Consider the following 57158-nt stretch of genomic DNA (forward strand, 5'->3'; position numbering starts at 1 on the left):
AAATCCCCGGACAGCTTAAGTCAAAATAGCATGAGTCTTCCATGGTAGACGAAGGCATTCGCTCTTCCGCACAATCTACGTCCGGCTTTTCTGCAAGCGCTCCACTTCCGTCTTCACGCGGTTGATGGTCAGACCCGCGACGCCAAAACGTTCGTAGAGTGAGGCAACCAGCGGAAAGACGTATGCTGCGAGGTTCTCTTCGATGTCTGCCGCGGGAGCGGTGATTTCGAGCATCGCTTCGTCGCTTCGCGCGGCCGTTCCCTCGAGCAGCATGTCGGTGAGGGGATTCGCCCATGGACGCAGGATACGTCCGGTGAGGCCGGTGTAGAGCACGCGAAACTTGACGGTTATCTCACTGCTCTCATCGCGCTTCATGAGTTTCGCAAGCGAAGCGGCATGCAATAGCCCTTCACCGAGACGCCAGATAGGCAGCCCTGTATCGAAGAGCGTAGCAGGTGCGAAGGTTTCCTGGGCATCTTCCTGATAGCCGCGCATGAGGAACATGCGGCCTGTGGGCGCTGCGCGCCAGAAATCGCAATGGGCCGCATCGTCAAACTGACGGTCAGCTCCGCCGTCCTTGGGGGCGAGCCAGCATTCGATGACGCCATCAACCTCGCGCGGTGCGGTTTCTTCGCGCGTCGGTATCCAGAACATGGGCCAGCCCGTGTGTCGGGTGACGGCCTTACCGAGTACGTCCTGAAACCGGTGCAGCTCGATTTCTTTCAAGTGGCCTTCAAGTGCGTAGTCGATCCTGTACCATCCGTTTGGAAAACGCCCGGGAGAATTGGGAGGAAGTTTTGCCGTAAATTCGCGCCAGCGCGTGAAGGCTTCCTGAACGAAGATTTCCTGCGCGCCGTCTTCCGGCGGTTCTTCGACAAGTCCGACAACGCGAAGAATGTCGAAAGCCTTGGCGAGCGAGAGCGTTCGCTCGCCGCGGTCGAAAGCGACAATCGTTGGAATGCTGACGCTTGCGAGCGCTGCATGCTGGCGCTGGCTAAGCTTCTCCGCCTTGCGGCGGCGCAGCGCTTCCGCGACCAGAGCGCGCCAATTGAGTGGGGTTATTCCCCGAGAATCCGTAGACATGCGCGGCTCACAATCTCGGCGTAGCGGTGAACGAATCCATCGGGCGGCTCCGCCGGGGGAGGGGTTATGATCGAACTGGCCCGCTGAACTTTGGCCTTCAGGTCCTTGAAGGCCTGATCGATGGCTCGCTGCGGCAGCCCGATGCGCGGGCCGAAGGATTCCAGCAAGGGGCGCGTGACGGAATCAAGCGCGACTTCTTTTCCGTCGATACGAAGTGCAAGGTTCTGATTGTAGCGTTCGTAGTGGGCTGTATTGACGACATCATAGAGTGGGGCGAGGCGTAGGCCGGTCGGCGTTTCCAGCAGCGAAAAGTTCTTCAGATGCCCGTCGCAATTACCGATCAGAGCAAACACCACAAGGCGACGAAAAAGCTTGTCGAGATCAATTTCGGGGCGGACGGAGTGAGCCTTGATGACGACAGCGACGTCTTCATAAGAGGCGTCGTACTTGCCAGCTTGGTCCTGGCCGCGAGGTTTGCGAAGGATCTGTGCGAAATCCTCAAGGCGCAACTTCTTGCCGTCAGGCGTTCGATCAAAGCGGGTCACGATCAGGGCGGTTTCGTTCGAAACCTGTCCGATCGTATGTGTGTTCGCTTCGTCTGCACCGAGGACGGCAGCAGTCCAGCGGAGGCTCAGGGCCTCATTCCGGACGAGCGTCGGCAGGTCCTGCGAATTGAATTTTGCGATGTAGGGGGCGAGGCCAGTTGGATCAGCCGGACGAAAGTCGTTTCCGTCTTTGACCACAAGCAACTTCTTCTGGACGCCTGATATCGTGCGCCCAGGATTGGTCGCCTCGGCGACCGACGGCAAATTGGTTGTGTCACCGCTGCTTTTGATCCCGACCGCGCCGATGCAATCTGCGCCGTAGCGCAGCAGGAGTCCGAAGTCATCCTCCTCGGCAAGGTGTGCTCCCCTTGCCTGTCGTTCGCGGAGCCATCCTTCAGGTCCTAGCTGCTGGAAGAACGGATGCATTCCGTTTGCCCATTCGTGCTCGCGCTGCGTGGAGGGGAGGCAGCAGGCAATGGGCGTGTTCCAGTCCGTTCCATAGACGAACCGCGTTCCGCCGTTGGCCGTCTCGGTCAACGTGCCGGCGACTTCATCCTTGAAGAGGATTTCTGCGGTTCGAAGTTCCATGCTAAGCTCTGGTTTCTGTGGAACGAGTTCCGCCCACGATGTGTATCGAATAGGAAGTCATACTTTATCTTCAATAGGTATTATTATATCGTAGTCATATATCGCTTACAATCCTGATGCGTGCCTCAAAATAGGAGCTCAAGACTTCCCAATTTCTCATGAAAATCATCGTACAAGACGAATGATAAGTCATATGTGATCCAAAGGACGGAAACCAATCTATTGACTTTTGAATAGAAATTTGATTTTAAGAATTCAGCGGATGCGAGAAAACCGTGAAGGCGAAACAGCTCGAAGTAATCTTGGGAAGCGAGTTAGGGGTCGGCGAGGCCGAGATGGTCCAGCGCTTTCAAAAACTGCGGGATTGCCGATTGCTTCCAGTGAGCCGCGGTCGAAACGCTGAGCATCTGACGTCGCACGAGATTGTTACGGGGCTGTTGTCGATTGTATCGGAGCGGCCCGGCTTTGCAGGAATGACGGCAAAGATCCTCGGCGGGTTGCGTCCGGTCGGAGGGGCTGCGCGGGCATTTGCGCACGCCGAGACCTTTGGCGCGGCGCTGGAAGCTGCCATGCAGAGCGACGTACTCCTGAACAGCGTTGTCGAAATCCGGATCACGGATAGCGAAGTCTACACGAACTCGAATGGCCGGGGTACAATCGTGTACCAGAGCGAGCAGGGTGCGCGGACGACTTACTACGTGCGCGGTGAAGCTCACTCGCTCCTGCAACCCGGAGCCGAAGCAAGCTACAATCCGCGCGATCTCATCAAATCGATGATCCGCGAGATTGTCGTATTCCCGCACATCCTGAAACGGATTGCGTGTCAGATGCGCGAGGAGAACGAGCGCGCCCGACTTGCAGAACGCTTTGAGACCCGTGCGGCAGGTTGAAGTACGCTCGTCTGCTATGCTGCCGCTGATGATGATCATACTGGTTCGGATCGTGATGATCATCATCTCGCTGCCGGGGGGGGGCCGTCTAGGAGCGACCCAACCAAAAAGCCGCAATCAGCCAAGTGGGGCAGGGCGAGGAGAACATGAATCGGGCTTTTGATGAGGTCTCGCAGCCGGAACAGACGCGATGTTGAGCGCCTTCGATACGACGGCACCTCTGCCTCGGTCACCAGGTCCGAATTGTCCGGATCGCTAAAAGATCTATGGGCGAGATAGATGAGGTAGTGTCAGGTCGCCTTTGCCCGCGATAACTGAGACATTCAGCTTGTGCGCGGCGGCAGCCAGGACCGGCACCGAAACTGCGCTCTCGCCCGCCAGGCGCACAGCGCACTCAATATCCTTTGCTGAATTCGCAATTGAGATCGCCAGAGCGTTGGGCTTCTCGCCCAACAAAAAGGCCACGAAGTGTTGGAATATTCCGCTGTTGGTGGAGCCGCGACTGACCAAAGAGCGAAGCGTTACGAGATCGATGTCAAGACGGTGCGCGAATTGGCAGACCTCCGCGGCTACCGCCGCTATGCCCATGGTCATGCTGTTGTAAACAAGCTTGATCTTGTGACCTTGTCCGACATCTCCGACATGAACAACAGTCTCACAAAATGTAGCAAGAATGCTTTCGGCTATAGGAAAGAGCGTTTCATTCGATCCAACGATCGCGTTGAGAAGGCCGAACTCTGCTTGTTCCGGGCTCCGTGTTACTGGAGCACTCTATAAAGCTTAGGCCACGTTTTTGAGCCTGCTCGGCCAGTGCGACGGTGGAAGCGGGATAAGATGTCGTGCAGTCGATGATCAAGCCTCCTCGGGGCATATGGACGAACAGCCCATCTTGCCCAAGGCACACTGCCTCAACCTCGCGGCTTGATGGCAAGGATAACACGACCGCACTTACACGCTGCGCCAAATCAGCGACCGAAAGGTGCTCATGGGCACCTGCGCTGGTCAACCGATTCGCACCGAACCGGTCTTTGTTGGCCTTGATATGCAGCTCAACCTGGTGGCGCAACAGGCTGATACCCATGCCGGTTCCCATGCGCCCGATGCCGATGAGACCTATTCCCTGCTTCGCAGCTTTAGGGGCGACGGGGAGTGATGGGTCTTCGGCGACCATGATTTTATGCATTCCGAAAGAAGCCGTGCCCTTGCAAGATCGGCAACAGCTCATGATGATTGTTGATCGTGTAGTCTGGCTCGGCTGCCCGCAAGCGCGAATCCGAAACGAATCCTCCAGTAATGGATATACTGATGAGTCCGAGATTGCGTGCGATGTCGATTTCGACCGGCATATCGCCGATGATGAAGGTTGACGCCGGCTTCAGGTCGTTTTCCTGCATGTAGAGACGAAGCCTCTCTCCTTTGTTCATCGACTTGTATTGAGTGGTGCGGCTTTCAAAGGCGAGCACATCGTCGATGTAGTCATCGATTCCAAGTCGTCTCAATTGGGCGCGCAGCGGGTCGACTATATGGTTGCTGAGGATGATGGATGAAGCCTCTTCTCGGCGCGCTAGCTCCAGCACTCTGCGTGCGCCCTCGCGCAGATCGGCTCTGTCCGCAAGTGGTTCGTAGGTAGCGTGAAACATTGCGCTCCCATCGCGATCCACCATCGCAACTTCGTCTTGCGACATTCCGAGGCTGCCATAAAGAAGAGATAGCGGAACGTCGCAATGCTCCCGGAAAGTCTTTATGTCGATCGATGCATGACCAAGGCGATTTAGTATGGCATTGGTCGTTTGGAGTAGTGCGTATGAATCATCGAGTAGCGTTCCATTCCAATCGAAGACGAGAACGGGTTTCATGTTCTGACCTCATGCTGGTGTTGCCCCCGAATGGAGAGGATCTGCGCACTAATTTGTGCAAATTTCTATTGGCGCGTTTCTGCCCCGCAGGGGTCGGCATCTCGAATGTAAACGGTGACAGATCGATGCCGTCTTTTCTGTAGGGCAGCAACGATACGAAAAGTGGAAACGGCAGATAGGTTATCGAGGCTGCGTTGATGGAAGCCGCAATATTACGTTCGATGAGTTTGAGAACTTGCGGCTCGATCTTGTGAAAGCGAAGGCTTTGAGTGCGCTGTTCGGATGACAACCGTTTCCATGCTTGCCAGAACGCCAACTCATCTAGTGTGTCGATACCCATCCCGTAGTAGTTGGGAGCCACTATAGGCGGCGAACCGATCGCCCAATGTACGGCTTTGGCACCAGCGGCAAGCAGTATATTCGTGACAGCCCGACTGGTGTCGCCGCGAATGAGGGCCTCGTCGACAATTATTATCGTGGCTTTAGTGAGGTTGATTCCCGATACGCGGTACTTTTGAGAAATGAGTGACTTTCGCTCGCCCGGTGCACCGATGAGAGTTCGCTGCGAAAACTGCGTCGCGATGACGTCCTGACGCTGGGCGAATAGGCCGCAATCTTGGAGGGATGCAAATAGACCGTCGGCGTACGGTCCTCCGGTGTGTGGCATGGAGGAAACGATCGAGGGCGCGGAGCCGGAGTCTGCTTGCAGTCGCTGCGCAACGAGGCGCCCAAGCGCGACTCCTAGGTTGTAACGGGTTTCGGAATGTGATTGGCCTTCCAGCGATGTGTTCGGATTTCCCAGGTAGAGAGTTTCGTAGGCGCAGAGTTTGGCTTTGTACTTCCCGTCGCTCACGGAACGATCAATGCAACATCCCGTTTTCCCGTCTACATACTTGATGTGGCCTGGCCGAATTTGCTTTGTCTTACCCTGTAGGCCGGCGAACGCGCAATTTTCCGAAGCAAAGAGTAGGAACCCGTCGTCAGTTTGCATAGTTTCCAAGGGTCGCAAGCCACATCGACTACGGTAGGCAACTAGGGTGCCGTCTCCGTCCAGGAAGAGCGCGCTGATAGCGCCATCAATACGACCATCAATTTCGCGAAAGACGTTTTCGAAATTGACGGGGAGCCCGTGCCGCCAATAGTCTCTTTCACAAGTGTGTTCAATCCACTTGAGCAGGAGCTCAGCATCCGTGTTGCCGCCTAACCTATGACCCTTGGCAAGCAGTTCTCCCCTGAGTACACGAGCGTTGACCAAAGCCCCGTCCAAAGAAATTGCCAAATGGCGGCTGTTGGCGGCAGTACGGCGGGCCGGCTGAAAGTCACCGTCATGTCTGATCTCGCCGTATCGGCTTCGGATATGGGCGATCGCAACGTGCGGCCTAAAGTTGGGATCCTGTTCATCGTGCTCGATGCGCATTGAATCGCATGACACCTGAAGCGTTCTCGCATATCGGAAACCTTCGTTGGGCATGAAAGCAGCAACGCAGACTCCCGCCTGCCCGCGAAGTGCAAGTTTTGGAACCATATGCTTGAGCCGATCATAAACTGTCGCGGACGAATTGTTTGAAAAGGATAGAAAGGCAGCAGCAACACCGGGCATGCTATTGGCCCCCTCTTGTTGAACAGCCGATGTCGCGGGTTCATCTCAGCCGAAAGTTAATTTGAGCGCCAGGCGCGAGGACGTGGCTCGGCTTCTTTTTAAGCAAGCGTCGTACCAGTCTTTAGATGACTTGAGGCGCGCCGTCAGGGCATCGGAGTTGGAAAAACGTAAGCATTCAAGTTTGTCCGACTTCTTGCCATTGTCGGATTCCCGACACGTTGTCGAAAGCGCGACGCGTTAATGAAAGGGCCAAGCGCCGACCGGCGGCGCCTGATAATCCCACGGGCGCCTTCGCCCACCCTTGCGGTGTCAGGCTGCTGATCCCGCGAGCGTGGTCCTGATCAATCAGCTGCTTCAAGCGCGAGGACGCTGCATACGCACAGCAAATCCAAGAGTTCGGAGATAGAAGCTCACGAAGCGTTGGGTCGACTGCTTCGAACTGCTCGGTGTGCAAACGACAACTGCAGGGGGGGCCACTGACTGAGTGTTTCAGGCAGCAGGCAAGCGGTCGACATCATCGACCGGCGAAAACCTAGTTGGTAGCGTGTTTGGTCCAGAGCCTGCCATCGCTCCATACGTTCTCCACCCGACCCCACTGGCAGGCTGCTGAAACATCTGGGAAGAAGCCACTCCCATGATAATTGGCGCTCGTGTTGCAAAGAAGCGGAATACCTGTAAGTTTTTCGTATTCAATGAGGAGTGCGGCCATTGGGTGCTGAGATGTTCTGGAAATAGTCTGCAATCGAGCAGATCCGTCGAGGTGTACAACGGCGGGGATTTTGTCCCGCCATTCTGGTTGTGTCTGATGGTCGAACAGCATGTAAGGATCCGGCGTTCCGGGACTGAAAATCTCCGGTGCACGATCCTCCAGGCATATTGGCGCCACTGGGCGGAAGCGTTCGCGAAGCTTGATGTCGTTGAGATGGTCCTTCATTCCCGCCGATGTCGCGGCTGCCAGAATGCTCCTGCCGCCCAATGCTCGTGGTCCGAGCTCGGCGCGCCCGGCAAGAAAAATTGCGGACTTGTTGCCAGCAAGAATCGTTGCAAGTTCGCGCATACCGCACGGTGCGCTCTCCCATATGGGTGGTATTTCACTGGGGCGTAGGGCCGGACCACTATAGACCGACCATTCCAGAGCTATGAAGCCTTTCTGTGCCGCCAACGCGCAGCACGCAGCACCAATCGCAGAGCCGCTGTCGTTCGGAAACGGCGGCACCCAGACAGCATCGAAGAGACCGGTCGCACGTAGGGTGCTATTCCATTTGACGTTGAGGCCGCAGCCGCCGGCTATACACAAGTTCCGCGGTAATGCCGCTGCAAGACATCCGCCATTTGGCAGACAAGCAGACGCTCAAGGAAGCAATGAAACGATGCAAGTACGTCTTCCGGTTGCTTGCCCTTCAGGCGGAGCACCAGGCTATCGAAGAAGTCATGCACAACGGCGCGCAAATCGAGGTGGTCTTGCAGAGCCCCGCGCGAGGCTGCGGCCCTGTAACGTTTGGCGAACTCGGTGTCGGCCGCAAAGCGGTCTGCGTAAAATTCCTGAAACATTGCCACGATGTCCTCGTCGACAGAGCCGAGAGCAATGTAGGCCATCAGCTTACCGGCAATACCCAGGTCCCACTTGGTGCGGTCCGCCCGCTTATACGGTCCGAAATGATGGCCCGCCGATGCGTAGGCATGGCCAGTGATTGGGAATAGGCTTTCGAGAAAACGAGCGCCCCGGCGGCCTACGTGATAAAGACGTGGAAAGGTGCTGCCATCCCACACCAAACAAAATGCGGGCTGTCCTGCTTTAGCAAAAGGGCTGGTGCAGTATGCAGAGGCCACGTGACTTGTGACGTGGGGATAGCTTTTATAGCAGAAGGCCGTGCCGTCGAGGATTAGGCCGCAGCCGTCGCGTGAAGTAAGGAGGCCCTCGACATGGCGTTCGAGATACGGCCCCCCTTTGAGAGTGACAGGCGTCGCACCACTGAGGACTTCGAACTGCGACTCGACGTCCCCGATCCAACCGTCGATGACGAACTGATCAATATCCCGCGGATCGATACCGTTCTCCGCCAAAGCGGAGACAATTGCATCGAGATTGTCAATAGCTTGATACCGCGGGTTATTGGCTCGCTTCTCTTGCTCCATACAAAAAACAAGTCGTCGATCCTCGACAAGCGCGATTGCTCCATCATGCGTCAGTTTGATACCGCAGATGCGCATGAATGCGCCTCCTGTCCTGCCAACCTCGCTCGCAGTGCCAAGCAGGATTCGAGCCAGCGCAGACCCGAGGATTGGATTGCGGTCTTGTGGTGGGATGTCGCGCACATGACCAGTTTGGTGTGTTCGAGACATTCGGTGCGTGTTGGTTTCGGGCTGCAGCGCGCGTTGGGTCGACCGAGTGATTTTTCAAACTGTGGCGAGCACGCTCGCTCGTAGTTAAGACGACCAGCCGGTCAACAATATTCCTGAGCGATTCTGCGGCTTCGACAGTCTCTCGTGTGGCACCACGCGGTGGTAGCAGGGATGAAAGGCCACGACCCGGCCTCGCGCTTCCCTCAACTGCTATATCGCCATGCTGGGTTGGCGCATTGAGTGCGACTACCACGAACGCAAACAGGAAGTGGGCCTTGGCCGCTTCGAGGCAAAGGGTCGGCGTGGATCTCACCATCATGCGAGACCGTGGATCGCCGCTTACGGATACCAGAAGCGAGGGGCATCCCGATGCAGCTACTCTCCGAGAGGAGAGTCGTTCCAGTCAATGACAGCCAACGCTGACATCACGAGTATGGAGACCTTCTGAAGTGAAAAGACAGGCGTAGATTCCCGGAGACGCGTCTGAGGGAACAGGCCCCTCGCAGCACCTTTGCAACCTCTACCCAATCTTACCCAAATGCACCCTTTCCCAATCTTATACCCGGTTTCGGCCCGGTCTAAGACCGCCTGGCTCAGAATAGTCGGGGAGGGAAGATCGTGTCTCACCATTGCGCGGACGGCCAAAAGTCGGTCCGGGATGGTAAACTGTCCGAACTTGCGGGCGCGGTCGCGATCGTGGCCACACTGGATACCAAGGGCCACGAAGCCTCTTACCTCGCCGATATCATCGAGGGGTGCGGCCGCAAGGTCGTCCTGATCGACGTCGGCACCGCCTCCTGGGAGGCTGGTGGGACGAAACAACCCGATCGTAACGGCGCTCGTGTCGCCTCGCCCGCCGAGTTCTTGAAGGAGATAGCGGCAACAACACGAACAAGGGTACGTGACCTCCTGGCAACAGGCACGATCGGCGCAATTGTCGGAGTTGCCGGCGGCAAGGGGAGCGCAGTCTTCGGCGAGATCGTGTCTGACTTGCCTTATGGCTTCCCTAAGCTCCTCGTGAGCAGCGCAAGGCCAGCGCTACTCGCTGAATTGGCTGTCCATAACGACATCATCCTCTATCCGACACTCGTCGATCTCTTCGGGATCAACGCCTTTACCGAGCGAGTACTGGTCAATGCAGGCAGGGCCGTTGCGGCCATGCGCTATGCACCCACGAAGCATGGGCGGAAAAGGAAGATCGTTGCGATCACGGCATTCGGCGTGACGACGCCTGCGGCAAGTCAATGCGTGGCGCGCCTTGCCGAGGCTGGCGTAGATGCGATTGTCTTTCCTGCCAATGGGGCGGGCGGCCGCAAAATGGAGGAGTTGATCGCAGCTGGCGAATTCGACGCTGTAATCGATCTGACCACAACCGAGCTGGCTGACGAAATTGTTGGAGGCACCGCGAGTGCCGGTCCGGATCGGCTCAAGGCAGCCTCGCGCCAATTAATCCCGCAAGTGATCGCGCCTGGAGCGGTCGATATGGTCAATTTCGGTCCGCCATCAAGCGTTCCTGATCAATTTCGCGGCCGCCAGCTTTACTCCCACACACCCTATACGACGCTCATGCGCACGACTTCGTCCGAGAATGCGAGCATCGGCCGGCTCACGGCTGAGCGGCTGACGCAGGCAAAGGGGCCTGCAATCGTCCTTTGGCCAGGGAAGGGCGTTTCAGATTATGACCGCGAGGGTAGCATTTTTCGCAATCCCGACGCTGATAGTGCTTGGCTCGAAGCGGTCAAGAGCAGCCTCGCGCCTAGCATTACGGTTCGCGAACTGAACTGCCACATCAACGATCCCGAATTCGCCGAGACTGCCACGACGTGGATCCTCAAACAGTTGGGGCAAGGAGGCTGATTGCGATGCGCATGTTTGAGCGAAGCGAAATCCTATCCAGGATCCGCCAACAGGTCGATGAAGGAAAAGCGGTTCTTGCTGCCGGGAGCAGCTGCGGCCTAGTTGCGAAATGTGCTGTCCTGGGAGGGGCCGACATGTTGGTGGTCTACAGCACCGGGCTGTCGCGTCTCATGGGGCTTCCCACGAGCCGGATCGGAGATTCGAACGCGCGCACCCTCGATCTTGCAGCAGAGATCCGCAACGTCGTTTCTTCTGTACCTGTCATGGGCGGCGTCGAAGCGTGGGACCCTCTTCGGCTGGATCTTGATGCCTTGCTGGACAAGTTCTGGGCGGCCGGCTTTTCCGGCGTGATCAACTATCCGACTATCTCAACAATGGGCGAAAAATGGCGTGACCGCCGCGGCCGCGTCGGACTCGGATTCGAGCGCGAGTTCGAGATGATCGCAACTGCCCGCAAGAAGAACATCTTCTCGCTCGCCTATGTCGCAAGCCCGGAAGACGCCAAAGCGATGGCCAGCGCGGGAGCCGACTGCATCGTCCCGCACGTCGGCGCAACCCGTGGCGGGCTCGTGGGTCATGAAGAAGGCCAGTCAATCCAAGAGGCGATCAGGCGCATCAACGACATCAATGCGGCAGCGAGAAGCATCCGATCGGACGTCGTGCTCCTTTGCCACGGCGGGGCAATCGCAGAGCCGCAGGATACGGTTGAGGTCTATCAATCGACGCAGTGCGTCGGCTTCGTTGGCGCATCCTCCATCGAAAGAATCCCAATTGAGCGGGCAGTGAAGGCGGCGGCAGAGGAATTCAAGGCCATCGTGCTTCCGCGAAATCACTGACGTTGATCGGCAAATCTTGGAGCGAGGCAGGAATGAGCAAGCCGACCCATCAAGCGGGCGAGCATAAGGCAGTGGCATTCCCACGAGGGAGTAAGCCTGATCATTGGCAAACCGATGTCCTCGTGATCGGTAGCGGTGCAGCCGGACTGTCGGCCGCGCTCTATGCGGCAAGGGCCGGACTGCGCGTTGTGGTGTGCGAAAAATCTCCGCGACTTGGCGGGACGACAGCCCTGTCGAACGGGATGGTCTGGGTTCCTTGTTCACCCCAGGCGCGGTCCGCGAACATTGATGACTCGCTTGCGAAAGCCAGGACGTACCTGGAGCATGAACTTGGCAGCTACTATCGGGCAGACTTCGTTGAGGCCTATCTTGAGGACGGCCCGACAGCGCTTGCAGCACTTGAGAACGGGACAGAAGTCAAATTTATGCTGGCGTCTGCGCCCGACTATCATTCGAGCCAGGTCGGCGGAGTTGACAAGGGTCGTGCACTGAGCCCGGCCCCCTATGATGGACGGCTTCTCGGCGCCGACTTCGATCTCATTGGCGACCCTATTCGTGTTGTACTCGGGGGAATGATGATTTCCTCCGGAGAAGTGAGAAGCTTCTTAAACCCGCTTCAATCTTTTGCTTCCCTTAAGCATGTCCTGCGTCGGGTCAGCCGCTACGCGCGGGATCGGCTGAGTTACAGGCGTGGCACTGAGCTCAGCGGAGGCAACGCCTTGATTGCGCGGTTACTCGTGAGCCTGCGCAAGTATGCCGTAGAAATCTGGCCAGCGTCGCCTCTCATCGAACTCATCAAGGAGGAAGGGCGCGTCGCGGGGGCAGTCGTCAAGCTGAACGATTCTGACGTTCGCGTGCGCGCTTCGCACGGGGTCATCCTCGCAACGGGCGGCTTTGCTCGTAACGCGCGCTTAAGAGCGGAGCTTAGCGGCCCCCATCAGCATAATGATACGCTGGCCCATCCCGACGTCGCCGGCGACGGCATCGCCGTTGCGGCCAGGCTCGGAGCCGCGATTGACAATGACGTCGCCTCTGCCGGCTTCTGGACCCCAGTGTCGATCCTGAAGAGCGGCGGCCGCTCGCAAGTCGTCCCGTACGGCTGGCTAGACCGAGGCCGCCCCGGTGTCCTCGCGGTGGGGCCAAATGCCAAACGTTTTGTCAACGAATCCAATTCGTACCATGATATTTGCCTCGCAATGTTCAAGAACGGATATCCGGCAGACAAGCGGTTCTACTTCATCTGCGACCTGGACTTCGTTCGCCTGAGAGGCATGGGACATTTGCTGCCCTGGCCTTGGACGTTAAGCATCGGGAAATATGCGCGGCTCGACTACATCAAGGTCGGCCGGACGATTCGGGAGCTCGCGAAGCAGTTGGGATTAGACGCCGCAGAGCTTCAAAAGACGATCGAGGAACACAACACCCACGCTGCCACAGGGCTCGATCCTCTCTTTAAACGCGGTGAATCAGCTTTCAATCGCACGCTGGGCGATCCGGCCGTGGGAACGAAGAATCCAAATCTTGGATCGATCAGAAATGGTCCGTTTGTTGCGCTGCCGATCGTTCCAGCTACCCTCGGCACAGCAACCGGATTGGCAACCGATACTTACGGTGGGGTTTTGGACGGAAACGGCCGGCCGATCCCGGGTCTGTATGCTTGCGGCAACGACATGACCTCGCCAATGCGCGGAATCTATCCCGGGGCAGGCATCACGATCGGCCCGGCCATCGTGTTCGCATACCGCGCCGTCAACAGCATCCTGCTATCGGCTCATCGGGGGAAAAAGACCGCCGCTTCCGGAGCTTGATAGTCAGGTTCGCCGTGTGGCGAGGGGCAGGAAAGGATGCGGGCCAGACAGCATCGGCCAGCACCTGGAGGATTCAAGATGCGTGGTTCGCGTCATGCCAAGATCGTCGCAACACTTGGTCCAGCAACCGCCGCCCCCCTGAAAGGATCCGTGCTCTCCATCTTGCGGGCGCAGATACCTTCCGGCTGAACTTCAGTCGTTTGCCGACCGCGCACCCAATTGGGACCAGATCCGCTGGCAGACCGGCTCGTCTGCTTTCTCCCTAGACTTGAGCCGCTGTTGGAGAAATCCAGCAGCGGCTTTTTTCGTCATTGGATCAGCGTAGTCGCGGCGAGCGGTACCAGGAACGACGTCACAAGGGCATTCAGGCTCATGCCGAGGCTTGAAAAGACACCGGCGATCTCGTCCACTTGGAAAGCGCGCGCCGTACCGATACCGTGCGCCGTAACGCCTGCGGCGAGACCTCGCGCGCGAAAATCGGTTATCCCGACGAAGTTCATCAACGGCGTCACGATAATGGCGCCTATGATACCCGTGAGAATGACCGCCACGGCTGTTAGGGACGGATCCGCATGCAACATTTCGCTGATTCCCATCGCAACGCCGGCTGTGACCGATTTCGGCGCCAGGGACAGGATCACGTCGCGTGGTAAGCCCGCGGCCTCAGCAAGTAGCACGACAGATGTGACCGCCGTGAGCGAGCCCGCAATCAGAGCGACCAACATCGGAACGACCGCCGCAATAACCAGCGCGCGATTCTCATAGAGTGGCACCGCAAGCGCAACCGTTGCAGGCCCGAGCAAGAAGTGCACGAACTGAGCTCCGGCGAAGTACGTCGTATAGGAAGTGCCCGTTGCAAGCAAGAATGAGCCGATAATCCACATCGCGTGTAGGACGGGGTTAGCGAGTGGATGACGGTGCTTTGCCAGCGATACGCAATCCGTGATCGCATAGACCAGCAGCGTGACCGTCAGCCAGAGTAACGGAGATTGTGAGAGATAGACCCAGAGTGAGAAGGGATTCTCCTTCATTCCGCCTCCTATTGCCTCATAAACTGACTGACAAGCCTGAACGTCAGCACGGTCGCGAGCAAGGTGGCGGTTACCGAGAGCATAAGAATTGTGATGAGCGCGATACCATGGGTAGCGATCACATCGAGCTTCTGCACGAGGCCAACACCGGCAGGAACAAAGAGGAGCGACAGATGGGTCAGAAGTACCTTGCTGACTTTCTCGACGCCCTCGTTTCGGAGAGGGCCGCGAGCGATCGCCACGAAGCGGTCCCGGGCAAGCAGCATGATCAGCAAGAGCACAAGCCCGAGCACAGGGCCGGGCAGCGGTAGAGCCAAGCCCCGCACAATGACCTCACCGACGAGTTGGCAGACAAGGAGGACGGCGAGACCTGCGATCATGGAAGAGTTTCGTTGCGACTGACTGCATCAAGGCGATCCGATAGAGACTTGTCAATCGCCACGATCCAAAGCACGTGCATTTCGTCGCGAGCACGCGTCAACGCCTGGCAGAGATACGCGACCGGAGCGCACTCGCAAGAATCTCGGCTTGGACATCGTTCCGATCGCGCTCGATGAGGACATGCCGCATGGCGGCTCAGCGACCGACTATCAGAGCGATTTTGCGATGATGGTCGGAGATCCGTTGCTCGCCTCGCGCCAGTCGCTCCAGCCGGGATCGATGCGTGGCGCCGATAGCTCTCAAATGTGCTCCAACCATCGATTGATCATTCCGTCGTAGGATACGAGGAGGGCCCCCTTTATGCCGAGGAAGCTGAAGAGCATTACGCGCGCGTCGGTTCCAAACAAGCGATCGAGCAAGTGAGCCGGAAAAACTGCAGTGATCGAATCTGCACTTGCGAGACCACGCCAGAGGGGGAACCCGCAGGACAATCTTTCAAGTCCCACGCTGCCGTTTCGCGCTGGCCGGCTTGTACCCGTTTTGGTCACGTGTATCAAAAATGAATACACACGCGAGTTTCACGGCCTGTTCTGCGCCTTGGGCTAGGTTTAGAGAGATTGATGGCAGGACGTGTGCGCTTCGGCCCGGTGGGCCCCTTCAGCGTGCCTCTCGCCGATGGTGATGAGTGAGTTCTTGGCCTTGCCTCGAACTCAACAACCCGAGCTTGGGGTGGATTGCTTGCATGTCGCGGTCTTCGGCTCGCGCTGCCAAGATGCGGACCGATAGACGTTGTTCATACGGCGAGTACGTCGGCGATCGGTGAAGCCGGTGAGGGCCACCTCCACAAATCTGTTAAGCAAATGAAGCAAACATCACGACGGTGAGAGGTCAGTCGGGTTGCGAGCCCGACGGCGGTGGACCGACGCCGAGGAGCTTCGGATCATCGAAGAGAGCTTGGCGCCGGCGGCTGTCGAAAGTTGCGCGCCAACATGAAGCGTTGACCCTAATCTGCTTCCCGTTTGGCGGCGGCAGGCGCGCGGGGAGTGTTTGGCCTCGCCGACCACCTCCGGCAGGACGACAAGGTCCCGTTGCCTCAGTCTTCGCGGTTCGACCAGCGAGCACTGACAGCGCCTACCAGGACGGGGCGCGATCGAGATAGGGTTCGCGGCCGGGGCCCGGATGCGGATCATGGTCGGTTGAGGCGCCGACGCCGATGGCCGCGCTGGCGGGGCTAGCTGATGGCCGCCGCACGATTTCCGTTGCCCCCATGTGTTAGCCGCCCCGAAAACTGGATTTTAGAAATCTGCTTGGCTTCGTCAGATAACGCCCTACAGCCGCGCCGAAATAGGCGTTCATGACCATTATCGAATTCATCTTGCAACGCCCCTGGACCGCTGCACGATCGGTGCCGCTCTCACGAGGTATCTTGCCCCCTGTTGTCGGATCGTCGCTTCCAAGACACTGTGATGTTCGGACAACGAGCGGTACACGTCCTCGCGGCTAAGTCATTGACTAAAATGGAGAACGAGCTTCTCTGGGCTCTTCCTGCGCGGTTGGCACGACTCTTGAGTTCCTCTCATTGCGCGCCGGCAGGAGCGGCCGCGCGATCCTAGTGGTGAGGCCAGGCGTCCATGACGCTCAGGTCATGCACGGCGACTGAGGGACAGGTCATGGACCGTCTGGAATTTCTTCGGACGAAGATAGAGAAAAAGGAGCTTCCAACCTATGTCTATGGCTATCCTTCGAAGCGATCGTATCGGGTTTTCCCGCAACCACTCCGCATAACTGATGTTGTTGAGCAGGCTAGTCGCTCAAAGCAAATCAACATCTATATCCATATTCCGTTTTGTCGCTACCGCTGCACCTATTGCACGCTCTTTCTTACAACGCGCAATAGACAGGCGACCCAAGGGGCTTACGTTGCCCGATTGGTGGAGCACATCGCGCGATATGGAGAATACTTCGGAGATCGAGAAGTTGTCAGTATCTATTTCGGCGGCGGCACTCCGACGCTGCTAACACAGCATCAATTCGGCGAGCTCTTCGCCGCGCTCGACTTTGCATTTCCAAAACGAAGCCGCCGATGCGAGATTACGGTGGAGGCCGCGCCGGACTCTTTCAATAACAACCTTCTGGATTGCTTGAAGGCACTTGGCGTCAATAGAATGAGCATGGGCATCCAAAGCATGGAGCCTGGCGAACTTGCGAACTGCGGAAGACCATATTCGGTCGAGATTGCAAAAGCTGCAATCGAAGCTGTCATCAAGCGCTTTTCTCACGTCAACCTTGATCTGATTTACGGCCTGCGTGGTCAAAGCCGCGACTCCTGGAACTTTTCGCTTGGCCGCGTGCTCGACTATGAGCCGCAGACAGTTTCCCTTTATCCCGTTGTCGTCCGTCCGATGACGAACATCCTTGCGTCGAAAACGAACAATCCTGAATTATTTTTCTCTGAAGCGGAAAAGTATGAAGTCTACGATCAGAACGCTGCTTTGATGGAATCTAAAAGCTACCGCCAGGAATCCTTCACCCGTTTCACCAGGATCACCGGCGACCAAGCCTATCGGCAGGAGGTGTCGGACTTCGAGGGAACGCCCCTGCTAGGATTGGGAGCTGGCGCCAGAAGCTATTTCGGCCAATATCACTATAGTACGGGCTATGCCGTAGACCGGAGCACGACTTCGCGGATTATCAAGGCCTTCTCGGATCGTCCGTTCGATCCCGAGGCAATAGCATCACACGGAATTAGGCTGGCTCCGGACGAGCTTGTGCGTCGTTACGTCCTGCTCGGCCTCACATTGTCAGCCTTAAGCAGAAAAAATTATGCTGCATTATTCGGACGGGTGCTGGCAGTGGACTTTGGCGAAGAACTGAAGGCGCTCGAGTCTTTGCGCCTCGTCAATTTGGCAGATGGTGATGTTTATCAACTTACTCATAAAGGGTTCAAGTATTCGAGCATTATGGCCCGAATGTTCTATTCCAACACGATGATTACCCTTGAGGAGCAATATCAGGCAGTGTGAGGGCAGTATGGAAGAGGAGGCGAGACATTCACCGTTTTGGTGGGATGCGGGCTACGCCGATCACAACGTTTCATGTATGGGTGGTCCTAGCCCGGAAATCTTCGAGATCGCGCCAGCACTCCGTGCGGAAAGCGTGGTTGTCGAGCTTGGCTGCGGCGAGGGGCGCAACGCTCTCTATTTGGCTCAATTCGGTCATCAGGTCATCGCGACCGATATATCTGAAGCCGCTATCTCCAAGCTGAATCGGCTCGCAAACCATCTTGCCGTGAAGCTAACAAGCGGCGTGGCTGCCGTTGAAGATTTCCTGCCCCCTCCTTGCCTCGACGTCTTTATAGCGCATTCGGTCTTGCATTTCACGGAACGGACCGTCTGGAAACCACTCGTCACAGCCCTGGTCGATCGAACGCGGCCTGGAGGATTTCATTGCTTCACCAACACGCTCGATCAACCAGACCATCCTATCCCCAAGGAGGGGTTGGCAGCTGGCCACAAAAAGTCGTTCGCACGTGGAGAGCTGGAGGCCATCTATACAGAAGCCGGCTGGGAGATCTTACGGTCCGATCATTACATTAAATGGGACTCGCATCCTGGCATCCCAATTCATTCGCACTGCATCGAGAAAGTTGTGGTTCGTAGGCCCATCGGATCTGAAGGTCTCCCGCGAATGAGAGCTGAGCCCATCAAGGCAGCCGGGATGATTCCTACCGAACAGTTTGATAGGTTGAAACTGGGCACGCCGCGCGATGCCATCATTGAAATGTTCGGCTCGCCGTCAGCCAGCCATGGCGTGGCGACTAACCGCAAGACGGTCGGAGGCAACAATCAAGGGGCCATAGCCGACGGTTACTTGCGAGAGGATATGATCTTTGGCGATCACGGTCTTCAGTTCGTTAACGGAACGCTCACAGGCAAATATCGATATTTCACGCCCCCGATGCGGTTGAGCATTCGAGAGGTGTAAACTTCGACAAAAGTTCTCAATAGGATCTTGGCTGCAGAGCCACGTCGTGGGTCTGCTCTTATTCGTTCCTGGCGGGAGTTTCCGACGTGCCATCATGGGCGAAGCCCACAAGAATATCTAGGCCGCGACTGAAATAACCTCCAGGGCCTTCGCGGCGAAGTGCTGGGGCAGGGCAGACCTCGCATCTTGCAGCAGCGCCAGCCTTGCTTAGGCACGCTGCTTGCTTCGTTCAAGGAAGCATTGCCGAAACTCCCCGGCGATGTAGGGGCGGGCCGGCGCATCACATCGAGGCGTCGGGGCGTCGGGCCGCTCCGCTTCTGAAGCCCATCAATAGGAGGATATATGAAAGCCCACGTTCGGGCAGCGGCGGCTGCGGTTGCGTTGGCCCACACGTTGGGGCGCGCAATCGTGCGCGTGCACGAATACGAAGCTTCCGTATCTTCCAGGATCAGCGTGTCTGTACGAGAGGGAATAGTCAGTGGTTATGACTACGGCAGGCATTGCTACGTAACCGGTGCCTTACCGAACCTGTACCACCATGGTGAACGGTCGCATTTGATGCTCAAACCGAAGAACTCCGGTGTCTACGGCGGCTTCGATCACGATACGTCATCCTACTTCTCCGTGAAAGTCACAGGCGGTGAAGCCTGCGTCTACGACTACAATGAAGACCTGTACTTCGCATACAGCGTCTGACCATACATCCAGAGCGGGCGCTCGCCCTCGCTCGACGCTGCGATTGCGGTGTCGTTCCACCGATTTGACAGAAACCCAACTCACCTTGTCGCATCCGCAACATTGCCGGGGACATTTATTCGAACGCGGCTTCGCCGTCACCAGCAGGACGAACCAGTTTGCTTGAATATTTGAACCCTCATCCGCGATTGGCGCGAGGTTTGCTAGGGATCCTAGCAACGCGAACGTCGCCCATGAAAGTCACTGCTAAGGCCCATCATCCGGGCGCGCCAAGGCTCTTCGCATTGGTGCTCGGCACGAACGAAATCGCTTCTGCCATCGCCACGAAACTCACCGAGGCGACGTTTGCCGTGGTGATGAGACACGATGCCTTTCCACCGGTGATCCGCCGCCGCATGGCATTTCATGACTCGCTGTTCGGCGAGCTATGCGAAGTTGAGGGCGTCGTGGGCAAACGGGCCGATACGCTAGCGGAAATCACGTGGATTCACGCCGACCCGAACAGCGTGGCAGTGACCGAAATGCACTTCTTCGACATTATTGCCTTGCGTTCGCTATCCGTGATCGTCGATGCACGCATGCAGAAGCGTCGAACACCTCGCGACCTCCGCGGCTTCGCACCGGTAACAGTCGGCATCGGGCCCGGATTCGAGGTGGGCGTCAACTGCGACACCGCCATCGAGACCCATCCAATCCAGACCGCTACAATTGTCTCCCGAGGTGTCACCAAGCTGGCAGACGGTCGAGCCGGCGAGCTCGGCGGCGCGGGACGCGAGCGCTTCGTGTATTCGCACCGCGATGGCATCTGGCGCTCAGGTGTCGATATCGGCACGCCATTATCCAAGGGCCTGCTGGTGGGCTGTCTTGGCGGCAAGCCGGTCCTGGCGCCCATTGGAGGAGTGCTCCGCGGCGTTGCTCGGGACGGCGCGCGCGTGCCGGAAGGCGTAAAATTGCTGGAGGTCGATCCACGCGGACGCCAGTCCTGTTGGACCGGCATGGATGAGCGAGGGCGAGCCATTGGATGCAACGCCGTCGCAGCCATAGAGAAACTCATCTCGCCTCGACCGGGTGATTGTCCACATCTTCGTCGATAGTTAAGGAGAAAGATTGTTGCCGGCGCGCTCTTTGGTCTGAACTGCTCCGGTGTAGACCCCGGACACCTCCATGCAGCGGTGCGTTAGCAACCAATCGTTCCACGCATTCGCAAATCCATCTGGATTACGGAAGCTTCTCATCGCCGCTGCTCAGAACACTGAATTGCCGATTGCAATGCTGACAATCTTCTTCGCTATCATCTCCCTTCTTTACGCGACTGTTGGGCAGGCGGGTGGTACCGCGTTCCTTGCCCTCATGGCCTTTGCATCGTTTCCATCAACTCAGATGCGACCGACAGCGTTGTTGCTCAACATCGTTGCCGCCACGTATTCGACATGGCTGTTCAATCGCGGTGGGTTTATTGATTGGAAGAGGTTGAAGCTTTTTCTAACCGCCTCGGTGCCAACTGCGCTGATTGGCGGGTTCACAATCCTATCTCCCCATCTCTATGATGCTATCACCGGTGTGGTCCTGCTCTTCGCGGCTGCGATCTTGTTGATCGGGCGAACCAGGAGAGCGGTCCCTGATGGTGAGACGCCGTCGTGGGGCGCAATTACGACAGGAGCCGGCATCGGCCTCGTCTCGGGGCTTACTGGCGTCGGGGGCGGCGTTTTCCTCGCGCCTGTCCTTATCGCCATGCGTTGGGCTTCACCCAAAGAGACAGCAGCTTTGTCTGCCCCTTTCATATGGGTGAACTCCGCAGTTGGCTTGGTCGGCGCGATTTACGCTGGACAGTTGCCTTCACCGCAGACATGGCTATACGCACTGGGGGCCGTCACAGGGGCGATGATAGGGACCACGATCGGTCTTCGTTGGCTGTCGGAAACGACAACGCGCTATCTAATTGCTGTTGTACTTATAGCCGCGGGGATCCTGCTTATGGTCCTTGCAACGACATAACACCATGAGGTCGGGTCTTGGATCTATCCCAGTCGCTGCTCGCCAAGGAATGTCTGCTCCTGATGCGGCAGAAGAGTTTAGGATCTTGGCGGCCTGCGTTCCGCCGGTCGCTCTCCACTCGCAGGCACACCGGCGCGACCGTAATCTCGAGCCAAAGCAGGCGATGACGCTTATCGCTGATACCCGAGTGAACGAATGTGGCTTCATCTGTGAAGCCCTGACCACGAACAACATCGTCCATGAGGCGCGTACCTGCTCGGGATCGCCGCTCGGCCATCGAGCTGGTGGCGGACGTCCGGTTCCGTCCAATCTTGATGACCACGGCGGCGATGGTCACGGCCTCCTACCGTTAGCGAACTGGCAGATCGGGCGACGAAGTATCCAACTTTTTTTCTACTCCTAACTCTTGCTCCCAAGGAAAACCGTCCTATTTCAACCTCGCCTGTGCTGGCACTCGCGGGCCTCGATTGCTAGCAATTTGGAAATCGTCAACTTGTACAAAGGCTTAGGAGAGCTGCATGAGTTTCCGTCCGCTTCACGATCGCGTCGTGGTCAAGCGTATTGATGCAGAAGAGAAGACTGCTGGTGGCATCATCATTCCAGACACAGCCAAGGAAAAACCCTCGCAGGGTCAAATCATCGCCGTTGGCCCGGGCGGCCGCGATGAGAGCGGCAAGCTGATCCCCATCGACGTCCAGGTCGGCGACCGCGTGCTGTTCGGCAAATGGTCGGGCACCGAGGTCAAGATCGACGGCCAGGAGCTGTTGATCATGAAGGAAAGCGACATCTTGGGCGTTCTCTCCCACGTGTTTTCCAACACTAAGGCCGCCTAGTTCAACCGCTCGCACCGCTCACCCCTGAGGAGCGCCTGCCGGGCGCCTCGCCAAGGGTGAGATGAGACCAAGACAACTCAGGGAAACCAATATGTCAGCCAAAGAAGTCAAATTCGGCGTCGATGCTCGCGACCGCATGCTCCGCGGTGTCGACATACTCCACAATGCGGTGAAAGTGACGCTCGGCCCGAAGGGCCGCAACGTCGTCCTCGACAAGTCGTTCGGCGCTCCCCGCATCACCAAGGACGGCGTCACCGTTGCCAAGGAGATCGAGCTCGACGATAAGTTCGAGAACATGGGCGCCCAGATGGTGCGCGAAGTCGCCTCCAAGTCCGCTGACGCGGCTGGCGACGGCACCACCACCGCGACCGTGCTGGCGGCTGCGATCGTCCGTGAAGGCGGCAAGGCGGTTGCCGCCGGCATGAACCCGATGGACCTCAAGCGCGGTATCGACATGGCTGTGGAAGCCGTGGTCGCCGACCTCGTCAAGAACTCCAAGAAGGTCACCTCGAACGAGGAGATCGCCCAGGTCGGCACCATTTCGGCCAATGGCGATGTGGAGATCGGCAAGTTCATCTCCGACGCCATGAAGAAGGTTGGCAACGAGGGTGTCATCACCGTCGAGGAAGCCAAGTCGCTCGAGACCGAGCTCGACGTCGTCGAGGGCATGCAGTTCGACCGCGGCTACATCTCGCCCTACTTCGTCACCAACGCCGACAAGATGCGCGTTGAGATGGACGACGCCTACATCCTCATCAACGAGAAGAAGCTCTCCTCGCTGAACGAGCTGCTGCCGCTGCTCGAGGCCGTGGTGCAGAGCGGCAAGCCGCTGATCATCGTCGCCGAAGACGTCGAGGGCGAGGCGCTCGCCACGCTCGTCGTCAACCGTCTGCGCGGCGGCCTGAAGGTCGCGGCCGTGAAGGCTCCGGGTTTCGGCGACCGCCGCAAGGCCATGCTGCAGGACATCGCGATCCTGACCGGCGGCCAGGCGATCTCGGAAGATCTCGGCATCAAGCTCGAGAACGTCACGCTCAACATGCTCGGTCGCGCGAAGAAGGTGATGATCGACAAGGAGAACACCACGATCGTCAACGGCGCCGGCAAGAAGGCCGACATTGAAGCTCGCGTGGCCCAGATCAAGGCGCAGATCGAGGAGACCACCTCGGACTACGACCGCGAGAAGCTCCAGGAGCGTCTCGCCAAGCTCGCGGGCGGCGTCGCGGTGATCCGCGTCGGCGGCGCGACCGAGGTCGAGGTCAAGGAGCGCAAGGATCGCGTTGATGACGCGATGCATGCGACCCGCGCCGCGGTCGAGGAAGGCATTGTCCCGGGCGGCGGCGTCGCCCTGCTCCGTGCCACCGAGGCGCTCAAGGGACTGCGCACCAAGAACGACGACCAGAAGACCGGCGTCGAGATCGTGCGCAAGGCGCTGTCCTGGCCGGCTCGGCAGATCGCGATCAACGCCGGTGAAGACGGCTCGGTGATCGTCGGCAAGATCCTCGAGAAGGATCAGTACTCCTACGGCTTCGACTCGCAGACCGGCGAGTACGGCAATCTGGTCACCAAGGGCATCATCGACCCGACCAAGGTCGTGCGAACTGCAGTCCAGAACGCCTCCTCCGTGGCGGCGCTGCTGATCACCACCGAGGCCATGGTCGCCGAGTTGCCGAAGAAGGCCGCTGCAGGCCCCGCCATGCCCCCGGGCGGCGGGATGGGCGGCATGGGGGGCATGGACTTCTGATCCAGCCGCCTCACGCCGAATCACGAAATGCGAAAACCCCGGCAGCAATTGCCGGGGTTTTCTAATTGGGGCGCAGTCACATGCGTCGCCTTTGGCGTGGTAGGCGCTTTGTTGATCGGCAGCCCCTGGTTTGAGCTGGAAACCCCAATATCTAGATCCAGGCTGGCCGCGCGGTCACAGCGATAGCCTCCCCGCGGGGCACACCTGGCACAAACGCTGGGACGGAATCGTGACAGAGCCGGCCAACCCTGCTGACACTCACTGATGCGGTGATCCGCAACGCCACGCTGACGCTCAGCAAGGCGCTACATCATCTCCACGGCGTCAAGCTGCCCGACCTCGCTCTGCGCATGCGCGCCACCGGACTTGGGTTTACCTCTTCACCGAGGCGGGGGTGAGGGGGACCCAGTGCAATGAACGCGCTGAAGGTCTCTGCCGGAAAATCCTTCGGGGTGTTCGGATCGGGCTCGGTCGGGCTCTCCGCGCTGATGGCAGCGCACGTCGTCGGCGCCACCACGATCATCGCGGTCGATACCAATCCGGCAAGGCTCGAAATCGCGAAATCTCTGGGCGCGACGCATGTGATCGATCCGCGCCAGACTAATGCGGCCGAAGAGATCATGCGGATCACCGGCACCGGCCTGAACTTCGCGCTCGATACCACGGGCCTGCCTGTGGTGATCCGCAACGCCGTGGAGCGCCTTGGCCCACGTGGCGCCTGCGGCATTCTCGGCGCGTCTGGGCCCGATGCGGAAATCGTGCTCAACGAGACGCATTTCATGAGCGCCGGCCGTCGCCTGATCGGCATCGTCGAGGGCGACTCCAATCCTGACGTCTTCATTCCGGTGCTGATTGATCTGTACCGGAGCGGACGCTTCCCGTTCGAGAAGCTCATCAAGTTCTACACGCTCGATGAAATCAACGCTGCAATCCACGATTCCGAGACCGGAGAGCTGGCTCCGCAAATTCGGACAGTAGCTTGAGTGGATTTTCTGCCTGAGAGCGGCGAGGCTTCTTGCCGCGAATCAGGAGCGAAGATGACGAAGAGGAGTCGCCGGACGCATTCTCCGGCATTCAAGGCAAAGGTGGCTTTGGCGGCCGTGAAGGGGGAGAAGACGTTGGCCGAGCTGGCGCAATTGTTTGATGTCCATCCGAACCAGATCACGACCTGGAAGACCCAACTCCTGGAAGGCGCCGCCGGAGTGTTTGGGCAGGACAACGGACCGGCCGAGGCGCCGGTCGATTTGAAGGCGTTACATGCCAAGATCGGCGAGCTTGCGTTGGAGAACGATTTTTTGTCCGGCGCGCTCACCAAGGCGGGCCTGCTGAGCGCAAAGCGATGATCGACCGCGACCATGATCTGTCTGTCGTGCGCCAGGCGAAGGTCCTGAACCTTGCCCGCAGTACGGTTTACTATGAACCTCGGCCGGTTTCGGCCGAGGACCTTGTCTTGATGCGCCGGCTCGATGAGCTGCACCTCGATTATCCCTTCGCAGGGGCGCGCATGCTGCGATCGCTGTTGCAGCGTGAGGGCATGCAGATTGGCCGCCGCCACGTCGCGACGCTGATGAAGCGCATGGGGATCGAGGCGATCTATCGCCGTCCGAACACGAGCAAGCCCGCACCGGGCCACAAGATCTACCCGTACCTATTGCGCGGATTGAAGATCGAGCGGCCGAACCAGGTCTGGGCAATGGACATCAGCTACATTCCGATGCGACGTGGATTCGTCTACCTCGCGGCGGTCGTCGATGTGTTCAGCCGACGGGTGTTGGTCCATCGCGTATCGATCACGATGGAGACGATATTCTGCGTCGAAGCGCTCCAGGAGGCGTTGGCGAAGCACGGCAGGCCCGAGATCTTCAACACGGATCAGGGTAGCCAGTTCACCAGCCTCGACTTCACCGGCGTGCTGCTGGACGCGAACATCGCCATCAGCATGGACGGCAAGGGTGCCTGGCGCGACAACGTGTTCGTCGAGCGGCTGTGGCGCACTGTCAAATACGAGGAAGTCTATCTGCGTGCTTACGACAGCGTGCTCGAGGCGCGAGCATCGATTTCCAAATATCTGGCGTTCTACAACCGAGGACGTCCTCACTCGAGCCTTGACGAACGCACGCCCGACGAGGCTTACTTCGGCGCGCAAACGATGGTGACGGCCGCATGATCGTCGCCAACGATTTTGCTGCGGCTCTGGTCGGGCTTACGCCCTCCCGACGCCACAGCAAAATCGTAAAGCCCCGCCTTCAGCATAACCCGGCAGGAATCCACTTAATTTTCGCGGGGCGCTGTCCAAACAACCGGGGCCAGCTCTCGGCACCGTGATCAAACCGATCGAGCGGATGAACTGAACGCAGGTCATTCGTAGCGGGCGAGGGGCGGATTTGGCCGGCATTTCGTCCATCCTAGATGGCAACCGACCGGTCAACCGGCACGCCGTTCACTGTCCAATGGAGGAAGCATGTCCAAGCAGCAACTCGCAGCGATTTTGCAGATGAGCGCGCAATTCCCGCCGCCGGCCGACGGTAGTCCGGCGGACATGCGCGCGTGGTTCGAGGCGATCAACGCACAGACGCCGATCTCTGACGGCGCCGTGATCGAGCGGGTATCGTCAGGTCCCCTCGGCGGCGACTTGATCCGCTATCCCAATTCGGACGGCGGGCGCCTGATCATCTATTTCCACGGCGGCGGTTTCTTCTTCGGCTCGTCGCGCTCGCACCGAGTCGTCGCCGCCAATCTCGCGCGCGCAGCCGGCTGCAGCGTTCTCGCCGCGGACTACCGGCTCGCGCCGGAACACCCGGGGCCCACCGCGCATGATGATGCACTCTCCGTCTACAAATGGGCGTTGGAGCAGGGCTTCGCGCCATCGGCGATCTGCCTTTCGGGCGACTCTGCGGGCGGCAACCTCACCATATCGACGGCGATGCGTTCTCGCGACGAGGGGCTGCCCAATCCGGGTGCGCTCGTGGTGATGTCACCGGCGCTCGACTTCACCGGCGAGAGCGAGTCGTTCCGCACCATCGCCGACACCCCGCTGCTTACCCCGCAATTGATGGAGCTTTTTAAGCACGCCTATTTCGGCGCCCAGGTGCCGACATCGCCCTATCTCGCGCCGTTGAATGGCGACCTGTCGAAGCTGCCCCCGACCTTGATCCATGTCGGATCATGGGAGCTGCTGCGCGACGATAGTGTGCAACTCGTTGATCGGCTGCATAAGGCGGGTGTTTCCGCCGAGCTGAAGATCTGGGACGGCATGTGCCACTCCTGGCAGCTATTTGCGCCGATGCTTGATGAAGGGATGGCTTCGATCGAAGAAGCAGCAGCCTTCGCGCGCGAGCGCCTGTCGCATTGATCCCTCAAGGTGTCCACTGCAGTTCGCACCTGGCGGAGCATCTGCCTCAAATCGCAACTTGAACCGGATGGCCGTATCGGTGGATCCGCCTGCAAAAGTCAGCGGAATCGATCAAGTCTACAATCATGACGAACAGTGGATCATCCGCAAGATGGCGTACAAAGCGGCTCATGACTACATCGCGAAGTTGGTCGGCGCGATAACGGTCGGCAAGGTCGTGCGCCTGCAGCGGACGAATCCGCTCGACCTCATTGAGGCCGAGCTGCTCGACCGTCTCCGCGAGTATCATGCGGCTCGGACGGCTTAGTGGCCTTATCGCATCTGGCCAAATAGTCGCGCACCGCATCGACACGATAGAGCGGACGGCCGTCGACGTAGCGCCATTTCAGCGGGTGGTTCGGATCCCGCCGCCACTGCTCCAGCGCGCCGGGTGTGCGCCGGATGATCGCGGCTTGCTTCTAGTGCCGTCAAATTGGAGCCGCCTGGCAGCGTATCGATATCGAACGTCGCGGGCGGCGGCCTGCCACGGTTAGCCCTGGTTTTCAATCCCTCCCGTTCTCGGTACAGATCATTCAACTTGGCACGCATGCGCGGCTGCAGGAGTTCGGACGAGGCGGTCGACAGGATCGCGTGCGAGAGCTGGCGAGACAGAGATTATTCTGTGGCCGTGAACGCAGCGCGTCGGTCCCTTACACGGCGGCTTCCGACCGGCCATCTACCATTGAAAGTCAGCTACGTGTTCGAGCGTCCGTTTCGTGGGTTTAGTCCAGGAACGTCGATTTGCTTCAATCGACGATAGAGTACTTCCTAATGTTTACCGAAATCTCGCGCCTTTCGCATGTAATAGCCCTGCTTCTGAACAGCTAATCTGATCTCATGACTGACGCCGATCACCCTTGTCTTCTTTTTTCGCCACTTCGCCAGTGCATCCGTGACAGGCAGCGGAGCTCCCTGGGGAACAACCAGCAGATCATGTTTATCGTTTAGGTATACATCGAACATGTCCGGCCTTTGGCTGAAATCTTGGCTGCGCGAACAAGCGCGTTCATTGGACTTTTCGCTCAACTTGCCAACGACCACGTGTCCCGAGCGATCGAATGCGACAGGATTCGGTTGCGATACGCTCGTAAACGCGAAAGTCCGGCTTTCGCCGGACTTCGCTTGTGACACTATTTTGGCTTATGGTCAGCGTAGACAATCAGACGCCATCGGATCGATCCTTGCGAGGGGGTGTGCGCATGATGTCCTTGCGGCGGCAATACGTGATCTGCTGCAATGCCGATCTCGCGATGACAGCCCATGCACCGGTAAATTCCGGCATGGCGAGCTGCGGCTCCTGGCCCGTAATCCCGATCAAAAGCTTCGCTGGAAGATTGTTGTAGATAGTTCGCGTCTTTGTAAGTAGCCATTTCACTTCTCTTGACCGACTAATCTATGGACCAAATGAAATTCGTTTTCGGCGAGCAAACTCCGTACGAAGCGAACGAACCTGCCGCACCCACCGCGAAGACTGCTTAGATTGCCTCTCCACGGTGCGTGTCGTGTAGTTGCTGCCAACAACACGCGCGCCCCCCGTCCACCGGAACGGCGACTTTAGTCCTATGATTGGGATCGCATCGTGCGTTTTTTGGCCATCCTCTGCAGCATTTATGCGCCACCTCACGTTCGATTGCTCAGACGTTGATGCTCTTGGATCTTCGAGTGCGCGGAAGACAACGGCGGGCAAGCGATTGCCGCCACCCTGCCACAGGTCGTGAGAGCGGGACCGGCGTCCCGACTTCACCGGTCTGGCCAATTTGGCAGCATAGCCGGTCGAGATTGATAGCGGCCGAAATCAGTAACTGAGCGAAAGGAGCTCTTGAGCGGAAAGTAGTTACGGCGATAGAGCGTGATCTGAGGCCGGCAAACTGGACCATTTTTGGCTAGAGTTTTTCGCATCGATTCCCCGGCTGGGAGAAGTGAACAACGAAGAAAGCTTCGAAGTTTTCGGACGCCCAGAACGCGTTCATCCTGAAGCAAGGCCATGACGGGGGTGCAGTGGCGGAGATCTGCCGCAAGGCCGGGATTAGCCAGGCGACCTATTTCAACTGGAAGAAGAAGTATGATGGTCTGCTGCCGACCAAGATGGGGCGGTTGAAACAGCTCGAGGATGAGAGCGCCAAGCTGAAGAAGCTGGTGGCGGATCTCAGCCTCGACAAGGAGATGCTGCCGCCCGAGATCGTCGAAATCTTCCATCCCTATTCCGAGGCTAGATGGGACCGAGGTGCTCGCCTATGACTATGTCGAAGCCTTCGTCGAAAAATTCAGGGCGCGGGCCGAGCACACGCTGCCATGTGATCTCGATGATGTCGTCAATCTGTACCGCAGTGCTCGCTATGGCACTTTCAATGTACCCAGGCGCTGCATGGCGGCGGCTTTCACGGAAGCGTGAATTGCCTCTGGAAATCCCTTTGGCAGCTCGCCTTCGATTTTGGCGAAAGCAACTTCAGCGCTGGCAGCTACCACTTCGATTGAGTCGTGTACCAGCTTTTTCGGTACGCCCGCTGCTTCGCCCGTCTGCACGAAATGCCGGCCCTGCACTTCACCAATTCTGTAGTGGTTGTTTGTCCCCACAGACATTGCGAGCTTCATCTGTTTGCGTTGGATTCGGCCGGTGTCGAGACTAGGTTGTGCCGTGAGCACGTCGTAGAGCGGTGTCAGGTGGTAGCCGCCGCCGGGCGAAAGGAAGATGCTGAAATTCTTCGCATGGCCGTCGGTTGCGCCAATTAGCCAGAAGAAAATTTGCGCCCTGAGCAGCGTCGCCTGATCATCGGCTGGCGTGTCGCTACCTTTGAGCAGATTAAGAAGCTTTACCATACCGGGGCCGCCGTCGCTCTGATATTTGCGCGTGGGTGGGACTGATAGGGCCTGACAGCAATCTTCCTGCGGCAGGCGGAGCGGACGGCCATCTCTCGTCCATCTCCGATCAAAGCGCTCGATTACCAGTGCCGTCGTCTTGCCGAAGGTCGTGATCTCCGCCCTGTTCACTGGAAGACCGAAAGACTCTGCTAACTTGAGACAGTAATATTCATTCTCGACGCTGTTCGAGAGATCGATGCCGTTCGGCAACTCCCCTATCTGCGTCTTGAAAATATGGGTCGTCGGAGTGGTGCCGTGCGGCTTGAGCCAGTTGCTGCCATGCTGCAGGAGCGCCGTCTTCTCCTGCGCGCCTGCCACGGAAACCCGGAAATCATCATCGCGCGTCAGCCCGAGCGGAGCCTGGGCAAGCCCCTTGAGAAGCTTTTCGATCGCCTCGTCGTCGACGATCTCACCGGCGACAGTGTGACCATCGCCATGGCGACCATCATCTTCGTTGTCGCCGACGAATTGCAGAGCGCCGACGCAATCCCTGCCTATGGCCGCGAGCAGGCTGTAGGCGTCAGTCCCGGCGGCACCGACCTTTTGCGCCACACGGCGGCGCAGCGCATCAGAGTCGGGGAGCAGATTATCGAAGACAGCCGTGACGGTTTCACCGCGGAAGGCATCCTCGCGCAGCGGTAGCGAGAGCGAGACGGGCAGGGCATGCTCCCACCCGAGCCAGTCATCCTCGTACCGGAATTCAATAGCGCCAGTTGCCGCCTTACTAAGGCGGCCGACAAGGCGGTCGTTGAGGAGCACACGCAGCGGCGCATGGCGGGGGCGGCGGGCCATCAGAAGACGTCCTCAATGTCCGCGGGGCTGGTTTTGCCGCGGGTCACAATCCTGAATTCAAGGTCGAGAGCGGCGAGCACGGCGAGGATGGTCTCCAGCCTTGCCGCCGGGTTGCCAGTCTCGATCAGGGAGATGGTCTCCTGCCGCACTCCCGCGCGGTCGCCGAGTTGCGTCTGACTGAGGTCGCGCTTTTTGCGGGCGCGGCGTACCAGATTGCCTATCTGCTGTGGTGTCCTTGCTAGGTCGGTCATGTGTTTTCTCCGCCCTCTGTATGCGTTAAATCCGATAAAATCACAATATCGGATTTGACGCATAGAGGCAGATTATGCGCTAGATTACATAAAAATGAATTATCGGAGTTGGCGCATAGGCGACCGACTTCCGCGCGGTCTCGCCGTCGCTTGATAGCTGGCCGCTGGTCTATCACCTTCTCTAAGCGGCGCAGCGTTCCACTACGAAGCGGTTCAGCACTAAAAAGTGCGCATCCGATTGCAACGGGCGCAAAACCTGCCCAAGCCGGGGGATTTCGGATCGAAATATCAACCAGTTTCGGAAGCGGACTATAGCAAGGCCTACTGTCTGCTCAGATCGCAACCTGAAGCGAATGTCGGTATCGGAGGTTGCGCCTCCCCGCAACCAAGATTTGATAGCAGTATCAATGAATTAGCCCGCCTCTGGCGGGCTTTTTCATGCCTTACAAATCATTCCAGTCTGCTCGAAGGAAAACCATTATTTCGCAATGGGTTAGAGAAAACCCGGCTCGGATTCCCAACCGCTCGCAAGAATTCCACGGCACAAAACTGGCACAAAACGGAGCGCCTTGTTCGTGCAAGCTTCCGGTCTGCGGGCAGACGGTCACGAGCGTGGTCCGACGCTCTCAACTGGGGGAATTTCCTGTCGGGCCAAGTGATACCATCACGCAATTCGGGACTGCATCGACCGCATCATGACAAAGCTGTCGCCTCACCAAGAGCTTGAGCGAAAAGTGGAGCGCATCCATCGGCTGCTGGAGGTCGAGGGCTCTACGGTTACGTGGAATGATCGCATACCCGATCCCGACAGTCCCGATCAGCCACGCCAGATCGACGTCACGATCCGCCGCGATGATTGCTTGACCATCGTTGAGTGCCGGCTTCATGCGAAGCGACAGGACGTCAAATGGATCGAGGAACTGATCGGACGCCGGATCAGCCTGAAGGCTGATGCCGTGATCGCCGTCTCGGCATCAGGCTTTACGAAACCCGCGCGAGAGAAGGCTGCCAGTTATGGTATTCATCTGAGGGATTTTGCGACGCTCTCGCCCCAGGAAATCCAAAATTGGGGTCGCAAGCGCACACTGGCCATTGCGTTTTGTGAATTTACGCAGGTGGCCGTGATCTTTCGCATGAAGGAGTCCCTGGATGGTCAAACGCCAAAGCTGACTGACAGCGCGGGTGCTCCCCTAAGTCCACCTCTCTGGTACAAGCTGTTCGAGCAAATCATGCGTCGGCTCGAAGAATCGAAATGGACGGGCGTTCCGGCAACGATCACGATCGAGGTGCGCGCCGAACTCCTGGTAAATAGCAAGCGGCCCGCCTCGATCGCTCTTTCGACCAAAGTGCGACGCATCACCAAATCGATCTCCCTCGCGTCAGTTGTTGAATATGCCGATCCTGTGAAGGTGGAGAGTCACGCTGAGATCGGCAGCTTTGATCTTGGCGCGTCGGAATTCATCGAAAGCGGTGACGATGTCGCCATGACGGTCGATCTGAGTACCATCACGATTCCCGAAAATTGCTGCTTCGAGACTCTGACCATTGATGCCGGTCGCGTGGTCAATATGCGTCCAAACATCATCGGTGCCGAGCACTGCTTCAAAGCTAAGATTCCGATTCAGTTCCGCTACGAGATTGAGCGCCCCAATCATCCATAATTGGCGCGCGTGGCAGTCACATGCGGCCTTCCCAAGGCTTTTCAACATAGTACCAACGGCTAATTGTGGGCGGCTTTCAGATTGCCCTTTATGGTTGTGACTGGCCGGGCTAGATTGCTCCCGGGTGGGGGCAAATGGCAAAAAAGAGTATCAAGGTACGGCGTCCGTCGCGCGCGCCGAAAAAGAAAATTAAGAGCAACGTGGCTCGGCCATTCACGCCGGAAGCCAAGCTTAAGCGAAGCATCAGAGCTCATTTCAAAGCGTTGGGATTCACGAAGGCCCAAGACGGGACTCTTGTGCTGCCGGGTTCTGGCAAGGAAATCGTGCGCAAGCTTCATGCGAGCCAGCGAACCGAGCGTCTCGATCAAAGCGCGGCGTTTTTGAAGCGAACGTCGTCAAAGGCGCTGCTTCATTTCGCCAATGGGGCAGAGATTGATCCAGCGAAAATTCAGCTCAGGCTGATACGTGTCGAGAGCAAAACCGCAGAAGCAGATCTATTCCGATTTGCAAGTCTCACCTGGTCGGTACCCGTATCCGCTGGATTTGGTCGGCGGCTTCGTTATCTCGTGTGGGATGAAGGGCACGACAAGTTGGTTGGTCTGATCGCCTTAGGCGATCCCGTCTTCAATCTCTCTGTGCGCGACAATCTCATCAAATGGACCGCCGCTGATCGTGCGAAACGGCTCGTAGGAGTCCTTGACGCTTATGTCCTTGGCGCTGTGCCCCCGTACAACATGCTGCTTGGCGGAAAAGCCGTCGCCTGTCTATTGCGGTCGCAAGAGGTTTTCAAAGACTTCATTCGGCAACGCGAACATCGGTATCCAGACAGACATCGACGATGCCCCTGCTACGGCGTCTTCGGCTTGGCCGCATCCAGCAGCTTTAACGCGTCGTCGAGAAACGTCAGGGCAGCTTTTGAGGCGTCTACACATCCCTGGACATCGGACGTATTCGTTGTCGCTCCCGCAACATTGTCCCGCGCGTGTTTGACGGCGCGGAAGATATCATCGACGCCTGCAATCGCCGTCGCAGCTGTGACCTTGCCACGATTCCTGAACTGAAGTTGAGGAAAGGAGAAAGCAATAAAGATCAAACCCATAATGACGGCCAGTCCCGAAGTAGCCGGAGTCCAATCAACCTCGATACCGACGAACTTCTTTGGAGCAAATAGCCCGAGCAATAACAGGACGATACCCAGTACAAACGCCGCATTGCTTCCAGCGCTTACGAAATCAATCAAGTCCTTCATGACGCCCTCCCGCCAGCGTCAGACCGTAGCAATCTGGCGGAGGAGTTGCAAAGACCTTGGGCACTCGTACTGGGCGCTACCAATCTCGGGAGAGACGCTTGACTCTTGGCGCTGCCGTCAGCCTTCTTTCTGCGAAGCAATGAATGTCTTAATGTCGTCGGTCAGCCGGAACCATTCGCGATTGAAACGCGCTGCTTCGAAGCGTGAGTGAAGCTCTTGTTCGAGTGATTGCGTGCCGGGGATCGTCAGGTGAATGGTCGGCTCGACATGCGACGCCGTCCGCAGCGACCTCAATCTGTCCTCAAGGCGGGTAGTAAAGCCGATCTTCACGAATGCCGGATTGTCTGTACTGATCAGATAGACCACCGAACCGGATGGCTTCACGGGACGGCTATAGATCTCGTTGATGACACGCAGGCACTGGCGACGCACATCGTCATCAAAGCAGTCCATCCGCTCAGGCCGTTCCTTTGGATAACCATATGCTAGGCGCGCCACAGTCGCTTCGTGCGCTAGCGGCTGATCGGTGCCGTTCCTTAGCTTTGCATACGCCTCACGTGATGACGTGATAGTGGACACCGCATCATCGATTGAGTTGATTGCACGCTGCTTCAACTGCCTGTCGTCAAAGACTTCGCTTTCGTCGCCGGAGTCTTCGAACAGTTCCTGCTCCATGTCGCTGGGATCGAAGCGCGCAGCCAGCCATCGGCGCGCGGTTTCCTTTTTCGCCTTCGCCAGCAACTGCTTTGCCTTCGCCCGCGGCATGTGCTTCAGATCATTGTTGTCGCAGAGGATGATCCAGTCTTCCGGCAACGTGAAAGGCGCGCCGAGATGCTCCAGCAAGTTGGCCAGGGCCTGAACCGCTTCCGTCATATCCGGCACAGTGCAGCTCCATGTGTGGTGAGGCCGAATTTATCTCGGCGATAATGGAATCTAATGTGCGCTTGGGTGGATGCCAGGCTGCGATCCACGATCGAGGTCGTTTGGCTGGGGATAACGCGGGAAGGACGGGGGAGTGGGGACTGACGTTTTTGATTCGCGTCGGCCGGTGGAGCCGCCCGAATTATTGCGCTCCGACGGGCACAAACTCAGCAGCATTGACCCGGCTTGCGGCGGTGGCAGTGTCGAGGTGAAGGCAGAGAAGGCCTGCCTTCGGGGTGTAAGAGCCTCACCGATAGCGTAGTGGTATCACGACACGATGCCGTCTTTCGACCCGATGGGCCGCGAGGCGGCGGCGGAGTCCTGCTAACGACGCGCGGCGCGGTTGAGGAGACGTTTCTGGTTCAGTAAGTGAACTCGTGAGGCCGCCGCGTGCAGTCGCTATTTAGCTCGCAGCCTGAATCGATCTCTTGCTGACGGCACCAAAGCGAGGGTCATGAATGGCCTCGGACGACGCACATCCCGAAAGCTAGACCCCGATAGAGCAGAACGCAAGCGTTCTCATCCCGTTGCACAGCCTGTGCACGACGGCCCCCAAGTCACTATTCCCCTGCTCGAATTAAAGTTGATGCGACGTGATGACGCAACCCCCGGCCGGACCGTTGCAAACAATATTCATGGCGCGACCGGCTGCGCCGGTCAGGCTCTATGCCGCTGTCTGGCGAGCGTCACCGAGCCCCCGAGGGAAGTCGGGGTCTCGGCCTTTCAGGTGACGATCCTTTGCGCAAGAAATATTGCACTCCTTGCCGGGGACACTCGGGAAAGAGGCTCGCCTGCGGTGATCGCTATCACTGCCTCTGTCCCGGGTGCCCTTTTAACCGGTCGCGTCGCTACACTCGTCCCGCGTGCCCTGTCACCTGCAAGCATGTGCCAGGTCGCTGTGCTCACGCGGCCCGGGTGCCATTTCAGTTGAGGCGATGCGCATTCGCGCACGCCGGATCGGGGCCTGCGGCCCATTTTGAAGGGTGGGGTCTGCGACCCTTTTTTGAAGCAGGGGGCCTGCGGCCCCCGGGCCGTCAAGGCCAAGCCCCTCATGGAGAATGAGGGGCGGAAAGCGGCGGCCGTGTTGTCCCCCGGATCAAGTCCGGGGTCCGGCCCGCACCAAGCCCGCTCGTTTTCCGGCCTGTGACGGCCCACCCCTGCTCATCGGCGCTGGCCTAGTTCCGGTTGCATGCGCAACCGGCAATCAGGTGGCAACGATGAGAACTGACGTTTATCGGAAGATCACCGATCACATCGTTCGCGAACTTGAAAAACGTGCGCGGCCCTGGCACCAGCCGAGGAAGGTCGAGCACAGCGCAGGGCGCATCACGCGGCCCTTGCGCGGCAACGGCATTTGGTAGCGACGATCTCTAGAGCCGCTTTGCGTGCCTCTGTGTCTGCCGACAAGCTCATGCCCTGTTCACTCATCTGCGTGCTCCGGAAACAATCCCGGCATCCACCGCGAGGCGAGGGCGGCGGGAAACGCAGGCAACAATGGATCACGTGGCCCTTTTGAGCTGAGGACGCCGCGGCCGAGAAGTTCAGAGACGATACGTCGGGCATGACGTGGCGTCAGGCCGAGAAGGCCGGCTACATCGCCGCGCGGAAGCTCGCCGCGATAGAGGATTGCTTCAAGCACCGCACCTGCCTTGGGGGGCAGCTTGTTGACGCGAATTTCCTCCTCCGCCCACAGCAATATGCGCGTGCGCAGCCGATCAGGCTGCATGAGCGATTCCATGAAGTTTACTTGGTCAATGCAGGTCTCAAGGAAGAACCGGGTGAATGACGCGAGTGCTTCCTCGCTGAGGCTGCCGCGACCATCCAGGTCGTTGCGTCGCGCAAGATCGCATTGCGCGAGATGCTCCTTATAGGCGCCGTCATTTCGAGCAAGCCCGCGATCCGCGGACCAAACAGCGCCCGTATCGAGCGCCTCTGACAGCATCGCATGCGACATCAGGCGTGTGACGCGGCCATTTCCATCCACGAACGGATGAATCCATAGGAGGCGATGATGCGCTGCCGCCGCAGCCAGGATGGCGTCCGTCTTGCCGACCCTGCTAAAAGTCTTCTCGAAATGCGCGAGAAAACGGGGAACGGCGCCCGGACTGACGGCGACATGGCGCCCCACCTTGACGTCACGAAGCCGCAATTCGCCAGGCACGACACGAATCCGTTCTTTCGTGTCAGGCTCCTCGATCCAGAGCATGTCATCAGGAAGATGTTCGCAGAAGCGGCGGTGAATGTCGCGGATACCATCCGTGGTCACAGCGCGACCACGAAAATTGCCCTCATCAATCCAGCGCTGCACGGCAATGTGCGCGGTCGCCTCAAGCTGAAGATCGCGCTTCTCAGGATCCGCACTGTAATCGTTCCTGAGTGCGCGCTCGATGTCGACCGGATGAGTATCGTGTCCCTCGATGAGATTGCTGTAGTAGCAGTTCATCGCACGGACCAGATCTGCCAACGCACCCAACAGGTTCTGCGGCAGGCTTCTCTTGAAACCGGCAGACTTGCCCGCCAGATCGACAGCCAAATCCGTAAGCTCGCTCCGGTGCCGGGAATCCTCTCCGATCAAGAGCGGTTCCATAGAGAAGACTACCTCGCCGCGGTCGACGGTCCCGTCGATGTCCTCTTTCTTGTCCTCTGCAGAAATTGTCATAACCTGAATAATATCATGCAGATATATTAAATTCACGTGCAAAAATAGCCGTCCTTAAGTCCGCTTTTATGCCCGCTATATCAGCGGGTTGAACCGCCTCTCTCGTCGCGAAAGATTGAAATTGTTCCCAGAATGTTCTTCCGGAACCCTGGCGAACATCCGAACAAGGCAGTGCGCGCCTGACGCGCAACTATAGATGGAGGCATCATGCTAGTTATAGCTAACCACGAAGCGATCAAATTTTATTCCCGGAACGGCTGCTCGAAACGCCGTGCCGATCGCTTTCAGGTCGCGGTTCAAACCGTTGTTGGGGCGGTTTAGCGTGATATGCGGCTGAAAGTGTCTTGCCCCCAAATGCGTTGCGATTGTGGTCGCTGGGCTGTCGGACGCCAATCACTTCCATGGTCTCGAGCGGGTAAAAGCGGGCACGAAACGAACGGATCGCCTGTCTGCTCGAGCTTGTTCGCTTTACACGCACACCAACGTGGCACCGAGCTGGATCGATCTCAGGTCTGGGGTTCTCGCCTCCCGGCGTCATGGCCATAAAGCGAAATCTTCGGCCGCCACTTCAATTTCAACGGGCTCTTCGTAGTTTGTCAGTCCCTTCAGGGCGCGCCTCGCGTGGTAAACGCTTAGATGCAGCCGCTCGTGCAGGAGCGAGGAGTGGAGCCCCATTTGCTGCGTTAAGAACCGTCGTATGGATGCCTCGCTCTCCTTTGCGACGAACAGCATTGCCCAAACCGTATGCCGGTGTCTCGCCATCATCACTCACCCCCAAGGCGATTGTCTGCCAAAGTTCCTCGCGCTTCAATCCGGTTGCGGTTGGCGCTGGCCCTCGCCATTGCCTGAGCCATCGAAGAGTGTTGGGTGTCGATATGAATTTCCCGAATATACGCCGATTGCGAATCGGCCCTGCACGATTTCCTGCGCGCGTGCTTTGCGAGACGCCGTCTCGTTGAAGTCATTTTTTCTTGATTCGGAAAATAAGAAGATAGTAGAGGGGCGCGAAGAACGAACTCAGCAAAGGCAGCTCGATGACCGGCACACGCCGATTACCGTGCCCGCGACGGTTGGTTTCGATGGCAAGGAAGTCGATCGCCTCGTCCTGATTCTGCCGGCCACGGCATAGGGTTCGTTCGCGCAAGCGACACGGGCTTGCCCTCTGCCGTTGATCTCGGAATTGGCGGCGTAGGGCTATACTGGCACCGCCTGGTGCTCCGACGTATCGGACGCAAGTCCAGCGTTTTATTCAACCTCCTCGAAGCCTGAGGAAAATTGCAGGAGACATCAAAGAATGTTCGGACTTTTCAAACAGGGTGAATTGGAGAAGGCCGCCGCCATCGACCGCTCGCAGGCTGTGGTCTCTTTCAAGCTCGACGGGACGATCGAACGCGCGAACGAACACTTCCTCGGCGCCATGGGATACACGCTCACCGAAATTGAAGGCGGACACCACAGCATGTTCGTCGATCCGGCCGAGCGCGATTGCAGCAGTTACCAGGAATTCTGGACACGGCTCAACCGCGGCGAATGCCAGGCCGGGCAATTCCGACGAATTGCCAAGGGCGGCCGGGAAGTATGGATGCTGGCATCCTACAATCCCGTTCTCGACGAAAAGGGGACGCCTTTTGCGGTGGTGACATTCGCCACCGATGTGACCAACCAGAAGCTAGAGGCAATTGATACGTCCGGACAGATCGAGGCGATCGGCAGGTCGCAGGCCGTCATCGAATTCGGCATGGATGGCGCAATCGTCACCGCCAACGAGAACTTCCTCAAGGCGGTGGGATATTCGCTGAGCGAGATCCAGGGCAAGCACCACAACCTGTTCGTGGCGGCCGATGAGCGCAACAGTCCGGCCTATCGCGACTTCTGGGCTCATCTTAACCGTGGCGGATACCAGGCCGGCGAGTATCGGCGCATCGGTCGTAACGGGAAGGAAATCTATATCCAGGCGTCCTACAACCCAATTCTCGACCTCAATGGCAAGCCCTACAAGGTGGTCAAATACGCCGCCGACGTGACGGAAGCGGCTCTCGCCCGTGCGCGCACCGAGCGCGCCCGCACGCTGATCGAGTCTGTTGCAGTCGGCAGCGAGGAAATGAGCGCCTCGATCCGCGAGATTTCGCAAACCATGGCCAAATCAAAGGAGGCTGCAAACCATGCCGTCAGCCGGGTGCAATCGGCCAATATTCAGGCGGGCCGTCTGAACGCTGCGGCACACGACATGGAGGGTATCGTCAAGCTGATCGGAGACATCACTGGTCAGATCAATCTGCTCGCCCTCAATGCAAGGATCGAATGTGCGAGGGCTGGCGAGGCCGGCGCTGCTTTCGCGGTGGTCACGGGCGAGATCAGAGACCTGGCCGACCAGACCAAACAGGCCACCACCAAGATCTCGCACGAGATCAGCTCCTTGAACGCCATCGCCGGAGAGGTCGTCTCTGCCCTGAATGGCGTCCGTTCGGCAATCGATAGCGTCAGCGAATTCGTGGCGAGCAGCGCCGTCGCGATCGAGGAGCAGAATGTGGTGTCCGCTGACATGTCTTCCAACATGCAACGCGCCGCGGCGGAGCTTGCCGTGTGATCGATCGCGAGGCCCTCAAAGATCAAATCCGCATCCGCATCGGCAACGATATGTCGAGCCTATTATGGCCCCTGCTCAACCAGCCGGCGCGATAGGGGTGGTTCGCGCCACCGAGCTTTAGCCCGATCTATTCACGAGAGCACGGTCGTTCTTGACGTCTGACGGGGGCTGGCGGCTGGCGTGGGTGACCGTCCGGCGTTTTGTCACCGGGTTCTACATCAAGCTGTTTTGTACGCGCTGGAGGAATGGGCGGGTGAGCGGGCGCAGGCCCGGTCGGTTACGGACCGAGCGGGAGCAGCGCGCCGGGCAAGCTGCGGAAGAGGTCGGCTTCGGGGCATGCCGCGGCGAACGCAAGGCGAATGCGGCTCGCGGTTTCGATGACCCGGGCTGCGATTTTCAAGAGACGAAGACGCAGCGTCGCGAACTCGGCAGTGGCCAATTCCCGGACTTTGGGAATGGCGCCGCGCACGGTAAGCATCAACCAATAAGCGGCGGTGTGGAGAACGAGACGGACCTGGTTGGCGAGCGCCGAACGGCAACTGGTGCGATCGGAGGCGAGCTGCGTCTTATGCAGCTTGATCAGATTTTCGGCTTGGCCGCGCGCGCAATACAGGCTGTCGTAGATCCACTCGGCCGAGCCGACATCGAGGCTGGTGACGACGAAGCGGATGTCGAGGCCGAGCATCGTCGCCTCAATACGGGCGACAGTGCGCCGTTCGTGATCCCAGGACTTTGCCTTGTGGCGCGTCTCGGTATAGCCGCGCAGAACAGGCAGGTTCTCGATGGCGCGTCGCGTGCGAACGTCGTCGGCGACCTCGTCGACTTTTCTGGCGAGAGGCTTGGTACCGGACAGACCGAAGATGTAGTCGATGCCGTTGTTCTCGCACCACGTCATGGCCTCCGGCCGAGCATAGTGCCCGTCGCCACGGAACGTAATTCGCGTCTTGTGCCACCGCGTCCGGATATGCCGTATCAGGCGGCGCAGATGGGCACGCACCTCGACGCCGCCCGGCGTCTTGCCGGGCCGCAGCACGACCGCCACGGGCCGGCTCTTCTCCGTGTCGTAGACGTGGATCGGCAGGAAGCAGCGTTCGTCATAATGAGCGTTGAACAGCGAGAGCTGCTGATGGCCGTGGACGACATCGCAGGTATCATCGATGTCGAGCGTGACGGATGCCGGCTCGCGCGGGTAGCTATCCATCCATGCGTCGACCAAAGTGTAGGTCAGTCGGATCACGTCGCGCAGGCGCGGAGCATTCTCCAGGCGCGACAGCGTCGGTTGGGAACACAGATCGCGACCGCTGTCCGGCAGCCGTCCGCAGGCCAGCTTGAATGCGGGATCGGACCGCAGATGATCGAGGTCGTCGGCGTCCTCGTAGCCGCAGCAGATCGCGAACATGCGCGCGCGGAACATATCGACAAGGCTGTGCACGACCCGCGTCGGATCGCGCCGATCCGGGAACACCCGGGCCAAATTGTCGGCCAAACCGAGACGCCGCTCGGCCATCGCCAGAAGCATCACGCCCCCATTCGAGGTTAGGCGTCCACCATCGAAGGCAGCTGTGACTTTCTTGGCGTGAACGGCTGGAAACGAGAAGGGCAGAATCGTATCATCGGTCATGGCGGGCGTGGCGTTCGCGGTTGAGGTGATGGGGTTGGCTTCGCAACCGAATCCTACGCCGCATCAGCGCTTTACACCACGCTCGCCAGCCTCTCAGGCGCCCTCTCGCGAATAAGACGGGTTAGGATGCGCAGCTACGTTACTGAGGTATCTTATTTTGACGTCCATTCGCGTGTCTCGGAGAACCCCGTAAGGAACTTCGATTGGTTACCTGACTTGCTGCTCGGAGCTACGGCGGCAGTCAACCTTATCAGATCGTCCATATTCGATATCCGCAGGCTGAGATCGGGCGCGAGCGGGCTTTTCGCCAAAGCCTCGGAAAGGTTTCCGATGGCCGCGACCAGGCTTGGATGATCAGTGAATATCTTGGCCGTCGCAGGATCGGCCGGTAGGGCTTTGGACAGATCGATTTCGAGCAGTTTATTCGTCAGCAGCCGAAAGCTCTCCTCCCTGATCGGCGTGGACGGGTCCATGTCCTTGTTGAGCAGGGCGAAGTAGCGAGCTGAAAGGACCAGCCGTGCAAAATCAGGCGCGGCATCCACCTTCTGCTGGTCTGGCGTCTGCAACTGATCATGGCCCGCAAGGAGCACCGCTACAGCCTTGCCAATGGCGTCCGCCGCCGTTTTGAAATCCGCGGTCGGACCCGCGCTCATGATGCCTCCAATCTCCGAATCACTTGCGCCAATCGCGACCAGTCTCCTTCGTAACATCAGTCGATCAATCGCGGACGCGGGGTTCGCAAGTTGCTCCTTGCTGAGTGGATAAGCGAGGGCTTCACGATCGATCGCCTGCCGTACGTACCCGCTTGTCAGGACGGCGATCACGAGCGTTATGAGACAGGCCGAGCAGCAGGCGAGCAACGAAGCGCCGTGGGTCTGCAACTTCTGTTGCGCTGCCGGCTTGGCAAGGTCCATCTTCAACAGCGAAAAGCTGCCGGCTCCTCCGACCAGCCCGAACAGGAGCGGGATAACGGTGGCCACAACCGGACTGGCCGACCAGGCGATCATAACACCCAAAAGTGCTCCCAGAGCCGCCATGCCCAGCGTCAAAACCATGATGCTTCCTCCTTTCGAGCTAAGGTCGTCGGGCGCCAAGCTAGCTCGGACCGATCTTCCGGAAACAGTCTTTGCGCGTGCGTACTCAAGAATTTTTCGGTGATGTCAGCTTCGCACCGACACCGACTACCTTTGTGCAACCGCAGCAAACGACGCGATGGGCCCAGGCTGTGTACTGGGCCATGAGCCGACATCGCTCCAATCAAGCGGCGATACTTGTCAGGCTCCTTAGCGGCCGTAGGGGAAGCAGCGGTTGCGATCGAGTGTGAGACCGAAATGCGCTCCCAGTGCAGCGATGGCCGCGTCCTGCTGAGGATAAGGATCGGCATTGGATGCGGCAACGATGATGATCCGGAACCCGCCGCGATCCTTGCCACCCGGTGGCAGCATCGCTGTAGTTAGTGCATTGCCCTCCCTGTCGCGCAGCGTGAGGAAAAGCGGCATCTCTCGCTGTACATGGGCCTCGAGGCCGATGTCGCGCTCGATCGCGTTGGGCCGCTCGGGACGCCAGGACTGGACTGCCTTCTCCCGCTCGCGGCGGAAATATTTCTCAACTGTGTGGCCCATCAGGCGCGACTCATGCATCGCTTCACCTTCCGTCTCGATACGGAACCAGGTCTTGCCCTTCGGCGCGTCGCAAACATACTGCATTTCGCCCGTCCTGCGATCGCCGCAATTCTAGGGCGGCGGGCCTGCAAAGCCAATATGAGACTAGCTCCCGTGTATAGCGCTGCACGATCAGAGGGGCTAAGAGTTCTTGATTGGACGTTGAAGTTCTAGTGAGCCCAAACAATACTAGGTCGACCGGAATAATCCTCTTCAAGGAGCGTCCCGATGCCTGACGTAAGGGAAAAGCAACGCGAAGCCCGCCGGAAGATCATTCGCCAATGGGCGAAGCTTCCGAAGGATAAACGGCAGTCTATGGAGGGGATTTCTGAATTCGCCAGGACCGCCGCTCAGCAGAACGAGAACGCATTCGTCCGCAGTCGTCGCGATCCGTATCAGAAGATCATGGGATGGCTATTGCCGCGTGCTCATCTCTGAACGACTGAGTCCTCTGCACATCCTTCGAAGGCGACACCGAAATTTCGGCAAAGTCATCGAATGTCCTGCCGTGTCCGCCCCCCCGGCAGGGCCGTCACAAAGCGACGAGATAACTGTGAAGCTGAAAGCAACAATCCTCGTCGTAGCGCTGCTAGCTGCAACGGCTGCACATGCCGAGACGATCGATCTGAAATGCTGGGCGCGGGGCCTCGAGCGCAACTCGGTCTACATGAACGGGGAACAGGTCACCATTAATCTGGACGAGGGGACGATGCACTCTCGGACATTCGGAAGCAATTTGGCCGTCCACGTCACGGATACGCACTTGTTCTTTGAGACGGCGCTTACGCTCGGCAACATTTGGCAACATCTGTTCGACCCGACCGCTGTCTGGCAAGGTTTCATCAACCGCGTCGACGGCACGCTTAAGGCGCATAAACGCGACGGTACTGTCATCAGCGGGCACTGCCAGCTGGTCGGCTGAACCTGCCCATGTTGCAGATGGGTCATTTTCGACGGATTCAGCGGGGGCGTCGGCAGGTTGATGTCCGCTTCTGCCCGTAAGCGCCGAACCGGGGCCGGGCCGGAAGCGTTGCGTTTGGATGCGCAAGAGCGCCATGACCGGCGCTTTGCCTTGCGGTTGATATGCGAGCTCGTGCAGGTGCTTCCGTGGGGATGCGATGGTGCTGAACTCCTCGTGGAAGACAGCCTGCCTCTCTGGAAATATGACGGGATCACGTCGATGGTCCCGGATGATGACGATCTTTGAGATAAGAAGATGGGCCGACGACCGCGTCCTGTGATGGAGGCTGTTGCGGCGGGGAGGGAAGCCTGCGCTCTCAAAAAGGGTAATCGAACGAGCGCGAGGTGCTTGCGGCACGATGCCGAGGACGTTGCGAACTGGCGGGAGTGAAACACATGGCACGGCTTGAATGGAGGAGCATGGTTCTCATCCCGGGCGCGTCCGCCATGCGGAGCGGGCTCTATGAGCTGCGCTCACCGAGTCTCACGCCTCGGCCCATCGGGTCACGATCGCCTCGCGCAAGAGCTAAGGTGCGCCTCGCCGGGGACACCCGCAGGAGGGGCTCGCCTTCCACCTACTCCGAGGCTTCGGAGGACAGGTCGGCGATCGCTATCGCTGCCCATCCTGTCGGGTGCCCGTCGGGGTTGGAACGTCAAGTACCAAATCTGATCTGATTATCGCATTGTGGCTGTGCCTTCCGAACCTACCTTTGACGTCAAAGCTATCCGGCGATCGCGCTTCTCTTCGAGGTCGGGATCCCCGCCTCATGATGATGTTCGTGAAGAAGTGGCGGGACCATCTCAGGGACGCAGTCACGGAGCGATCGGCTCGCGCTGCAGACCGGTTATCACCCTCGCCATTCCTCGTCCTACCGGACTCCTTGACAGCCTTTCGGCCGTGTTCTGCTGATCAGTTCATTCATTCGGGTGTCAGGCTGCCGCTGTGGCCTCCGATCTCTCCCACCGGAAGTCGCTGCCGTCGCACCACATACGGTGCAGGATGACGGATATCTTGCGAGCCACCGCGACCAGCGCATTTTTCATGGAGCTGCGCTTGGCGATGCGGATTCCCCATGCCTTTAGCGAGCACCAACGTCTGGTGTTGACCATCAATGAGTGCGCGGCTTCAAAGAGATGCTCTCGAGCGAAGGCATCGCCGCATCGGGTGATGCGCCCGTTGTAATCGACCTCTCCGGATGCGTATTTGCCTGGGGTCAGTCCAAGATGGACGCCAACATGCCGTGATTTACGGAAGCGGCCTGGGTTGTCGATGGTCGTCTTGAATGCCAAAGCTGTCAGGGGGCCAACGCCAGGAACCGTCATGAACCGGCGGCAAATAGCATCGTTCCGAACCAGGCGCCCAATCAGGCGCGTCAACACGCGTGCCTGCTCGCCGAGCATGCGTCGGGCCTCGAGCAATGGAACGACGAGAGCCTGTAAATCTCCGTCAGCCACGATCAGCTCGCGTACACGTTCTTCAAAGCGGCTTTGGCCGATAAGGCCCACTTTGAACCCGAAGGTTCGAAGTGCCGCCCGAATATGATTGTTGAGGTCGCGTTGCTTGTCGAGCAGGCACCGACGACTGCCCATCAATGCTCGTAGCTTTTGGCTGTCTTCTGATTTGATGTGAACCGCCTTAAACCATCCTGTTCGCATCATTTGCGCGAGCGCGCGAGCATCGTTGCGGTCCGTCTTGATAGTTTGAGCTTGCATCACGCTCTTTGCGTGCCGGGTCTCAACACAAATGACCGGCAATCCGCCTTCCGAAAGACCCTTGTGCAGCCAGGAAGAACATTGACCGGCTTCCAGCCCAACGCGCTGCAAAGCGAAGCGGGTATTTCTCAGCCAGGAAATTAGCGCCTCGGGCTCGGTATCCGTCACTCCTTCCCGGACGATATTTCCATCTTGATCAACGATGCAGATCGCGGTGCGCTTGAGAGAGACGTCGAGTCCAGCGAAGTAATTCATCAGGATCTCCAGCTCATCTTGTTGGGCGAATCGATCGACGTATTATGCGCCCTAGAGGTCGGTGCCCGGTTACTTCATCTCATCGCTGCACTCGTTCCGCGTGCCGGCTTCGCCGTCGCTATGCTCACGCGGCCCGGGTGCCATTTCAGGTGGGCGATGCGCAATGGCGCACGCCTGATCGGGGCCTAGCGGCCCCCAGGCCGTCAAGGCCAAGCCCCTCATCAAGGATGAGGGGCGGAAAACGGCGGGCCGTGTCGTCGCTGCACTCCGGCCCGCACCAACCCCGCTCGTTTTCCGGCCTGTGACGGCCGACCCCTGCTCATTGGCGCTGGCCTAGTTCCGGTTGCATGCGCAACCTTGTCCGTTGGCGATCACTGCGCGGTATCCGGTGTGACTTCGGTTTCTGACGTGGCGGGCCGCTCAGGCTTTACCACGCGTCTGAGTGAACGGAAGCGGAATAGGGCGAGCTAACGAGCGGGATGCGCGCGATGGGTTACCCGCCCAGACTTCGTATTGATCGGCAAGCTTCAAGAGGCGTTGCTTCGTAAACGGATCAGCCTTTTCAGCAATGTCGCGGACCTGCAAAGCTCGTGCCCGATAGAAATCCTCGTCCATGAAACACCAAACACATGTTGCGACTGAATTATCCAGATATAGCGCTCGATTCGGCCAGGAGTCTGCTTCTTTTGCGCGATGGTTAAGCGCATTCTGGAATCGTCCAGCTTGCGCCAGCGCCGGCTCGCTCGGTTTTGCCGGGTAGGGCGCGCAGTACCCCTGCTCGCCGCGAATTGCCCCGCCGAGCTAGCGCGCGCATCGAGCAAAACGTCATTGCAGCGTACGCGGACCAGCCCCCATCGTTCTTGCCAGCAGGCGGTCTTCAAGCTGGCGGATTTTGTCCAACATCTCATGAGCCTCGTCGGCATCGCGGGCGACAATGGCGAAGACCATCCTATGTTGAATTTTGGTGCGTGTCGCAAAAAGGCCTGCAGATAGAACCTAACGCGCACGGATATCCGTCCGCCGCAAGGGTCAGTCCCTCGCGCGCAGGCGCGCACCTCTCGGTGTGCGGCGTCCGTCCCTCCGCGTCCCTTCGGTCGCCAGGCACGGCCGACGGCCGCAAACAAAGGAGAGACGACAGCAAGGAACGCTTCGATATTCACCGGCATCTCACCGACCGCATCGTCGCGGCGATCGAGGCCGGTGCGGGACCATGGCTGATGCCCTGGCCGCACACAGGAGCAACCTAAGGAATGTACAGCACGGCAAGGAGTGCGAGCGCGGCGATGGCGCAGAGAACCACTGTCTTACCGATCACCGCGCGTTTCTCGATTTGCTCGGCCGCGTATCCGAAACCCCGAGCGAGATTGAGTAAGCTGTCTTGTTCGAGCCCTCCCGGCGAATGCTCGGCCTGTTGCAGGTAACCCTGCTCGAGCCGCCGGAACTCTTCCGCCCGCAATCTGCGCGCACGCACCGACATACGCATTGTCCGTTCCAACTAGCTCCAACCAGCTCATCAAGATGCCCGAAGGCTATCCGCGAACTGCGGGCCGGATGTGACCGCCGGCCCACCAGATCGGATAGTTGAGACGGCGGGATCACGTCAGCAGACTCCGCCGAATCTGCCGTTCACGAGGGCCGGTGATGAGTAAGGAAGGAAAAGGCGAAAAGGGAGCAATGAAGGGCGGAGGGCGGCACGAATTCTTTGTGGTGAATCTGACCAATGAAAAGCTGAAGGGGCACGTTTTGTGGAGAAGCGGCGGCAACGAGATCAAGCTCGATGTCAATGGTCTTGAGCCCGGCAGGGGCTCGCCACGAAAGCAGTTTTTCCCGTCGAGCGGTAACCGGGATTATTGGCGCTGGTCGGAACGGTTCAGGGAGTACCAGCTGAACTGTTACGATGGCGACACCTATGCCGTCGTAACCATCAGCGGCTACGGAATCGGGGTGCTTGTTACCGCCACGAGCCCCGATACGTGGAAATGGTAGCATAGCGCGCGGTGCTGCCCTTTGCGGCGTCGACCATGCCCGCAATCCCACGCCTCATCCAACTGGCCCAACTTGTCCGTAACCGTCGCCAGGCTGAGAGTTGCGCGCGGACATCCCTGTCGTTGCCAAGCAGATACCCCATCCGCTCCGCGTGCTTAGACCGCCCACGCGGTGGCTATAGCTCAATGCTTCTGTCCGCTCTCGCGTGCCTTGCCATCTCTCCTAAGGGTCGGCAGGAAAACCTTCTCGATATAGGTACGGAAGCTCACGCCATCGATTGGCCCCTCGGGAACCATGGCGCATCGATCCGGTCATGGCGCACGCCGGCTTGAGCTGTTGCACTCTCGGCGATCGCCGAGAGACTATTGGCAGGCAGGCCCTTCGGCGCTGCAAGGCCCGGGCTCACAGACTCGCATCTTGCAGTCAGTCGCGTTGTTCAGCGACGAGCGTGATGCTTGAGATATAGGCCCTCATCACACCACTGCGCCGTGTAGATCTCGTTCCTGATGGCAAACGTTGTCATGGGCTCATTGTCGGTCGGCAGGAGGTACCATTGGCGCAGTAGCCAGAGCATGGCATCTGGGACGTATTGGTCGCCGTGAACAAAGTCCTGGGGAACGTACACTCCGATGTCCGGAAGGCCGTACAGTGCGTGCGAACCGCCTTGCCCGGAGGACGATGCACCGGCTGTGGACGATGCCGCTACCGCAGATGATGGAACAGTTCCGGGGCGCACCTCCACCGGTCTGTGGTGTTCAAACCCAGGTTGCGGAATCAGCATAATGTCAGCGCCCGAGAAAATTATTTAAAGTCGCGACCTCGCTTCTTCCTCTCCCTGCCCACTGCGCCGAATACAGCCAACCACGGATCCGCAGATGTGTCGGCCGAAACGGCCCCGGCAGGAGTCCGTGTGTGTCGAGTGCACGGATCAGCACGGGAGGAGCCGGTTGGATGCCGTGCTCCCAGCCCAAACCGACCATACTTCCAAAATCGGCCTCCGACGGGCGAGCGACGAAACTCGATGACGCTTCCGAAGTAACGGCAAATGAAGATCGTCCGGTGGCTTGATCCCACAGCGGCGAAGCATCGCCGATGCCGCTTACAAACGGGGGGAGGTACCTGCGACGCGCCGTGCTGCGGAGCGCCTTCGGCCGCCGCATCGTCCAGAAACGACATGATCAGTTCTTGATCGCCCTCACTGAGGTCGAAGTCATCTGGGAAGCCGAAGTCACCTAGTGATCCCGCAGCCTCCGACGATGCGCCAGGCGGCGCCGAGCCGCCGTACGCCGAGGATAGCTCCCCACGTCTGGCAGGCGATAATGGCCGAAGCACAGCTGAGGCCGGGGCAACTTGAGCATCGTGACGCGGCCCATAGCTCGTGGACACATCCGGCGCGACAACCATGTACTGAGTGCCCGGCCCGGCGCTCGATTGCGCCTGCTCGCGGCACAATTCTCGAAGGTGCCCCAACGCAGCCGGCAGTTGGTGGTCCTTATAGTGTTCAGCATCCTGGGTCAGCGTATTGTCGTACAGGCGGCTAGCTATCGATCTCTTTTTTGCGCCTGGAGCCAATTACTGAATCCGCGTAGAGCAGAAGCGTAGTTGCGGACAGTGGCTGGTTGCACAGGCAAGGGTGCCATCCTGAAGTCGGAAATAAGCCTCTCATCCTCAGCACACATCGCTTTGATGGGGCGGCCAGCGCGGCTGGTGATAAGATGCCCGACCGGCCTCCCGGCAACGATGTTTTGAAGACGTCTCAACGCCAGCGAAAGAAGTTGCGGCGAAGAAGGCTTGAGGGTGCTCGTATAGACCTGCAAATCGGCATCCAGCTGGCTCAACCGACCGGCCATTGGCTGCCTTCCAGTCTGGCGAAGCCAGACGCCGAACTTACTCGCTACGCTTTCCAGCGTCTCCCTGTAGTGTTTTTTGTGGTTTCTTTCGGTTTCTATTGCGAGTCTTGAGATGAGTTGCGCATCACTTTCGAAGAGCTGTTTCTGCCGGTCAGAGAAACCTGCGGGCGAGAGACCTCTCATTGAATCCGGGGGTAAGACGCACGATCGCCCTCCCGGCACCGACAGCTCGAAGGTGTTCCAACGTTACATCAAGAACTCGTCGGTCAGAAACGCTGAGCGCGGTCAAGACTGGAAGGCCGCCACTGGCCGGTCGGTTGAGCCATCCGGTAGCTCTTCGGACTGTCCGTCATCGTCGATCCCTCCTTCAGAATTTACTCAGCGCGCAATCAGCCAACCACCGTTTGCAGGCGTTTGGAGCATATTCTTCGTCGGATTGTGAGCCAAGGGTCAATCGGTGGGCGGCACTGTCGTCCGCGAAGCGAGGATAGCAGAAGCCTGCAGATCCACGCTTAAAGTCCAGTCGATCTCGAGGGTGCCAGTGTGGAAATCGTCGACAAGCGGGTGTGTGAAACGAGCATCGACGCAAATTTCTGCGTGGCGGCGATGCAGCAAGAGAGTGAGAAAGTCCCTGCCCTATCTCACCCCGATGCGGCCGCTTGCGATAATCGAAGCGAAGTACAGGACCAGATTGCCGGTCTGGAAACCGAGCTTCGTCCAGCCCAACTCTGTCCAATCGACGGTGGGAATTGGAAGCTCGGGGAACTCGATGAAGAGAGTTTCGATCTGAGCCGTGTCATAGGCGAAGCGCTGCCCTCACTTCTTGCGCCACGCGATCAGCACATGTTTCGTCCCAGGCGCCAGATCGAGCGCCGCTCGTTCAGATGGATCGACCGGGATGAGGCGGCAACCGGAGTGCAATTCGGATCGAATGCTGTCGCTGGCGTTCCAAAGAAGGCTCATCGGCGGCTGACCTCTTCGGCGAACAGGCCGTAACTATCGGCGTTGGTCATGTATTGGGTTGTCGATAGGCGAGGGAAGCTTGGCTCGTCGTGATAGGCATGGTCGTCAGTGCCCAAAACCAGATGTGTTGCCTCATGCACAACGGTTGCGGATCGGAGGCGGTCGGAATTGGCGAAGTGCCGTTCATGCAGATTGATCCCGCTGTCGGGGAGCAAGCGCCGGATGTGATTCATGGCATAAGATCCACCAATCACTCCCATGGTGAGGGTGCCGAAGAATATCGCAGCTAGTGCTCCGGCATGCTCTACGCGCAGTTCCTCAACTGACCCACTGCTATGGAACGACGCCGAGCCACGCTCGAACGCCATCCCTCCTGCCAGAAACAGACCCAAACCAGACCATCCCGAGCTCACCGAGCGGGACCGCAACGATCTTGGAACGATACGCCACTCCGGCCAGGTCACTGGGCCGGCCCTGACATAAGCAAGCGTGGCGTCGTTGGATCTCGGCCGAATCCGGTACAGAGGAGCGTCGACGAACCACGCTTTGAAACGCTGCCCTTGTGTTATTGGCTTGTAGCGATTGAGATAGGTGGCCACCTTCCTATAGCTTGCGAGGATTTCCCGGATGTCGGCGAGGTCCTGTCTGCTAGTGCCCGCGACACCAAAATATCTGCTCAAGGCCGGTCTCACCTCTTGCTCGACGTCTTCTTGCATGCGGGGATCCAAGTAGGCTTCTAGCTTCTGGGTGGTGATGCGGACGAAGCTATTCGCCCGTTCATGGTCTCTTGCAACAGTGTCTTCGTAGTTGTGCAATAGCTGAGGCGTACCGCGTACCTCGACCCTGTTGGTGCCTGCGGGATTGATCACCGAAAGCGGGTTATCATTGATATAGCTGTCGATATTGATGATGTGGGCGTCATCGGGATAAGGATTCATTTTTCGGCGCCCCATCAGGCCGGGCCAAGGGCCAACTGCCTGGAGTTGCTGCCCGTCAGACGTGAGCCTCCGGAGGTGAGGCCGCGCCGGCTTGAGAGAGTCATGAACGTCCCCATCGAGTGTTATGGACTCCTCCATATCGGGAGCCAGTAATCTTGGGGGAGACCGAGTATCAAGACTGGTGCTGCGTTCGCCGGTCAATAACGTGTCGGTTTGGCGGACGATGATGTCGTCTGGTCTGCCTAATAGCCCGAACGTGGCTGTGTAGCTCACGTGACCGATCATGAAAGTTGTTTGCGGACGAAATGCGCTCGGCAGTACTCCATTGGAGAGCATTGCGGCCCTGAGCTCGGGCGACGCGGGTTGGTCGCCGTGCTGCCAACCTCGAACGTACATTGCTAGATTTGGAGTGGCAGGCGCGTATACACTTTGGTCCGGCAAATAGGTCGGCCACGGCCTCCGGGCGGGGCTAGGTGTATTCCAATTGTCGGCAGGCAACTGGCTGACTAGGTCCACTCCCAACCGAAACTCCGTCGAAAGCGGGAATGTCGCGGGTTCATCAACCACTGCCAAAACTCCCCTTCTGCTTCTTGCCGACGAAGCTCCATAGCTCGTCCTACTTAAGGCGTTCGGTGCGGATCTCAACCATGATGTCATGCAATCCCATGCAACCCATGCCAGGCGGCGTGTCGAAAAAAATACTTAAAAGGCCTTAAAAACGCTATTCCTGACACTTCACGGACACTCGCGAGGTTAGTCATCGAGAGTGTTGCGTTTTTCCCGGAAATAAGGTGGCTTCAACGGGAAGCTCTGCTTCCGATCAACTGACGATTTCCTCGCGGCGCAATTCTGCGATGCTCGCTGCAGAAAGGCCCAGTTCCTTCAGAACCTCGTCGGTATGTTGCCCGAGCATGGGCGGCGGCAGGCCGGGGCTGCGCTCGTCTCCGACGAAAGTGACGGGATGTCCGACGCAGTTTAGGCGACCCGCCGCCGGATGATTGTATTCCATGATGAGCGTATCCGCCTTGGTGTGCGGATGTTCTAGCCGTAATTCTCACACGGCCAATTGCTCTGCGACGGGGATAGGAGGATCTGGCGAAGGCGACGAGGAGCCGTGGCGCTGAAGGCGCGGGTGGCGATTTGATTTTGAGCGTCTCCGTTGGGCCTTGTTGGTGATGTCGCCGATTGGACGCGTCGCAGCTTCGCGTGTCAGGACGGCGAGGCGCGAGCCTTGGCGGCTTCGGTCACACGGCGAGCCACGTGTCCCCACTCCTGGGCGGCTGGGCAGGCCGACGCCATGGCGATCTTGATGCGGCGGACGCTGATGCGCACCAGTGCGCCGATCTTCAGGAGCTTGAGGCGGATGGTGCCGCAGGTGGCGTCCGCAAAGGTGGTTTCGGCAAGGCCGATGCGCCGCAGGGCACGGATCAGCACATAGGCCATCGAGGCGAACCACAGCCGCAGTGTTGGCGCGCATGGTCGCTGCGGAAGTGCGGTCGTCGCCGCAGAAGCGCGGTCGGCATAGAGGTCGAGCTTACACTCCTTGATGCGGTTCGCTGCCGCCCAACTTTGGTAGGTCGACAATTCTACGGTCTGTGTGAATGTGGGCCTGTTGATGAACGAGAGCAAGCGCGGCTGGCGCTGGGCGTCATCTCTGGTCTTGTTATTGGTCCGGGCCGCGCCAAGGCTGGATCTGACGATTTGTCAATGGGCGGGTCAGCGGCAACCAGAGTGGGCATGCCAACCAAGCACAACGGTGCCAACCCGAATGCCTTCGGGCTTTCGACCTCTCAAATCCGCTTGATGACGCAGCGCCAGGGCGCCTACAGCCAAACGACTAGGGAATTCAACGATGCCAAATGCCAGCATGCGACTGAGCGTTCCAGAAACTTTTTCTTCTCCTCAGACCAAGTCGAGTTATCTGCGCCTCGGCTCTTATTCGGACGACGAGGCAAAACTTGTCACTGGTCTCAAGGCGACGGTCAACGATGATCCGGCAGTCACCCGCGAGCATGAAAGCGACAACGCTGGCATACTTGCCTTCACCAACAAGGACTTCCAGGCAAATGTCGAAGGCGCGGCACTGTTGAAAATCGGGGGCGGCCAAACGATGGAGGTCACGAACGGAAACGTCCAGCACAAGGTGCCAAAGGGCATCTATGAGATCTCCGCCGAGAATGGCGTGTCAATCACTGCTGGTAGCGCTGTGACGTCCGCGGACATCATCCTGACGGCTTCGAACCGGGTCAAGTTGGTCAATAAAGGTGACAAAGTAGAAACGACCACTGGCAACACCGAAAAGCGGATTATGGGCAACACCGAGGAATTCTTCGACGGAACAAAACTCACCTGTATGCGCGGCGCGACTACCCAGCTGACGATGGCCAGGAACGTATCAGTCTTCTTTGGAGAAGCGTTCACCTATAAGATTTCAAGATCATGTTTATTTAATCTGGGCGATGCGCAATCTGTCACGGTTGGCAACAACCTCAACATTGTCAGAGGCCACGACGTCAAGCAAGTGATCGGCGAATCGATTAAGTGTGTTTTGGGACCCGACTTCAAGTCGGCTGATAGTAGTCAAACAATTCTCAAAACAAGCAGTTTCAAATACGTACCCGATGAAGACCTGAAGGTGGTCGGCCGCGACAGCAAGATCTGCAAGACCAGCGTGTCCGTTACAGAAAAAGCCGTGAGGCAGGGCAAGTTAAGCACGGCGCAGCACGAGCTTGTCATCCAAGCAGCAGAGAACATGTCCCGCACCGGTAAGAAGGAAGTCATACAAAAGGACCAGACAATCTTCCTGTAGCTGACCAGAGAGCAAGAATGACGATGACGATCCGCGCCACAAACGCTCAAATTTTATCGACAGCCGAGCGCTTGCTAGAAGGCGAACATAACACGGCCCGTGTCGTGTCAGTCAGCGCATTGCGGTGGACGTCGAATTCGCTAGCACTCGGCACAATTGACGGTAGCTGTCGGATATCCCTCGCCTGACCTTTGCCACAGGACATGTTTTGCTCGCTACCAACGTGGATCAAGCTTTTTGTCGTGACCGTGCTCGAGCGGGCGGCTTCCAACGGTCCTGTGGTCGGCCTACTCGGAGGTCACACCATTTCGATTGAAGCCAAGACCATCACTCTTGCGGCGCGTCAGCGCCCCTCCTTTTGCGCCGATAGTGTCGATCTGCAGGCCAAATTGTTTTCGGTACTCGCGAACAAAGGCACCTGGATCGGTAAACTCTACACGTTAATCGCGGATCATGTCCGATCCTCGGCGCGGCCCCAGGAAGCGAGCACCGGGTCGCTCACCGTAAAGGTAGTTGACCGTGCCACGTTGATTGAGCGCATCGACGTTTTGCAGACCGAAACGCGAGCCATTGGGCTTACTGGCATTGCTTCTGAGATCGCCCACATCAAGGTCGCCGCGGTGAGCGCGGCTCTCCGTCGCGACGGCAAACGCGTCACGGTTGCGTAGCCGATGCCGTCCGTTGGCATGTCCGCTCCGAGCTGGCAGGACCGGGTTAGAACGGCCCAGGAGCTTATTGCCGCCGGCCGTATCGAGGAGGCGGAAGCGCTACTGGAGGAGGTCCCTGTCACAAGCGATCCGGATACGCTCAATGCAAGGGCCACATTGGCGCTTGCGCGGCGACAGACCGAGTTTGCGTTCGATATGCTGGCTGAAGCGGCGACCATTTACCCCGAACACGCGAGCCTCATCACCAATCTCGGTATCGCCCACCAATTGCTCGGCCGCGCTGAGGAGGCGATGATCTGCCTCGAACGCGCGGTTGCTCTCGCCCCGCGCAACGGTGCGATTAAGCTAGCGCTCGCTCGAGCCCTGTTGAGCCACGGCAACGTTACGGATGCCCGCGCGATGACGGAGACCGTTGTCGACAACGAGCCAGGCAATACGCGCGCTCTCCTTCAATTCGGAGCCATCGAGTTCGCCTTAGGCCACACTTCGTCGGCTGAGACTGTCCTGCTTCGTGCGCTCGAGATTGCTCCAGACGATCCTGATGCGCTGGGCCATTTGTCGGCCCTTATGCTCGAACGAAGCCGATTCGACGAGGCGCTCAACCTTGCCGAACGCGCGCATCTGCGCGCCCCACTCGATACAGACGGCCTCTTGCATCTGGCTTATTGCCGCGCCGCAACAGGGCGCTGGTCGCAAGCGGAGACGACCTGCGAGAAGTTACTGGCCTATGCGCCGGCTCATGTTGGTGCCCGCGAAATCTTGGCCCGCGTTACGATTGCCAAGGGTGAAATGGACCGAGGCATTGCGCAACTGACGGAATTCGTTCGCGCTCGAAAATCGGACCACTCCGCCGCGATTGCTCTGGTGCGTGTCCTGCAACTCGTTGGCCGGTTCGATGAAGCCCTCAAGCTTGTCGACCGCGTCGCGCAGGCGCTGCCAGAGAATGAAGCAGCGAAGTCTTTACAGAAAACGCTCGAACTGACGCTCGGTCGCTTCCCGTCACCCGATCCGACCGCCTTAGAGCCTGTGACGCGGATACTCGTCCCCCCGACGACCGGCGCACTCGAGTTCGTGGCGCTCGTTCGCCTCTTGCGCCGGCTGACGAGCCAGCAAGATGTGCATGTGGTCGCGGAGCCACGTTATCGGGCTCTTCTTGCCCACCTCGCTGAGCCGGTGATTATCGACGAGCCGAGACCTGGACTCTCAGCTACGCCGTTGCAATCGCTATTGCGCATTCTGTCGATCGACGCCGGCACCATTGCAGATGGCGTTCCGTACCTGCGTCCCGATGCCGAGC

The 57158-nt window shown here is 58.6% G+C and carries 52 protein-coding genes and 5 pseudogenes (2 of these 57 running past the window's edge); 31 read left to right on the forward strand and 26 right to left on the reverse strand.

What is annotated here, in order from left to right; all coding sequences use genetic code 11:
- Positions 1-29, forward strand: the 3' end of a protein-coding gene (locus tag NLM33_RS38260) for a hypothetical protein (RefSeq protein ID WP_254103575.1). The gene continues 553 nt to the left of window position 1, outside the view; only the last 29 of its 582 coding nucleotides appear in the window; its start codon lies beyond the left edge, outside the window; it ends in the stop codon at positions 27-29.
- A 46-nt stretch (positions 30-75) separates the two neighbouring features.
- On the opposite strand, the gene NLM33_RS38265 is transcribed toward NLM33_RS38260, so the two are convergent.
- On the reverse strand, positions 76-726 hold the full coding sequence (locus NLM33_RS38265) for a hypothetical protein (RefSeq protein WP_254103576.1): 651 nt from the start codon (positions 724-726) through the stop codon (positions 76-78).
- Here NLM33_RS38265 and NLM33_RS38270 point away from each other — a divergent pair.
- Complete coding sequence (locus NLM33_RS38270) at positions 706-1107, forward strand: hypothetical protein (protein ID WP_254103577.1); 402 nt, start codon at positions 706-708, stop codon at positions 1105-1107. The two genes, NLM33_RS38265 and NLM33_RS38270, sit on opposite strands and share 21 nt — an antisense overlap.
- Here the strand turns inward: NLM33_RS38270 and NLM33_RS38275 are convergent.
- From NLM33_RS38275 to nodU, 7 genes and pseudogenes are all read right to left on the reverse strand, one after another.
- Positions 1059-2216 carry a type II toxin-antitoxin system HipA family toxin gene (locus tag NLM33_RS38275; protein WP_254103578.1) on the reverse strand — a complete coding sequence of 386 codons (1158 nt, stop codon included), beginning with the start codon at positions 2214-2216 and terminating at the stop codon, positions 1059-1061. The two genes, NLM33_RS38270 and NLM33_RS38275, sit on opposite strands and share 49 nt — an antisense overlap.
- A 314-nt stretch (positions 2217-2530) precedes the next feature.
- Positions 2531-3169, reverse strand: a complete 639-nt coding sequence (locus NLM33_RS38280) for a hypothetical protein (protein WP_254103579.1) — start codon at positions 3167-3169, stop codon at positions 2531-2533.
- A 201-nt stretch (positions 3170-3370) separates the two neighbouring features.
- Positions 3371-3823 (reverse strand): NAD-binding protein, encoded by a 453-nt coding sequence (locus NLM33_RS38285; RefSeq protein WP_371930160.1) that lies wholly within the window; start codon positions 3821-3823, stop codon positions 3371-3373.
- Positions 3807-4289: an NAD(P)-binding domain-containing protein gene (locus NLM33_RS38290; RefSeq protein WP_254103581.1), complete on the reverse strand. Its 483-nt coding sequence runs from the start codon at positions 4287-4289 to the stop codon at positions 3807-3809. The genes NLM33_RS38285 and NLM33_RS38290 overlap by 17 nt, the downstream gene beginning before the upstream one ends.
- Positions 4282-4962 carry an HAD family hydrolase gene (locus tag NLM33_RS38295; RefSeq protein ID WP_254103582.1) on the reverse strand — a complete coding sequence of 227 codons (681 nt, stop codon included), beginning with the start codon at positions 4960-4962 and terminating at the stop codon, positions 4282-4284. The genes NLM33_RS38290 and NLM33_RS38295 overlap by 8 nt, the downstream gene beginning before the upstream one ends.
- On the reverse strand, positions 4916-6562 hold the full coding sequence (locus NLM33_RS38300) for a hypothetical protein (RefSeq protein ID WP_254103583.1): 1647 nt from the start codon (positions 6560-6562) through the stop codon (positions 4916-4918). The genes NLM33_RS38295 and NLM33_RS38300 overlap by 47 nt, the downstream gene beginning before the upstream one ends.
- 532 nt (positions 6563-7094) lie before the next feature.
- A pseudogene (nodU, locus tag NLM33_RS38305) lies at positions 7095-8773 on the reverse strand (nodulation protein NodU).
- A gap of 750 nt (positions 8774-9523) precedes the next feature.
- Here nodU and NLM33_RS38315 point away from each other — a divergent pair.
- From NLM33_RS38315 to NLM33_RS38325, 3 genes are read left to right on the forward strand one after another with little or no spacing between them, the layout of a single operon-like run.
- Positions 9524-10762, forward strand: a complete 1239-nt coding sequence (locus tag NLM33_RS38315) for a Tm-1-like ATP-binding domain-containing protein (protein ID WP_254103584.1) — start codon at positions 9524-9526, stop codon at positions 10760-10762.
- 5 nt (positions 10763-10767) lie between these two features.
- Positions 10768-11598 (forward strand): phosphoenolpyruvate hydrolase family protein, encoded by an 831-nt coding sequence (locus NLM33_RS38320; protein ID WP_254103585.1) that lies wholly within the window; start codon positions 10768-10770, stop codon positions 11596-11598.
- Positions 11599-11630: 32 nt separating this feature from the next.
- A complete protein-coding gene (locus tag NLM33_RS38325) occupies positions 11631-13406 on the forward strand; it encodes an FAD-dependent oxidoreductase (protein WP_254103586.1) in 1776 nt (591 codons plus the stop codon).
- A 308-nt stretch (positions 13407-13714) separates the two neighbouring features.
- On the opposite strand, the gene NLM33_RS38330 is transcribed toward NLM33_RS38325, so the two are convergent.
- Both NLM33_RS38330 and NLM33_RS38335 read right to left on the reverse strand, forming a co-directional pair.
- Complete coding sequence (locus tag NLM33_RS38330) at positions 13715-14437, reverse strand: LrgB family protein (protein ID WP_254103587.1); 723 nt, start codon at positions 14435-14437, stop codon at positions 13715-13717.
- Positions 14438-14445: 8 nt separating this feature from the next.
- A complete protein-coding gene (locus NLM33_RS38335) occupies positions 14446-14817 on the reverse strand; it encodes a CidA/LrgA family protein (protein WP_254103588.1) in 372 nt (123 codons plus the stop codon).
- A 148-nt stretch (positions 14818-14965) separates the two neighbouring features.
- On the opposite strand from NLM33_RS38335, the gene NLM33_RS38340 reads away from it, so the two are divergent.
- The 12 genes and pseudogenes from NLM33_RS38340 to NLM33_RS38395 form a co-directional block, all read left to right on the forward strand.
- Positions 14966-15157, forward strand: coding sequence for a hypothetical protein (locus NLM33_RS38340; RefSeq protein ID WP_254103589.1), 192 nt, complete (start codon positions 14966-14968; stop codon positions 15155-15157).
- Positions 15158-16488: 1331 nt separating this feature from the next.
- Positions 16489-17841: a coproporphyrinogen-III oxidase family protein gene (locus NLM33_RS38345; protein WP_254103590.1), complete on the forward strand. Its 1353-nt coding sequence runs from the start codon at positions 16489-16491 to the stop codon at positions 17839-17841.
- Positions 17842-17848: 7 nt separating this feature from the next.
- Entirely contained in the window at positions 17849-18802 is a 954-nt protein-coding gene (locus tag NLM33_RS38350) for a methyltransferase domain-containing protein (protein ID WP_254103591.1), read from the forward strand.
- 342 nt (positions 18803-19144) lie between these two features.
- Entirely contained in the window at positions 19145-19498 is a 354-nt protein-coding gene (locus NLM33_RS38355) for a hypothetical protein (protein WP_254103592.1), read from the forward strand.
- Positions 19499-19731: 233 nt separating this feature from the next.
- Positions 19732-20592 (forward strand): xanthine dehydrogenase, encoded by an 861-nt coding sequence (locus tag NLM33_RS38360; protein WP_254103593.1) that lies wholly within the window; start codon positions 19732-19734, stop codon positions 20590-20592.
- Between the two features lie 70 nt (positions 20593-20662).
- Positions 20663-21493, forward strand: a complete 831-nt coding sequence (locus NLM33_RS38365; RefSeq protein WP_254103594.1) for a sulfite exporter TauE/SafE family protein — start codon at positions 20663-20665, stop codon at positions 21491-21493.
- Between the two features lie 518 nt (positions 21494-22011).
- On the forward strand, positions 22012-22326 hold the full coding sequence (groES, locus tag NLM33_RS38370; RefSeq protein ID WP_254103595.1) for a co-chaperone GroES: 315 nt from the start codon (positions 22012-22014) through the stop codon (positions 22324-22326).
- A gap of 91 nt (positions 22327-22417) precedes the next feature.
- Positions 22418-24067: a chaperonin GroEL gene (gene groL / locus NLM33_RS38375; RefSeq protein ID WP_254103596.1), complete on the forward strand. Its 1650-nt coding sequence runs from the start codon at positions 22418-22420 to the stop codon at positions 24065-24067.
- Positions 24068-24480: 413 nt separating this feature from the next.
- Positions 24481-25050 carry a zinc-binding dehydrogenase gene (locus NLM33_RS38380; RefSeq protein ID WP_254103597.1) on the forward strand — a complete coding sequence of 190 codons (570 nt, stop codon included), beginning with the start codon at positions 24481-24483 and terminating at the stop codon, positions 25048-25050.
- A gap of 54 nt (positions 25051-25104) precedes the next feature.
- A protein-coding gene (locus tag NLM33_RS38385; protein ID WP_254095161.1) for an IS3 family transposase occupies positions 25105-26234 on the forward strand; the annotation gives its coding sequence in 2 pieces (ribosomal slippage) (positions 25105-25357 and positions 25357-26234; 1131 coding nt in all).
- A gap of 465 nt (positions 26235-26699) precedes the next feature.
- Entirely contained in the window at positions 26700-27419 is a 720-nt protein-coding gene (locus NLM33_RS38390; protein ID WP_254103598.1) for an alpha/beta hydrolase, read from the forward strand.
- A gap of 94 nt (positions 27420-27513) precedes the next feature.
- Positions 27514-27726: pseudogene (locus NLM33_RS38395) on the forward strand (integrase); the annotation flags it as partial.
- 500 nt (positions 27727-28226) lie between these two features.
- Here NLM33_RS38395 and NLM33_RS49905 read toward each other — a convergent pair.
- Both NLM33_RS49905 and NLM33_RS38405 read right to left on the reverse strand, forming a co-directional pair.
- On the reverse strand, positions 28227-28589 hold the full coding sequence (locus NLM33_RS49905) for a hypothetical protein (RefSeq protein WP_371930041.1): 363 nt from the start codon (positions 28587-28589) through the stop codon (positions 28227-28229).
- A complete protein-coding gene (locus NLM33_RS38405) occupies positions 28589-28828 on the reverse strand; it encodes a hypothetical protein (protein ID WP_254103599.1) in 240 nt (79 codons plus the stop codon). Before NLM33_RS38405 ends, NLM33_RS49905 begins: the two co-directional genes overlap by 1 nt.
- Positions 28829-29390: 562 nt before the next feature.
- Between NLM33_RS38405 and NLM33_RS38410 the strand changes: the two are divergent.
- Positions 29391-29627 (forward strand): annotated as a pseudogene (locus tag NLM33_RS38410) (transposase); the annotation flags it as partial.
- Between the two features lie 165 nt (positions 29628-29792).
- On the opposite strand, the gene NLM33_RS38415 reads toward NLM33_RS38410, so the two are convergent.
- Both NLM33_RS38415 and NLM33_RS38420 read right to left on the reverse strand, forming a co-directional pair.
- Positions 29793-31109, reverse strand: coding sequence for a type II toxin-antitoxin system HipA family toxin (locus tag NLM33_RS38415; RefSeq protein ID WP_254103600.1), 1317 nt, complete (start codon positions 31107-31109; stop codon positions 29793-29795).
- Entirely contained in the window at positions 31109-31360 is a 252-nt protein-coding gene (locus tag NLM33_RS38420) for a helix-turn-helix transcriptional regulator (RefSeq protein WP_254103601.1), read from the reverse strand. The genes NLM33_RS38415 and NLM33_RS38420 overlap by 1 nt, the downstream gene beginning before the upstream one ends.
- 695 nt (positions 31361-32055) lie before the next feature.
- Between NLM33_RS38420 and NLM33_RS38425 the strand changes: the two genes are divergently transcribed.
- Both NLM33_RS38425 and NLM33_RS49910 read left to right on the forward strand, forming a co-directional pair.
- Entirely contained in the window at positions 32056-33021 is a 966-nt protein-coding gene (locus NLM33_RS38425) for a restriction endonuclease (RefSeq protein WP_254103602.1), read from the forward strand.
- A 134-nt stretch (positions 33022-33155) separates the two neighbouring features.
- Positions 33156-33815 (forward strand): annotated as a pseudogene (locus tag NLM33_RS49910) (Druantia anti-phage system protein DruA); the annotation flags it as partial.
- A gap of 53 nt (positions 33816-33868) precedes the next feature.
- Here the strand turns inward: NLM33_RS49910 and NLM33_RS38430 are convergent.
- Together NLM33_RS38430 and NLM33_RS38435 are read right to left on the reverse strand one after the other, a co-directional pair.
- Positions 33869-34270 carry a hypothetical protein gene (locus NLM33_RS38430; RefSeq protein WP_254103603.1) on the reverse strand — a complete coding sequence of 134 codons (402 nt, stop codon included), beginning with the start codon at positions 34268-34270 and terminating at the stop codon, positions 33869-33871.
- Between the two features lie 117 nt (positions 34271-34387).
- Complete coding sequence (locus tag NLM33_RS38435; RefSeq protein ID WP_254106101.1) at positions 34388-35143, reverse strand: GIY-YIG nuclease family protein; 756 nt, start codon at positions 35141-35143, stop codon at positions 34388-34390.
- A 1265-nt stretch (positions 35144-36408) separates the two neighbouring features.
- On the opposite strand from NLM33_RS38435, the gene NLM33_RS38440 reads away from it, so the two are divergent.
- Positions 36409-36552 (forward strand): ArdC-like ssDNA-binding domain-containing protein, encoded by a 144-nt coding sequence (locus NLM33_RS38440; protein WP_254103604.1) that lies wholly within the window; start codon positions 36409-36411, stop codon positions 36550-36552.
- 59 nt (positions 36553-36611) lie between these two features.
- Here NLM33_RS38440 and NLM33_RS38445 read toward each other — a convergent pair whose 3' ends face one another.
- Complete coding sequence (locus NLM33_RS38445; protein WP_254106102.1) at positions 36612-37886, reverse strand: Fic family protein; 1275 nt, start codon at positions 37884-37886, stop codon at positions 36612-36614.
- Between the two features lie 661 nt (positions 37887-38547).
- On the opposite strand from NLM33_RS38445, the gene NLM33_RS38450 reads away from it, so the two are divergent.
- Together NLM33_RS38450 and NLM33_RS38455 are read left to right on the forward strand one after the other, a co-directional pair.
- On the forward strand, positions 38548-38979 hold the full coding sequence (locus NLM33_RS38450; protein WP_254103605.1) for a hypothetical protein: 432 nt from the start codon (positions 38548-38550) through the stop codon (positions 38977-38979).
- 165 nt (positions 38980-39144) lie between these two features.
- Positions 39145-40437 (forward strand): PAS domain-containing methyl-accepting chemotaxis protein, encoded by a 1293-nt coding sequence (locus tag NLM33_RS38455; RefSeq protein WP_254103606.1) that lies wholly within the window; start codon positions 39145-39147, stop codon positions 40435-40437.
- 277 nt (positions 40438-40714) lie between these two features.
- Here NLM33_RS38455 and NLM33_RS38460 read toward each other — a convergent pair whose 3' ends face one another.
- The 3 genes from NLM33_RS38460 to NLM33_RS38470 all read right to left on the reverse strand — a co-directional run bounded on the left by NLM33_RS38460 (position 40715) and on the right by NLM33_RS38470 (position 43764).
- Positions 40715-42058, reverse strand: a complete 1344-nt coding sequence (locus NLM33_RS38460; protein WP_254094818.1) for an IS1380 family transposase — start codon at positions 42056-42058, stop codon at positions 40715-40717.
- 152 nt (positions 42059-42210) lie between these two features.
- Entirely contained in the window at positions 42211-43113 is a 903-nt protein-coding gene (locus tag NLM33_RS38465) for a hypothetical protein (RefSeq protein WP_254103607.1), read from the reverse strand.
- A gap of 228 nt (positions 43114-43341) precedes the next feature.
- Entirely contained in the window at positions 43342-43764 is a 423-nt protein-coding gene (locus tag NLM33_RS38470; protein WP_027555008.1) for a hypothetical protein, read from the reverse strand.
- Positions 43765-43947: 183 nt separating this feature from the next.
- Between NLM33_RS38470 and NLM33_RS38475 the strand changes: the two genes are divergently transcribed.
- The 3 genes from NLM33_RS38475 (at position 43948) to NLM33_RS38485 (ending at position 44926) form a co-directional block, all read left to right on the forward strand.
- Positions 43948-44157 carry a hypothetical protein gene (locus tag NLM33_RS38475; RefSeq protein ID WP_063707793.1) on the forward strand — a complete coding sequence of 70 codons (210 nt, stop codon included), beginning with the start codon at positions 43948-43950 and terminating at the stop codon, positions 44155-44157.
- A 115-nt stretch (positions 44158-44272) separates the two neighbouring features.
- On the forward strand, positions 44273-44641 hold the full coding sequence (locus NLM33_RS38480) for a hypothetical protein (RefSeq protein WP_254103608.1): 369 nt from the start codon (positions 44273-44275) through the stop codon (positions 44639-44641).
- 60 nt (positions 44642-44701) lie between these two features.
- Entirely contained in the window at positions 44702-44926 is a 225-nt protein-coding gene (locus NLM33_RS38485; protein ID WP_254103609.1) for a hypothetical protein, read from the forward strand.
- Between the two features lie 683 nt (positions 44927-45609).
- Here the strand turns inward: NLM33_RS38485 and NLM33_RS38490 are convergent.
- From NLM33_RS38490 to NLM33_RS38500, 3 genes are all read right to left on the reverse strand, one after another.
- A complete protein-coding gene (locus NLM33_RS38490) occupies positions 45610-46647 on the reverse strand; it encodes an IS110 family transposase (RefSeq protein ID WP_254103610.1) in 1038 nt (345 codons plus the stop codon).
- A 420-nt stretch (positions 46648-47067) separates the two neighbouring features.
- Positions 47068-47262 carry a hypothetical protein gene (locus NLM33_RS38495; protein ID WP_254103611.1) on the reverse strand — a complete coding sequence of 65 codons (195 nt, stop codon included), beginning with the start codon at positions 47260-47262 and terminating at the stop codon, positions 47068-47070.
- Between the two features lie 628 nt (positions 47263-47890).
- A complete protein-coding gene (locus tag NLM33_RS38500) occupies positions 47891-48130 on the reverse strand; it encodes a hypothetical protein (protein ID WP_254103612.1) in 240 nt (79 codons plus the stop codon).
- A 158-nt stretch (positions 48131-48288) separates the two neighbouring features.
- Here NLM33_RS38500 and NLM33_RS38505 point away from each other — a divergent pair, with 158 nt between their 5' ends.
- Positions 48289-48633 carry a hypothetical protein gene (locus NLM33_RS38505; RefSeq protein WP_254103613.1) on the forward strand — a complete coding sequence of 115 codons (345 nt, stop codon included), beginning with the start codon at positions 48289-48291 and terminating at the stop codon, positions 48631-48633.
- 2393 nt (positions 48634-51026) lie between these two features.
- Positions 51027-51479 (forward strand): hypothetical protein, encoded by a 453-nt coding sequence (locus tag NLM33_RS38510; protein WP_254103614.1) that lies wholly within the window; start codon positions 51027-51029, stop codon positions 51477-51479.
- On the opposite strand, the gene NLM33_RS38515 is transcribed toward NLM33_RS38510, so the two are convergent.
- The 3 genes and pseudogenes from NLM33_RS38515 to NLM33_RS38525 all read right to left on the reverse strand — a co-directional run.
- Positions 51443-52384 carry a M35 family metallo-endopeptidase gene (locus tag NLM33_RS38515; RefSeq protein WP_254103615.1) on the reverse strand — a complete coding sequence of 314 codons (942 nt, stop codon included), beginning with the start codon at positions 52382-52384 and terminating at the stop codon, positions 51443-51445. The two genes, NLM33_RS38510 and NLM33_RS38515, sit on opposite strands and share 37 nt — an antisense overlap.
- A gap of 820 nt (positions 52385-53204) precedes the next feature.
- A complete protein-coding gene (locus tag NLM33_RS38520) occupies positions 53205-53393 on the reverse strand; it encodes a hypothetical protein (protein ID WP_254103616.1) in 189 nt (62 codons plus the stop codon).
- A 200-nt stretch (positions 53394-53593) separates the two neighbouring features.
- A pseudogene (locus tag NLM33_RS38525) lies at positions 53594-53938 on the reverse strand (transposase); the annotation flags it as partial.
- Between the two features lie 298 nt (positions 53939-54236).
- Between NLM33_RS38525 and NLM33_RS38530 the strand changes: the two are divergent.
- From NLM33_RS38530 to NLM33_RS38540, 3 genes are all read left to right on the forward strand, one after another.
- The gene (locus tag NLM33_RS38530; RefSeq protein WP_254103617.1) at positions 54237-55193 is read left to right on the forward strand and encodes a hypothetical protein; all 957 of its coding nucleotides are present in this window, start codon (positions 54237-54239) and stop codon (positions 55191-55193) included.
- A 242-nt stretch (positions 55194-55435) separates the two neighbouring features.
- Positions 55436-55861: a hypothetical protein gene (locus NLM33_RS38535; protein ID WP_254103168.1), complete on the forward strand. Its 426-nt coding sequence runs from the start codon at positions 55436-55438 to the stop codon at positions 55859-55861.
- Positions 55862-55864: 3 nt separating this feature from the next.
- A protein-coding gene (locus NLM33_RS38540; RefSeq protein ID WP_254103618.1) for a tetratricopeptide repeat protein crosses the window boundary here: on the forward strand, positions 55865-57158 show its 5' portion. It continues 485 nt past the right edge of the window; the window shows 1294 of its 1779 coding nt (coding positions 1-1294); it begins with the start codon at positions 55865-55867; its stop codon lies beyond the right edge, outside the window.

The organism is Bradyrhizobium sp. CCGUVB1N3 (genome assembly GCF_024199925.1).
Taxonomy (GTDB): domain Bacteria; phylum Pseudomonadota; class Alphaproteobacteria; order Rhizobiales; family Xanthobacteraceae; genus Bradyrhizobium.

Excerpts from the sequence above, each read along its gene's own strand:
- NLM33_RS38440 (WP_254103604.1), top strand. The coding sequence starts at position 36,409 with ATGAGAACTGACGTTTATCGGAAGATCACCGATCACATCGTTCGCGAA.
- NLM33_RS38330 (WP_254103587.1), bottom strand. The coding sequence starts at position 14,437 with ATGAAGGAGAATCCCTTCTCACTCTGGGTCTATCTCTCACAATCTCCG.
- NLM33_RS38495 (WP_254103611.1), bottom strand. The coding sequence starts at position 47,262 with ATGGACGAGGATTTCTATCGGGCACGAGCTTTGCAGGTCCGCGACATT.
- NLM33_RS38355 (WP_254103592.1), top strand. The coding sequence starts at position 19,145 with ATGAAAGCCCACGTTCGGGCAGCGGCGGCTGCGGTTGCGTTGGCCCAC.
- NLM33_RS38325 (WP_254103586.1), top strand. The coding sequence starts at position 11,631 with ATGAGCAAGCCGACCCATCAAGCGGGCGAGCATAAGGCAGTGGCATTC.
- NLM33_RS38360 (WP_254103593.1), top strand. The coding sequence starts at position 19,732 with ATGAAAGTCACTGCTAAGGCCCATCATCCGGGCGCGCCAAGGCTCTTC.
- NLM33_RS38490 (WP_254103610.1), bottom strand. The coding sequence starts at position 46,647 with ATGAATTACTTCGCTGGACTCGACGTCTCTCTCAAGCGCACCGCGATC.
- NLM33_RS38515 (WP_254103615.1), bottom strand. The coding sequence starts at position 52,384 with ATGAATCCTTATCCCGATGACGCCCACATCATCAATATCGACAGCTAT.
- NLM33_RS38470 (WP_027555008.1), bottom strand. The coding sequence starts at position 43,764 with ATGCAGTATGTTTGCGACGCGCCGAAGGGCAAGACCTGGTTCCGTATC.
- NLM33_RS38505 (WP_254103613.1), top strand. The coding sequence starts at position 48,289 with ATGAGTAAGGAAGGAAAAGGCGAAAAGGGAGCAATGAAGGGCGGAGGG.
- NLM33_RS38500 (WP_254103612.1), bottom strand. The coding sequence starts at position 48,130 with ATGCGTATGTCGGTGCGTGCGCGCAGATTGCGGGCGGAAGAGTTCCGG.
- NLM33_RS38345 (WP_254103590.1), top strand. The coding sequence starts at position 16,489 with ATGGACCGTCTGGAATTTCTTCGGACGAAGATAGAGAAAAAGGAGCTT.
- NLM33_RS38425 (WP_254103602.1), top strand. The coding sequence starts at position 32,056 with ATGACAAAGCTGTCGCCTCACCAAGAGCTTGAGCGAAAAGTGGAGCGC.
- NLM33_RS38485 (WP_254103609.1), top strand. The coding sequence starts at position 44,702 with ATGTCCGCTTCTGCCCGTAAGCGCCGAACCGGGGCCGGGCCGGAAGCG.
- groL (WP_254103596.1), top strand. The coding sequence starts at position 22,418 with ATGTCAGCCAAAGAAGTCAAATTCGGCGTCGATGCTCGCGACCGCATG.
- NLM33_RS38380 (WP_254103597.1), top strand. The coding sequence starts at position 24,481 with ATGAACGCGCTGAAGGTCTCTGCCGGAAAATCCTTCGGGGTGTTCGGA.
- NLM33_RS38300 (WP_254103583.1), bottom strand. The coding sequence starts at position 6,562 with ATGCCCGGTGTTGCTGCTGCCTTTCTATCCTTTTCAAACAATTCGTCC.
- groES (WP_254103595.1), top strand. The coding sequence starts at position 22,012 with ATGAGTTTCCGTCCGCTTCACGATCGCGTCGTGGTCAAGCGTATTGAT.
- NLM33_RS38335 (WP_254103588.1), bottom strand. The coding sequence starts at position 14,817 with ATGATCGCAGGTCTCGCCGTCCTCCTTGTCTGCCAACTCGTCGGTGAG.
- NLM33_RS38460 (WP_254094818.1), bottom strand. The coding sequence starts at position 42,058 with ATGACCGATGATACGATTCTGCCCTTCTCGTTTCCAGCCGTTCACGCC.
- NLM33_RS38365 (WP_254103594.1), top strand. The coding sequence starts at position 20,663 with ATGCAGCGGTGCGTTAGCAACCAATCGTTCCACGCATTCGCAAATCCA.
- NLM33_RS38465 (WP_254103607.1), bottom strand. The coding sequence starts at position 43,113 with ATGGTTTTGACGCTGGGCATGGCGGCTCTGGGAGCACTTTTGGGTGTT.
- NLM33_RS38405 (WP_254103599.1), bottom strand. The coding sequence starts at position 28,828 with ATGGCTACTTACAAAGACGCGAACTATCTACAACAATCTTCCAGCGAA.
- NLM33_RS38290 (WP_254103581.1), bottom strand. The coding sequence starts at position 4,289 with ATGCATAAAATCATGGTCGCCGAAGACCCATCACTCCCCGTCGCCCCT.
- NLM33_RS38475 (WP_063707793.1), top strand. The coding sequence starts at position 43,948 with ATGCCTGACGTAAGGGAAAAGCAACGCGAAGCCCGCCGGAAGATCATT.
- NLM33_RS38435 (WP_254106101.1), bottom strand. The coding sequence starts at position 35,143 with ATGACGGAAGCGGTTCAGGCCCTGGCCAACTTGCTGGAGCATCTCGGC.
- NLM33_RS38520 (WP_254103616.1), bottom strand. The coding sequence starts at position 53,393 with ATGGAATACAATCATCCGGCGGCGGGTCGCCTAAACTGCGTCGGACAT.
- NLM33_RS38530 (WP_254103617.1), top strand. The coding sequence starts at position 54,237 with ATGCCAAATGCCAGCATGCGACTGAGCGTTCCAGAAACTTTTTCTTCT.
- NLM33_RS38455 (WP_254103606.1), top strand. The coding sequence starts at position 39,145 with ATGTTCGGACTTTTCAAACAGGGTGAATTGGAGAAGGCCGCCGCCATC.
- NLM33_RS38415 (WP_254103600.1), bottom strand. The coding sequence starts at position 31,109 with ATGGCCCGCCGCCCCCGCCATGCGCCGCTGCGTGTGCTCCTCAACGAC.
- NLM33_RS38320 (WP_254103585.1), top strand. The coding sequence starts at position 10,768 with ATGCGCATGTTTGAGCGAAGCGAAATCCTATCCAGGATCCGCCAACAG.
- NLM33_RS38450 (WP_254103605.1), top strand. The coding sequence starts at position 38,548 with ATGGATGCCTCGCTCTCCTTTGCGACGAACAGCATTGCCCAAACCGTA.
- NLM33_RS38275 (WP_254103578.1), bottom strand. The coding sequence starts at position 2,216 with ATGGAACTTCGAACCGCAGAAATCCTCTTCAAGGATGAAGTCGCCGGC.
- NLM33_RS38350 (WP_254103591.1), top strand. The coding sequence starts at position 17,849 with ATGGAAGAGGAGGCGAGACATTCACCGTTTTGGTGGGATGCGGGCTAC.
- NLM33_RS38420 (WP_254103601.1), bottom strand. The coding sequence starts at position 31,360 with ATGACCGACCTAGCAAGGACACCACAGCAGATAGGCAATCTGGTACGC.
- NLM33_RS38295 (WP_254103582.1), bottom strand. The coding sequence starts at position 4,962 with ATGAAACCCGTTCTCGTCTTCGATTGGAATGGAACGCTACTCGATGAT.
- NLM33_RS38430 (WP_254103603.1), bottom strand. The coding sequence starts at position 34,270 with ATGAAGGACTTGATTGATTTCGTAAGCGCTGGAAGCAATGCGGCGTTT.
- NLM33_RS38280 (WP_254103579.1), bottom strand. The coding sequence starts at position 3,169 with ATGATCATCACGATCCGAACCAGTATGATCATCATCAGCGGCAGCATA.